Origin of the sequence: Pseudomonas sp. fls2-241-R2A-110 (assembly GCF_030209165.1) — a bacterium.
GTDB lineage: Bacteria > Pseudomonadota > Gammaproteobacteria > Pseudomonadales > Pseudomonadaceae > Aquipseudomonas.
The window spans coordinates 57,672-113,057 of the sequence record NZ_JARVSN010000031.1 but is presented as its reverse complement, the minus strand read 5'-3'; the positions used below and the strand labels follow the sequence as shown (position 1 = coordinate 113,057).

Here is a 55,386-nt window from a genome sequence, read left to right as displayed (position 1 = left end):
AGTTCGAGCAAGGTCAACGGCACGCCGAGGTCATTGTTCAGGTTGCCACGGGTCGCCAGCACCGGACCGCGCGTACGCAGGATGCTCGCGAGCATTTCCTTGACGGTGGTCTTGCCGCTGGAACCGGTGATTGCGGCGACCGGGTTGGTGAACGCTGCACGGTTCATCGCGCCCAACTGGCCAAGGGCCTGGCGAGTGTCTTTGACCACCAATTGCGGCAGCGCACTGTCGGCGACTTCACGCTCGACCAGCGCCGCGACGGCGCCTTTGTTTGCCACGTCATTCAAATAGTCATGACCGTCGAAGCGCGGACCGGTCAGGGCAATAAAGAGTTGGCCGGGCTTGATCGCGCGGCTGTCGATGCTGACGCCATCGAACGTGGCGTCGGCCACGACCATCCGACCGCTCAGTGCGCTGGTCAGCTGGCTCAATTTGCAGGGCTTAAGCATGAGCTACCTCCCATGCGGTCAAGGCATGATCAGCCTCGACCAGGTCGGAGAAATCGTGACGCTCGCCGTTGATTTCCTGATAGTCCTCGTGACCTTTGCCGGCCAGGACAATCACGTCGTCCACCGAAGCGCTGGCGATCAATTGGGCAATCGCCTGGCCACGGCCCGCGACGAAGGTGACTTTATCCACGTTGGTGAAACCGACACGGATGTCGTCGAAAATCACGGCTGGATCTTCGGTGCGCGGGTTGTCATCGGTCACCAGCACGCCATCGGCCAGACGCTCGACCACTTCGGCCATCAGCGGACGCTTGCCGCGATCGCGATCACCGCCGCAACCAAACAGGCACAGCAAGCGACCTTTGGCGTGGGGACGCAGGGCCATCAAGACTTTTTCCAGAGCATCGGGCGTGTGGGCGTAATCGACCACAACCAAAGGTTGATTGCCGCCGCCAAGACGCTGCATGCGACCCGCCGGGCCTTCGAGCTTCGGCAGGACCTTGAGGATTTCGTCCAGCGCGTAATCCAGGCCGAGCAAGGCGCCGACCGCAGCCAGCACATTGCTCAGGTTGAAACGACCGAGCAGCGTGCTGCGCAAATGATGCTCGCCCTGGGGCGTGACCAATGTGGCGCGTACGCCTTCGTCATCGAACTGCGCTTCACGGCAATAAAGGTAGGCGCTGGTGTTTTCCAGACTGTAGGTAATCAGGCGCGACTCGCCTTTATCGGCGGCCAATTGGCGGCCGAACTCATCGTCGAGGTTAACCACCCGGCACTTCAAATCGTTCCAGGCAAACAGCTTGGCCTTGGCTTCGCCATAGGCTTGCATGGTGCCGTGGTAATCCAGATGATCGCGGGACAGGTTGGTCATCACCGCCACGTCAAACGCCAGCGCAGTTACGCGACCTTGATCCAGGCCGTGGGAAGACACTTCCATGGCCACGGCTTTGGCGCCGGCCTTTTTCAGGTCAGCCAACATCGCTTGCACGGCAATCGGGTTCGGCGTGGTGTGCAATCCACTTTCGAGTGCTCCGTAGAAACCAGTGCCCAGGGTGCCGACAATGCCGCAGTGCTGGCCGAGCAGGTCCAGGGCTTGCGCGACCAATTGCGTGACGCTGGTTTTACCGTTGGTGCCGGTCACGCCGATCAGATTCAGGTGCCGGCTCGGGTCGCCATAAAAACGCCCGGCAATGTCCGACAGCTGCGCCGCGAGGCCTTTGACCGGAATCAATGGCACGTCGGTGATCGGCAGCACGGTGGCGCCTTCAACCTCATACGCCACGGCGGCAGCACCACGCTGCAACGCATCGGCAATGTGCGCACGACCGTCGAACTTGCCGCCCGGAACGGCGAGAAACAGGTCGCCAGCGCGCACATTGCGGCTGTCCAGGGTCAGTTCGCGGATCAACAGATCGCGGCCGGCGTGGGCGAAAATCTTGTTCAGGCTCAGAGACATCAGCCGCGCCCTCCATTGGCTTTCAGTGGAACGACCGGTGTTGCATTAGCGGTTTGAGTCGGCGGCAAGTTGTCCGGGGTGATGTTCATCAGGCGCAGGGTGCCGGACATCACTTTGCTGAACACCGGCGCCGAAACCAGACCACCGAAGTAACCGGCCTTGGTCGGTTCATCGATCACTACCACGATGGCGTAACGCGGATCGCTCATCGGGCCGAAGCCTGCGAACAGCGAGCGGTAGGAGTTTTCTGCATAGCCTTTGGTGCCGACCGAAGTCTTGCGCGCGGTACCCGACTTGCCTGCCACGTGGTACGCCGGCACTTGCGCACGGAACACGCCGCGCGGAGCTTCGATCACCTGGGTCAGCATGCCTTGCATGGTTTTCGCGACGGCTTCGGGCAACACTTGTGTGGTTTGCGGCGCCTTGTCGGTCTTGATCAGGGTCAGCGGTGCGATGCGGCCGTTGTTGGCCAGGGCCGAGAAGGCGTGGACCAGTTGGATCGCGGTCACGGAAATACCGTAGCCGTAGGACAGCGTGGCGGTTTCAGCCTTGCGCCATTCGCGGTAGTTCGGCAGGTTGCCAACGCGCTCGCCCGGGAAGCCGAGGCCGGTGTCCTGGCCGAGGCCGACTTTCTGCGCGAGACGGAAAATGGTTTCGCCGCCGATGTCGAACGCGACCTTACTCATGCCGACGTTACTGGAGTTGATCAGAATGCCGGTCAGGTCGAGCACTGGACCTTCGGTCTTGGAAACGTCCTTGATGGTGTATTTACCAATCTGCAGGCTGCCTGGGTACACCTCGACGGTATCGCTCGGTTTCCAGCGCCCGGTTTCGATCGCGGCGCTCATGGAGATCGCTTTCATGGTCGAGCCCGGCTCGAACACGTCGATCATGGCGCGGTTGCGCATCATCGCCGGTTGCAGGTTGCGACGGTTGTTCGGGTTGTAGGTCGGCTGGTTGACCATGGCGAGGATCTCGCCGGTCTTCACGTCCATGATCACCAGGCTGCCAGCCTTGGCGCCGTTCTCGATGATCGCGTTACGCAGTTCACGGTTGGCCAGGTATTGCAGACGCAGATCAATGGACAACGCCAAGGGCTTGCCGGCCTTGGCGTTTTTGGTGACCTGGACATCCTTGATAAGTCGGCCGCGCCGATCCTTGATGACCTGTCGCTTGCCGGCGACACCGGCGAGCCATTCGTCATACGCCAGCTCGACGCCTTCACGCCCGTGGTCATCAATGTCGGTAAACCCGACCATGTGCGCGGTGACTTCACCGGCCGGGTAGAAGCGCCGGAACTCTTCGATGCCGTAGACGCCCGGCACTTTCAGATCGAGCACAGACTGGCCCTGCTCGGGGGTCAGCCCGCGCACCAGGTAAATGAATTCTTTGTTGGCCTGTGCTTCGAGACGCTCGGCCAGGGCTTTGGGGTCTTGCCCCAGCGCTGCTGCCAGTGCCGGCCATTTCTCTTTGGCCAGCTGCATTTCCTTGGCGTTGGCCCACAGGGTGGTGACCGGCGTACTCACGGCCAATGGCTCGCCGTTACGGTCGGTGATCAGACCACGGTGAGCAGGAATCGGGATGTGTCGAACGCTGCGCGCATCGCCCTGACCTTTCAGGAAGGCACGATCGACCACTTGCAGATCGATGATACGCCAGCAAATCGCCACGACCATGATGCCGAGCAAACCCAGGACCACGCGGAATCGCCATGGGAACAGTGCGCCTTCGAGCTTCATCATGGCGTCACCATCTTCACTTCAGCTGCGCCAGGAATGCGCATCTTCAGTTGCTCGGTGGCCAGGACTTCGATACGGCTGTGGGCGGTCCAGGTACTTTGCTCAAGAATCAACCGGCCCCACTCCGCTTGCGCCTTGTCGCGCACGCTCAACTCGTTGTACAGCGAGTTCAACAATTGACGGTTCCAGTGAGCGCTGTAGGACACGCCAATGGCCGACACGAGCACGGCCAGAAACAGCAGCAGCATGAAAAAGCTTCCGCCGGGAAGTGGCTTGGCGAAAAGCTTGCTCACCGCAGCTTCTCCGCGACGCGCATGACGGCGCTACGGGAACGTGGGTTGGCTTTGAGTTCGGCGTCGGAGGCCGTCTGCGCTTTGCCATGGACTTTGATTTTCGGTTCGAAGGCTACGTGGCGAACCGGCAGGTTGCGCGGCAGGTTGTCGGCTTCGCCTTTTACCAGCTTGCGCATGAACAGTTTGACGATGCGATCTTCAAGCGAATGGAAGCTGATGACGACCAGACGACCACCGATTTCCAGGCAGTCCATCGCGGCTTCAAGGCCGGCTTCCAGATCGCCCAGCTCGTTGTTGACGTGAATGCGCAGACCCTGGAATGCACGGGTTGCCGGGTTTTTGCCCTTTTCCCATGCCGGGTTGGCGACTTTCAGGACTTCCGCCAGATCGGCTGTGCGTTCGAACGGCTTGATGTCGCGACGTTCGGCCACGGCACGAGCCATGCGACCGGAGAATCGCTCTTCGCCGTATTCCTTGAATACCCGGGCAATTTCTTCCACTGGCGCGGTGTTGACGAACTCGGCTGCGCTGATCCCGCGAGACGGGTCCATGCGCATGTCCAGTGGGCCGTCATTGAGGAAACTGAAGCCGCGCTCAGGGTCGTCGAGTTGTGGCGAAGACACGCCGAGGTCGAGCAAAACACCGCTGACCTTGCCGTGCAGGCCGCGCTCGGCCACTTCCGAACCGAGCTCGGCAAAGCTGCGCTGCACAACGACAAAGCGGCCGTCTTCGGCCGCCAGCGTCTGCCCGGTGGCAATCGCTTGAGGATCTTTGTCGAATCCGAGGACCCGACCATCGGGGCCCAGTTGGCTGAGGATCAACCGACTGTGCCCGCCGCGACCGAACGTACCGTCCAGATAGCAGCCATCAGGACGTACGGCGAGAGCCTCGACGGCTTCGTCAAGCAGTACGGTGATGTGGTTAAAGCCGCTATCAATAGTCACAGGATCAAATCACGCAGTTCATCAGGCATGGCGCCCGGTTGTTGAATAGCAGCCAGGTCAGCGGCAGAAACCGCATCCCAGGCATCCTCGTCCCACAATTGGAACTTGTTCAGTTGGCCAACCAACATCGCGCGTTTATCCAACTTGGCATATTCACGAAGACGCGGCGGAACCAGAAAACGACCACTGCCATCGAGCTCGAGGTCGACGGCATTACCAATCAGTAAACGTTGCAGGCGGCGGTTCTCTTCGCGAAGCGAAGGCAGTGCGCGCAGTTTGGTTTCAATAATTTCCCACTCATCGAGGGGGTAAACACACAAACACGGATCAACGGCATCAATTGTCACGATCAACTGACCGGAACTACGCGAAACGAGCTCGTCACGGTACCGGCTCGGCATGGCGAGACGGCCCTTTGCGTCGAGACTGATAGCGTTAGCTCCGCGAAACACGACAGCGTTTCTCCAAATATTAGCGTTTTACGTTCAAAAAACCCACTTCATGCCACTTTCCGCCACTTGCGCACACTATAGGAATGCGGCCACCGCACCGTCAAGGCGCGCTTTAAAGGAAAAGCCTTACAGAACTGAGATTTAGGAAGCTAAAGAGAGGGGAAACGACTATCCGGCAGGTGAATTTGTCCGATAACTTGAATGCGCACAGAAGGCTGCGTTCGAAAGTTAAAGTAGTTTGTTAAGAGTAAGATTTTTTTGGTATTACGAAAGTGCTTCTGCTGATGATTCTGGAAGGAGGGAAATTGCTATCACCGGCACCCTGCTCAATGATTTAAGCAGAGGGGAGAAAAAAGGTGGAGAGTCGATCTGTAAGCCGGGTTCTGTCTTGAACAGTCATTCGTCTACGATGGCCATCACTGGACATCTTTAGCAACCTACCCGGTCCCAGCGCGGGCCACGCCTTGGGACCCTATTTGGTCTTGCTCCAAGTGGGGTTTACCTAGCCACGAACTGTTGCCAGACGTGCGGTGCGCTCTTACCGCACCTTTTCACCCTTACCGGCGCCGAAGCGCTTAGGCGGTTATTTTCTGTGGCACTTTCCGTAGGCTCACGCCTCCCAGGCATTACCTGGCACTTCGCCCTATGGAGCCCGGACTTTCCTCCCCCCCCTAATTTTCATAGAGGGCAGCGACTGTCCAATCGACTCTCCGCCGCGAAGGTTAACGGCACAGCGACCGAAGAACAAGCGCTAAACGCCTTCGGCCGCGCCTTTACGTCGGTTTTCACTCACCTTTTTGCCTGTCGAGAGCGACCTGATAGAGCACATTCTTGCGTTCGCCGGTAATTTGCGCCGCCAAGGCCGCCGCACGTTTGAGCGGCATCTCTTCGAGCAACAGATCGAGGATGCGCATGGCTTCACTGCTGACCGCATCTTCAGTCTCTGGCGCCGCCCAGCCTGCGACCAACACCACGCACTCACCGCGCTGCTGATTGCTGTCCGACTCGACGAACTGGCGCAACTCGGCCAGCGGCAAACCTTTAAGGGTTTCGAACGTTTTGGTCAGTTCACGCGCCAGCAACGCCGGACGCTCAGCGCCGAATACCAGCTCCATGTCCTGCAAGCATTCCAGGATACGGTGTGGCGCCTCATAAAAAATCAGCGTGCGCGGCTCTTCCTTGACTTGCTCAAGACGAGCACGACGACCGACCGTCTTCGCTGGCAGGAAACCCTCGAAGATAAAGCGGTCCGACGGCAGCCCCGCCGCCGACAGCGCTGCGATCAATGCACAGGCACCCGGCACCGGCACAACATTGATTCCAGCGGCGCGGGCCTGACGCACCAGGTGATAACCAGGATCGGAAATCAGCGGTGTGCCGGCATCGGAGATCAGCGCAACATCGTCGCCCGCCAGCAGACGGGTGATAAAACGACTACCTTCATCCCGTTCGTTGTGCTCATGACAAGCCGCCAGCGGCGTGGGAATGCCAAAATGCTGCATCAATCGCTGGGAGTGACGGGTGTCTTCAGCCGCGATCAATGCAACGTCACGCAGGATCTTCAGCGCACGTGCGCTGATGTCGTCCAGGTTGCCGATGGGCGTCGCCACCACATAAAGCGAGCCAGCAGCGGAATTCAAAGCACCTGGAGCAGTCAAAGCGCACACCTCATGATCGGTAAAAGGCGACATTGTAGCGCGTACCGGCGCTTGCGATACGCCCCGCCCTCCCCGGGATTTCCAGTCATTTGTGCGCCACTGCAACATTTGCACGAGCTAAATTGATCGATTCACGCCAGTAACATCGCGCCCCGGCCAGTGCTTGGGTACAATTCCACGCTAATTTGATCGAGTATCAGGAACACTACATGATCGCTTGCCTGCGGCTGTTCACTGCCCTCTGCCTCGCTGCCTTGCTGGCGGCTTGCGCCAGCTCGCCCTCTTCCAGCCTTGGCGAACTTCCACGGACCCCGGATGCCAGTATCGAGCAACTGCTCGATCAGGCCGCTCAAAGCAAGGACGCGGAGAAAGCCTCGCTGCTGCGCCTGAGCGCGGCAGACCTGGCCTATCGTCAGGGTAACGCCGGCCAGTCCGCGCAAATCCTGCAACTGGTTCCGCTGGAACAACTCAAGCCAGCGCCACAAGTCTTCGCCAGCACCCTGGCGGCGGAACTGGCCATGACGCGTAATCAGCCCAAGGCTGCATTGACGGCCTTGAGCCATCCAAGCCTGCAACATCTCGGCGAACTTCCGGTCGAGCAACAGGTGCGCACAGGCACTGTCCATGCTCGCGCCCTTGAAGCCGATGGCCAGACACTCGCCGCCGCACGGGAGCGCATTTTCATCGCGCCAATGCTCAGCGGTGATGCGGCCAGCAAGAACCACGAAGCGATCTGGATCCTGATTGCCTCGTTGCCGACCGATCAACTGCAACCGACCACCTCCGACGACCTCGGCGGCTGGATGGGCCTGGCGCTGGCGGTGAAAACCGCGGGCACCCTGGAGCAGCAGCAAGCCGCGATCGACAACTGGCGCGCCCAGAACCCCAAGCACCCGGCGGCCATCCAGCTGCCGTTGCCACTGACCAACCTCAAGGAACTGGCCAGCCAGTCCCTGAGCAAAATCGCGCTGCTGCTGCCGCAAGACGGCCCGCTGGCATCGGTTGGCAAAGCACTGCGCGAAGGCTTCATGGCCGCTCATTACCAGGCGCAACAAGCCGGGCAGAAGCCGCCAGCCATCGAGTTCTATGACAGCTCGAAGCTGACCTCGATGGACGAGTTCTATCGCAAGGCCCAGGCCGACGGCGTGCAACTGGTGGTCGGTCCGCTGGAAAAGCCGCTGGTCAAACAGCTCAGCGCTCGCCCACAACTGCCGATCACTACCCTGGCCCTGAACTACAGCGAAGGCGAACAAGGTCCGCCCCAGCTTTTCCAGTTCGGTCTTGCAGCTGAGGATGAAGCTCGCGAAGTGTCCCGTCGCGCACGCGCCGATGGCCTGCATCGCGCCGCCATCATGGTGCCGAAAGGCGAATGGGGCGATCGCGTACTGAGAGCCTTCAGCCAGGATTGGCAAGCCAACGGCGGCACCATCATTGCCACCGAGCGTGTCGACCAGCCGGTCCAGTTGGCCCAGCAGATTGCCGACATGTTCCAGCTGCGCCAGAGTGAAGGTCGCGCCAAGAGCCTGCAAAGCACCGTCGGCTCGCAAGTTGCGGCCCAGCCTTCGCGCCGCCAGGACATCGAATTCATCTTCCTGGCTGCCACACCGCAACAAGCCCAGCAGATCAAGCCGACCCTGAACTTCCAATACGCGGGTGACGTGCCGGTTTACGCCACTTCCCACGTATTCAGTGCCAGCGGCGACGTGAATCAGTACAACGACATGAACGGCATTCGCTTCTGCGAAACCCCATGGTTGCTGGACGCCAACGATCCCCTGCGTAAACAGGTCACCGCGCAATGGCCACAAGCCGCCGGCAGCCTGGGCCGCCTGTACGCAATGGGCGTCGATGCCTATCGCCTGGCACCGCGCCTTGGGCAACTCAAGGCACTGCCGGACAGCCGCATCGAAGGTCAGTCGGGTAGCCTGGGCATGACCCAGAATCAACGGGTGGTTCGCCAGTTGCCGTGGGCACAGTTCGTCAACGGCCAGGTTCAACGCCTTCCGGACACTGCGCGCTAATGCCCGACAGGTCACGCCAGCAAAGCGGCAAGGATGCCGAGCGCCATGCGCTCGAGCATCTTCAACAACAAGGTCTGCGCCTGCTGGCGCAGAACTGGTTGTGTAAACGTGGCGAGCTTGATCTGGTCATGCTTGATGGCGATACAGTAGTATTCGTTGAAGTTCGCTACAGAAAAAACACCCAGTGGGGTGGCGCACTCGATAGCATCGATGGGCGCAAACGGCAGAAACTGATTTTCGCCGCGCAGTATTTTCTTCAGCGCGAGTCGCGCTGGGCCGATTCCCCCTGCCGCTTCGACGTGGTTGCCATCGACAGCAGCCTTGATCAGTTGAACTGGATGCAAAATGCCTTCGACTGCTGATCGCTTGCGCCCCGAACCGGACACCCACACCCAACACTTTTGCTCTTTGCTTTGCGGGCTGCACATTCATGTGCCAAGTAGCCGCGCTAATTAAGGTCACACAGATGGACATGCAATCCCGAATTCGCCAGCTTTTTCAGGCCAGTATCGACACCAAGCAAATGGCGATGGACGTACTTGCACCGCACATCGAGCAAGCCAGCCAGGTGATGGTCAACGCCCTGCTCAACGAGGGCAAAATGCTTTCGTGCGGCAACGGTGGCTCCGCCGGCGATGCACAGCACTTTTCGTCCGAGCTGCTCAATCGCTTCGAGCGTGAACGTCCGAGCCTGCCAGCCATTGCGCTGACCACCGACAGCTCGACGATCACCTCGATTGCCAACGATTACAGCTACAACGAAATCTTCTCCAAACAGATCCGCGCCCTCGGCCAGCCAGGCGACGTATTGCTGGCGATTTCCACCAGCGGCAACTCGGCGAACATTATTCAAGCGATCCAGGCCGCACATGATCGCGAAATGATTGTCGTAGCATTGACCGGTCGCGATGGCGGCGGCATGGCATCGCTGCTATTGCCTGAGGACGTCGAGATTCGCGTACCGGCCAATGTCACTGCACGTATTCAGGAAGTCCACCTGCTGGCGATCCATTGCCTTTGCGATTTGATCGACAGCCAACTGTTCGGGAGTGAAGAATGACCCCTAATCGCCTAGGCCTTCTGGCCTTGACCCTGTGCCTCGGCATCAGCGGCTGCACATCAGTGGTTAACGCCAGCCGTGAAGCGCCTATCGAAGATGACCGCGGCACACGCACCTTCGGCAGCAAGATCGACGATTCCCTGATCGACACCAAGGTCGGCGTGAACATCGCCAAGGCCGATCCGGCTCTGGATAACGATTCGCACATCGTCGTCACCAGCTTCAACGGTGTTGTGTTGCTCGCCGGGCAAACCCCGCGCGCCGACCTCAAGGCCAAGGCCGAACAAGCCGCTTCGGCTGTTCAGCGGGTGAAGACGGTTCACAACGAACTGCAGATTCTGCCACCCTCCAGCTTCCTCGCCCGCCAGAACGACACCTGGCTGACGTCCAAGATCAAGACCCAGATGCTCACCGACCCGAACATCCCGGGCTCGCGCATCAAGGTTGTCACCGAGAATGGCATCGTCTACTTGCTCGGCCTGCTGACCAAGCAGGAAGCGGAACAGGCGACCAACCTGGTACAGGGTGTTTCCGGCGTGCAGAAGATCGTGAAGCTGTTTGAGTACATCGACTGACGCGTAAATCGCAGGCACAAAAAAGGCGATCCATATGGATCGCCTTTTTTATTACTTCACCACTTTCAAACTGGGTCGACCGCTGGGACGCGGCGGCTCGCTGTCGGGTGGCGGAAGATCATCATCCGGCTCGATCTCTTCCTCGTCCTCCATGGGCGATTCCAGATCGAACACCATGCCTTGGCCATTCTCCCGAGCGTAAATGCCCAGGATCGATGCAATAGGCACGTACAGGGTGTGCGGCACGCCACCGAAGCGCCCTTCGAAGCTGACCGCTTCGTTGTCCATGTGCAGATGACGCACGGCGGCCGGTGATACGTTCAGGACAATCTGTCCGTCACTGGCAAAACCCTGAGGCACCTGCACCGACGGATACTCGGAATTGACCAGCATGTGCGGGGTGCAATCATTGTCCACAATCCACTCGTAGAGCGCGCGGACCAGATAAGGTCGACTGGAGTTCATAGCGGCTCCTTAAGCCTTAGCGCATATCGCGTTCGACACCAGACAGACTCGCCTGGAAAGCCTCACGCGCAAACGAGCGCTCCATGTAATCAAGCAACGGCTTGGCAGGCCGCGGCAGTTCAATACCCAAAATCGGCAATCGCCAGAGTATTGGCAATAGGCAGCAATCCACCAGACTTTGTTCCTCACTGAGGAAAAACGGCTTGTCGGCGAACAACGGCGACACGCCGGTCAGGCTTTCGCGCAGCTCTTTACGAGCCACGACACGGGCTGCTTCCTTGGTCCGCGAATCCAGGATCAGATCCACCAGACCACACCAGTCGCGCTGAATACGATGAATCAGCAAACGGCTGTTGGCACGCGCCACCGGGTAAACCGGCAGCAGTGGCGGGTGCGGGTAACGCTCATCCAGATATTCCATCACCACGGTCGACTCCCACAACGCCAGGTCACGATCGACCAGGGTGGGCAGACTTCCGTAAGGGTTCACTTCAATCAGTTTAGGCGGCTGGCGACCAGCTTCCACGTAAATGATCTCTGCGCTGACACCCTTCTCTGCAAGTACGATGCGCACTCGGTGGGAATAGTGGTCGGCGGGGTCGGAGTAACAGGCCAACCGATTGGTCACGCCCATGGCGGTCCTCCTCGCTTGTTGAAATTATCGGAAGCGGAAAAACGCGCGCGCCCAGAGGACGCCTCCCGTAACGCCTGGCTCACCAGACTCGTTACACCTTCAGAGACGCCCCTGGGCGCGCGCGATTAACAGCAATTACTTAAAGCTTTATCAATGGACGTCTTTCCAGTATTCGCGCTTGAGCAAGTAAGCGAATACGAAGAAGAACGCCAGGTACAGCAACACATAGGTACCGATGCGCTGATGCTGCAGCTTCACCGGGTTGGCCGAGTAGGCCAGGAAGGTCACCAGATTCTTGACCTTCTCGTCGAACTGCTCTGCGTTCAGCGTGCCGGTTTTCGGCAACACAGTCAGCTGGTCACACGCTTCATGAGTCAAAGCAGTGCCTGTCAGCGGATCATATTGCTTTTTGCCGTCTTCGACGATTTGAACTTGTTTGCAGCCTACCACCTGACGACCCTGCAGGCCGACCAGAACGTTAGGCATCCCGACGTTCGGGAAGACTTTGTTGTTCACACCCCAAGGGCGCGCCGGGTCTTCATAGAACGAACGCAGGTAACCATAGAGCCAGTCGGTACCGCGAACACGAGCGACCAGGGTCAGGTCGGGCGGTGCCGCACCGAACCAGGTCTTGGCGTCTGCCGGCTGCATGCCGATGCTCATGTGGTCGCCAATCTTGGCGCCAGTGAACACCAGCTTGGAGAGCATCAGGTCGTGCGGGATGCCAAGGTCATCGGCAACACGCTCGTAACGCTGGAACTTGGCGCTGTGGCAGCCCATGCAGTAGTTGGCGAATGTACGCGCGCCATCCTGCATGGCCGCTTTGTCGGAAACGTCGATGTCGACCTTTTCCAGCTCGGGACCACCGTGCTCAGCCGCGAAGGACAGAACAGGCATGGCAGCAAGAATCAGTACAGCAAATAGTTTTTTCATCAGCCAGTCACCCTTTCCGGAACCGGTTTTGTCTTCTCGAGCCGGGTGTAGAACGGCATCAGAATGAAGTAGGCGAAGTACAGGAAGGTACATACCTGCGACAGCAACGTCCGCTCAGGGGTTGGGGCCAGAACGCCCAGAATGCCCAGGATCACGAACGCGATGCAGAACACCCAGAGCCAGATCCTGCTCAGCCAGCCTTTGTAGCGCATCGACTTGACCGGACTCCGGTCGAGCCACGGCAGCACGAACAGCATGGCAATCGAAGCACCCATGGCGATTACACCCATGAGTTTGTCCGGAATCGCCCGCAGAATTGCGTAGAACGGGGTGAAGTACCAGACCGGAGCGATGTGTTCAGGGGTCTTGAAGGCGTTCGCCACTTCAAAGTTCGGCTTCTCGAGGAAGTAGCCGCCCATTTCCGGGAAGAAGAACACGATCGAGCAGAAGATGAACAGGAACACCACCACGCCGACGATATCTTTCACGGTGTAGTACGGGTGGAAGGCAATGCCGTCCAGCGGTACGCCGTTTTCGTCCTTGTGTTTCTTGATGTCCACGCCGTCCGGGTTGTTCGAACCAACTTCGTGCAACGCCAGGACGTGCAGCACCACCAGACCGAGAATCACGATCGGCAAGGCAACCACGTGCAGGGCGAAGAAGCGGTTCAGAGTAATGCCGGAAATCAGGTAGTCACCACGGATCCACTGGGTCAGGTCGTTGCCGATGACCGGGATCGCACCGAACAGCGAGATGATCACCTGGGCACCCCAGTAGGACATCTGGCCCCACGGCAGCAGGTAACCCATGAAGGCTTCAGCCATCAGCGCCAGGTAGATCAGCATCCCGAAGACCCACACCAGCTCACGCGGCTTCTGGTACGAACCGTAGAGCAAGCCACGGAACATGTGCAGATAGACCACGATGAAGAACGCCGAAGCGCCGGTGGAGTGCAGCAGACGCAGGATCGAGCCGTACTCGACGTCGCGCATGATGTATTCGACGGAAGCAAACGCCTCTTCCGCCGACGGGGTGTAGCTCATGGTCAACCAGACACCGGTAACGATCTGGTTAACCAGAACGAGCAATGCCAGCGAGCCAAAGAAGTAGAAGAAGTTGAAGTTCTTCGGGGCGTAGTACTTGCTGAGATGGTCTTCCCACATTTTGGTCGCGGGAAAGCGCGCATCAACCCAATCCATGAACTTGCTCATCACGCTTTCTCCGTATCGACGCCGATGACAATGATCTCATCGGTCTCATAGGAATGCGGGGGAACTGGCAGGTTCAAAGGCGCAGGTTGCGACTTGTAGACGCGGCCAGCCAGATCGTAGTGGGAACCGTGGCAAGGGCAGAAATAACCACCTACCCAGTCCTTGCCCAGATCAGCAGGTGCCACTTCCGGACGGAAGGTCGGCGAGCAACCCAGGTGCGTGCAAATACCGATCAGCAGCAGAACTTCTGGCTTGATCGACCGCGTTTGCGGGTCGACATAAGTCGGTTGCGTCGAGTTCTTGGAGGTCGGGTCAGACAGCTGGCCCTCGATCTTCTTCAGATTCCCCAGGATTTCCGCAGTACGGCGGACAATGAACACCGGCTGACCGCGCCACTCAGCAATCATCTGCTGGCCTGGCTCGATTTTGCTGACATTCACCTTCACCGGTGCACCTGCGGCTTTCGCCTTGGCACTGGGAAACCATGACCCCACGAACGGGACCGCAGCCCCCACCGCTCCTGCAGCACCCACCACGGATGTGGCTGCTACCAAGAAGCGACGCCGGCCTGCATTCACGCCGTCATTGCTCATTCAGTCCTCTCCCATCAGCTTTGTGGCCTGTTAAATCAGGCGTCTACTAAGTAAAAATCTGAACTTATAAAAATTTTGCCGAATGGTAATGAAAAGCCCCAATTCTGACAAGGTAATTACCGAAGGGCTCCACTGCCAAGCCTTGCAGTATAGGGCCTCTACGGCTGTGGCAAGTTGTCACAGCGCAATTCTTTGATAAATAACGCGCATAAAAAAACGCCCAGCTTCGCGAGGAAGTTGGGCGTTCTTTTTGAACGAGAAAGCGAATTAACGCTTCGAGTACTGCGGACGCTTACGCGCTTTACGCAGACCGACTTTCTTACGTTCAACTTCACGAGCATCGCGAGTAACGAAGCCAGCTTTGCGCAGAGCGCCACGCAGGGTTTCGTCGTACTGCATCAGTGCGCGAGTGATACCGTGGCGGATTGCGCCAGCTTGACCACTTACACCACCACCGATCACGGTGACGTAGATGTCGAACTTCTCGACAGTCTCAGTCAATTCCAGCGGCTGACGAACTACCATGCGGGCAGTTTCGCGGCCGAAGAAATTATCCAGCGAACGGTTGTTGATGGAGATGTTACCAGTACCCGGACGCAGGAAAACGCGTGCGGTTGCGGTCTTGCGACGGCCAGTGCCGTAATTTTGAGTCGCCGACATAATGAACTATTCCGTTAAAACTTCAGTTCTTGGGGCTGCTGAGCAGTATGAGGGTGTACAGCGCCCGCATAGACTTTCAGCTTACGATACATGTCGCGACCCAGCGGGTTCTTAGGCAGCATGCCTTTGACCGCGGTCTCGATCACGCGCTCAGGGGCTTTGGCGATCAGCTTTTCAAAGTTGATCGACTTGATGCCGCCCGGGAAACCGGAGTGGGAGTAGTAGATCTTGTCGGTGGTTTTAGCACCGGTTACACGAATCTGCTCGGCATTGATAACGACGATGTAGTCGCCGGTGTCAACGTGAGGAGTGTACTCAGCTTTATGCTTGCCACGCAGACGGCTCGCGATTTCGGTGGCCAGACGACCCAGGGTCTGACCTGCAGCGTCGACGACAAACCAGTCGCGCTGTACTGTTTCCGGTTTAGCAGTAAAAGTTTTCATTCTTTATAGCCTCAGGGGCCGCCCTGTAAATTAGACGGCGGATCTTACTGAATAGTGCGTACTTTGACAAGTCAAAGGCAGCCGGATACAGACGCTTTCGGGGGCTCGGGTCGGCGCGTCCGTTCAACGGCAAGATTCTTCGGCGGCGGCGCATCACTTCCACTGCAGAAAGAGGTGCGCAATTATGCAGATTGCGAAAAATATTTCAACCTGCTTTTATGATTGTTTTGCCCAAGGAGCACCCGATGGACTATCGCCAGCTAGGCCGAACCAATCTGAACGTGAGTGCCATCTGCCTCGGAACCATGACCTGGGGCGAGCAAAACAGCGAAGCTGAAGCCTTCGCCCAGATTGAACGGGCCAAAAGCGCCGGGATCAATTTCATCGACACCGCCGAGATGTATCCGGTGCCGCCCAAGGCTGAAACCTACGCCACCACCGAACGCTACATCGGCAATTACTTCAAGAGTCGCGGCGATCGTGCCGACTGGATCCTGGCGAGCAAGATCGCCGGCCCCGGCAACACCATCGATTACATCCGCGACAAAAACCTGCGCCACAACCGCCAGCACATCACCGAAGCCGTGGACGCGAGCCTCAAGCGCCTGCAAACCGACTACATCGATCTGTACCAGCTGCATTGGCCGGAACGCAGCACCAACTTCTTCGGGCAGCTGGGCTACAAACACAAGATCGAAGCCAACCTCACGCCACTGGAAGACACCCTCGAAGCGCTGGACGAACAGGTCAAGGCCGGCAAGATCCGCCACATCGGCCTGTCCAACGAAACACCGTGGGGCACCATGCGCTTCCTCGCCCTGGCCGAAGCCCGTGGCTGGCCGCGCGCGGTGTCGATCCAGAACCCGTACAACCTGCTCAACCGCAGTTTCGAAGTCGGCCTGGCGGAAATCGCCATCCGTGAACAATGCGGCCTGCTCGCCTATTCGCCGCTGGCGTTCGGCTTCCTGTCAGGCAAGTACGAAGGCGGCGCCCGGCCGCCAAAGGGTCGCCTGAGCCTCTACAGCCGCTTCAGTCGCTATTTCAATGCACAGTCGGAAGCAGCGTGCAGTCGTTACGTGGCGCTAGCCCGTGAGCACGGCCTGGACCCGGCGCAGATGGCATTGGCGTTCGTGACCCAACAGCCGTTCGTGACCAGCAACATCATTGGCGCGACGACGCTGGAGCAACTCGACAGCAACATTGCCAGCTTCGAGCTGAAACTTTCCGATGAAGTGCTGGAAGGGATCGAGGCGATTCACAAGGATCATCCGAACCCGGCGCCTTGATCGATCATTAGACCCAATCGCGGGCAAGCCCGCTCCCACAGATTCGGCGCTGAACCGGTGGGAGCGGGCTTGCCCGCGATGGCGATACTGAACTCACAACAAATTCAAAGCGACCGCGCAATAATCTCCTTCATGATCTCGTTGGTCCCGGCGTAAATCCGCTGGACCCGCGCATCCGCCCACGCCCGGGCGATCGGGTATTCCCACATGAAGCCGTAACCGCCATGCAGTTGCACGCATTCGTCGAGCACCTTGCATTGCAGGTCGGTGCCCCAGTATTTGGCCATCGCGGCCGTCGGCACATCCAGCTTGCCTTGCAGGTGCAGCTCCAGGCAGCGATCGACAAACACCCGACCGATCTGAATCTCCGTCGCCATCTCCGCCAGCTTGAAGCGAGTGTTCTGGAAATCTGCAATCGCCTTGCCGAAAGCCTTGCGCTCGCGGGTGTAATCCAGGGTCCATTGCAACGCGGCTTCGGCCGAAGCGAGTCCGCCGATGGCAACTGTGAGGCGTTCCTGAGGCAACTCCTGCATCAGATACGCGAAGCCCATCCCGGCCTGCCCCAGCAGGTTTTCTTTCGGCACTCGAACATCCTGGAAAAACAGCTCCGACGTGTCTTGAGCCTTCATGCCAACCTTTTCCAGGCGCTTGCCCTTGTCGAAGCCCGGCGTGTTGGCCTCGACCAGAAACAGGCTGGTGCCTTTGGCCCCGGCCTTCGGATCTGTCTTGGCCACGACAATCACCAGATCAGCGAGAAAGCCGTTGGTGATGAATGTCTTGGAGCCGTTGATGACATATTCATCACCGTCCAGCACGGCAGTGGTTTTCACGCCTTGCAGGTCGGAACCTGCCCCCGGCTCGGTCATGGCGATGGCCGTGACCATCTCGCCAGACACCAGTTTCGGCAAGTATTTGTGCTTCAGCGCTTCACTGCCGTAGTGCAGGATGTACGGCGCCACAATGTCCGAATGCAGGGAAAATCCGATCCCCGTCAGCCCCAGGCGACCGACCTCCTCGATCACCACGGCACTGTAGAGAAAGTCCGCCCCCAGCCCGCCATATTCCTCTGGCAGGTGCGAGCAGAGCATCCCCGCCTCCCCTGCCTTGTTCCAGAGTTGACGGTCGATATAGCCTTGTTTTTCCCATTGCCCATGGAACGGCACCGCTTCTTTTTCGAGGAACGTTCGCACGCTGTCGCGAAAAAGTTCGTGCTCGGAACTGAACAAGGTTCTGGGAATCATGCGGCACCTGTCGCTGGTTGGAAGGAGTTGACCTTCAGAGACTAAGCCTCGCATTCGATACAGGACACTGGACACATCAGACAAAAAATAAGACGATCCAGCCGTCTGGTGACCACTTTCCCCTATAAGAATAAAGTTGAATTATGTCTAACCAAGCCTCCACGCCCTTGCGGCGCGTCAGCATCCTGGCCATTGACCGGGTTTTCGCTTCCACCCTCATGCAAGCCAAGGATTTCTTCCATCTAGCCAGCCTGCGTTATGGCAAACAACTGGGCCAGGGCCTGACACCGGCGTTCGAAACCCGGCTGGTCAGCCCCGATGGCAAACCGGTGAACAGCTTCAGCGATGTGATCATGCCGGTGGACGGCGCCCTGGAAAATGCCGACGTCATCATCCTCCCCGCCTTCTGGGACGACTTCGACACACTCGTCAAACGTTATCCACAGGTCCTGCCGTGGCTGAGAGAACAACACGCTCGCGGCGCGGTATTGTGCGGCGAAGCGACCGGGGTGTTCTGGCTCGCCGAAGCCGGGTTGCTCAATGGCAAGGAAGCGACCACGTACTGGCGCTTCTTCAACGCCTTCGCCGAACGCTTTCCACAGGTCCAGCTCAATCAGGACAAGCACCTGACCGACGCCGACAACTTGTATTGCGCCGGCGGCACCACCTCCGCCTGCGACCTTTACATTTACCTGATCGAACGCTTCTGCGGCGCCAACGTCTCGCAAGCCGTGGCGCGCGACATTCTCTACGAAGTGCAGCGCAGCTATTCGCCAGGACGTATTGGTTTTGGCGGACAAAAACTGCACCAGGACGTGATCATCCTGCAGATCCAGCACTGGCTCGAAGAGCATTTCGCCGACAAATTCCGCTTTGAAGACGTGGCCCGCGAGCACGGCATGAGCATCCGCAACTTCATGCGCCGCTTCCAGACCGCCACCGGTGACAAGCCGCTGCATTACCTGCAACGCCTGCGCATCGAGACCGCCAAAGGCTTGCTGTCGGGTAGCCGCAAGAGCATCAAGACCATCAGTTATGAGGTCGGATATGACGATGCGAGCTTCTTCGCGCGGTTGTTCCGCCAGCACACCGAACTGTCGCCGAACCAGTATCGGCAGCAATTCCAACAAGCCGCTTAAGGGCTGGACTTGAAACGATGATCGTTCCCACGCTCCGCGTGGGAATGCATCCCGTGACGCTCCGCGTCACATTTCGAAGCGTCCATGGCGGCATTCCCACGCAGAGCGTGGGAACGATCAGCACAAAAAAAAGGCCTGCAATGCAGGCCTTTTTTATTATCCGAAATATCCTAAGGCTTATGCGCCCGGGACAGGAATTCGTGCGATTGCATCTCCAGCAGGCGGCTAAGCGTGCGCTGGAATTCAAAGTTCAGGCGACCGCCGGTGTAGAGGTCCTTGAGCTCGACTTCAGCAGAAATGATCAGCTTGACGTTACGGTCGTAGAACTCGTCGACCATGTTGATGAAGCGTCGGGCGATGTCGTCGGTGGTGACGCTCATCTGCTCGACACCGCTGAGCAACACGGCGTGGAAGATCTTGCCCAGCTCGATGTAATCGTTCTGGCTGCGCGGGCCGTCGCACAATTCGCGGAAGTCGAACCAGGCTACGTCATCGCAGGTGCGTACGGCACGGATTTCGCGGTTCTCGATCATCAGCACGTCGTTCTCGACCGCAGCCGTGCATTCCGGCGTCAGAGCGCGGAAGCTCTTGCGCAAACTTTCCTGAGCGGCTTCGTCCAGCGGGAAGTGGAACAGCTCCGCTTGCTCGAGGTGACGCAGACGATAATCGACGCCGCTGTCGACGTTGACGATGTCAGTGTTTTGCTTGATCAGCGCAATGGCCGGCAGGAAGCGCGCGCGCTGCAGGCCGTCCTTGTACAGGCCGTCCGGCACGATGTTCGAGGTCGCGACCAGGGTCACGCCATTTTTGAACAGTTCTTCCATCAGCGTGCCGAGGATCATCGCGTCGGTGATGTCGGACACGAAGAACTCATCGAAGCAGATCACCCGGGCTTCATCGGAGAAGCGCTTGGCGATGATGGTCAGCGGGTTTTTCTCGCCACCCAGGGTCTTCATCTCTTCGTGCACACGCTTCATGAAGCGGTGGAAGTGAGTGCGGACTTTTTCCTTGAAGGGCAGCGCTTCAAAGAAAGTATCGACCAGGTAGGTCTTGCCACGGCCAACGCCGCCCCAAAAGTACAGTCCCTTGACCGGTGCCACGTCTTTCTTGCCAAACAGCTTGCCGAGCAGGCCCGGTTTACTCTGCGAGGCGGCGACCAGATCGTCGTACAGGCGCTGCAGATGGCGCACGGCAGTTTCCTGCGCGGCGTCATGGAAGAATTCCGGGCGTTTCAGATCAGCTTGATATCGTTCTAGGGGCGTCATAATTCGTTAGCAAGGCAACAAAAACGGGCCGTCACTGTAGCGACGGCCCGGGGGAATGGCAATCAGCCCTTGGTCGGGCCGTGCCGTTGATTTATTCCTGAACAGGGGTCAGGGCAACCCGCAAGGCCTCGATGGCGACGTCGCGAGCGGCATCGTCAGCGAACGTCGGGCTGTCGGCCACACACTCGCCTTCCAGCCAGACGCTGAAGCTGCGGTCTTCACTGCGCACATCCAACGGCTGGCCTGATTGCAGCTGCTTGGTCACCTGACCTGCGGTTTTGCCGTCGGCGAAGTTACGCGACAACAGCAATTGCTCGCCATCGGCCGCCAACAGACGGAAGCGGAAACTGCTGTCTTCTTCGCGGAAGCTGACAAAACGAGCGGCTTTCGCGGCTTTCTTTTTGGTGGTGGCCGCGACTTGGGTCTGGGCAACAAAAGAACGCAGGCCAACCGCCTCACGCAGTTCGTGGAGGAACGGGGTCGCCACCGAGCGGGCCTTTTTGGCGCCGGCCTGCAGGATGTCTTCCAGGTCCGCCGGACGTTCGATCAACTGGTGATAACGCTCACGAGACTCGCCCAGCTCGCTGTCGAGCAGTTGGAAAAGGCGATTTTTCGCCTCGCCCCAACCCAGGCCCTGCAACAACTCGCTGCGGAATTCGTCGGACTGCGCCGGGGTGGCGAATGCCTGGAACAAGGTGAACAGGTGCGAGTTGTCGGGATCCTTGGCTTCACCCGGCGCGCGGGAGTCGGTGACGATCCGCGAGATCGCGTCTTTCATTTCCTTGGCACTGCTGAACAACGGAATGGTGTTGTCGTAGCTCTTCGACATCTTGCGACCGTCGAGGCCTGGCAGTGTGGCGACGCTTTCTTCGATCAGCGCCTCGGGCATGGTGAAAAATTCTTTGCCCTGACCGAACAGGTGGTTGAAGCGCTGGCCGATGTCGCGGGCCATTTCCACGTGCTGGATCTGATCACGACCGACCGGCACCTTGTGTGCATTGAACATCAGGATGTCGGCGGCCATCAGCACCGGATAGCTGTACAAGCCCATGGTGATGCCGGCGTCCGGGTCTTCGCCGGTCTCGACGTTCTTGTCCACCGAGGCCTTGTAGGCGTGGGCGCGGTTGAGCAGGCCCTTGGCGGCGACGCAGGTCAGCAGCCAGGTCAGCTCAGGAATTTCTGGGATGTCGGACTGACGGTAGAACGTCACACGATCCACATCCAGGCCACCGGCCAGCCAGGTCGCGGCGATTTCCAGACGCGAGCGCTGGATGCGCAGCGGGTCATCGCATTTGATCAGGGCGTGGTAGTCGGCCAGGAAGTAGAACGAATCGGCATTGCTGTCACGACTGGCCAGGATCGCCGGGCGGATGGCGCCGGCGTAGTTGCCCAGGTGCGGCGTGCCGGTGGTGGTGATGCCGGTGAGAATACGGGTACGAGTCGTCATGGGTAATCGCTTGTCAGACTGCAATCAATTCGAAAGACGCGGCAGGATCAGATCCTTGAGATCAGTCAGCTTGCCATGAAAAAAGTGTCCGCATTCTGCCACTTTCAGCAGCTCATGGGGACGTTCGAGTTTGTCGGACCAGTCGTAGACAGCTTGCGGATCGATGACTTCATCGGTTTCCGGCTGAATCAGGGTCAGATCGCCCTGTTGTGGAAGTTTATCCTGATCACCCAGGCGCATGACCGCAGGCGCAACCATGAACAAATGCTTGAGCTGCTCGCCTTTGGCTTCCAGGCGCCCGCCGAGACTGGCCGCCACAAAACCGCCGAAGGAGAAACCGAACAGCGTCAACGGCAAGTCCGGGTGCCTGGCCCGCAGCCACTCGGCCGCGGCCTGGGCATCGTCGACTTCGCCGGTACCCATGTCGTGGGCGCCTTCACTGGCACCGACACCACGGTAGTTGAAACGTAAAGTAATCAAACCGGCGTCGCGCGCGGTGCGCTGCAGGGTCGAGACCACTTTGTTGAGCATGGTGCCGCCCTGCACCGGATTCGGATGGCAGATCAGTGCCAGGCCTCGAGGCTGCTCGTTATCCAGGTACAAACTTTCCAATTGACCGACCGGGCCATCAATCAATACAGGGGTTTCGCGCATAAGCAAGGAAGGAACTCCGTGACCTCAAATCGGGTCGACTCGTCTAGCAAATTGTCTGTGCCAATCTATTGCGAGTGAATCGCGGTATACAGCGCAGGTTCGAGCCGTTAACGTAAAGCAAAGCCGTTTATAGAGGAAGGACTCGTGGAACACTCGCTCTTAGTTTGGTTGTTGCCGACTCTTGCCCTGGTTGTGGGTGTCGCCATAGGTTTCCTGATCGCTCGCCTGGTGCCGAATGCTGCGCCGAGCAGCACACAACGTCAGCTGGATGACATTCAGGAACGTTTCGACAGTTATCAGAACGAGGTGGTCACCCACTTCAACAGCACTGCAAATCTGGTCAAGAAACTGACTGCGAGCTATCAGGAAGTGCAGGATCACCTCGCCGAGGGCGCCAACCGCCTGGCCCTGGACGAGCAGACTCGCCAACGCTTGCTGGCCGCCCTGCATTCCGATGCGACCGTAGCGCCACGGGAGCGCCTGACGCCTCCGCGCAATCAGGAACCGCCTCGCGATTACGCCCCAAAAGCCCCGAACGCGCCGGGCATGCTCGATGAACATTACGGCCTGAAGAAATAATCAGGTTTCGCGCGACATGAAAAAGCCCCCGGACAAGTGATTGTCCGGGGGCTTTTTTACGCCTGGGGTTCAGTCAGGTCAGTAAAGGTAACGCGTTTATTGCTGCGGATACTGCTGACCCGGAATCGCCTTCAGGTTGACTTCGACCCGACGGTTCTGCGCTCGGCCATTGGCGTCGCCGTTGCTGGCAATCGGGTTATCCGGGCCGGCGCCACGGGCTGAAAGGTTGGTGCCGCTGACACCTTGCGAGGTCAGGTAAGTCGCCACGCTCTGCGCACGACGCTGGGACAGGTCCATGTTGTGCTGACGGCTGCCAGTGCTGTCGGTGTAGCCGACGATCTCGATCTGGTTCTGGTTGAACTCCTTGAGCGAGCCCGCCAGGCTATTCAACGGCTGGTAGAAGCTGGAAGCGATGTTCGCCGAATCGGTCGCGAACGTGATGTTGCCCGGCATGATCAGCTTGATCTGGTCACCCTGGCGCTGCACTTCGACACCGGTGTTGGCCATGCTGGCCCGCAGTTTTTTCTCTTGCTGGTCGGCGTAGTAACCATACCCGGCAGCGGAAGCACCCACGACAGCGGCGCCAATCAGCGCGCCCTTGCCACGGTTGTCGTGGTTGATGGCAGCACCCGCCAAGGCACCGGCCAAGGCACCCAGACCGCCATATTTAGCGGTCTTGCTCATGCCCTCGGAGCCACCACCGTTGGCCTGGCCCTGATTGTCATAAGGATTGGGCGAGGCGCAGCCAGACAGCAAGGCAACAGCCGTAGCGACAATAATCAAACGCTGCTTGGTGAACATTAAGAGCTCCTACTTTTGCATTCTAGGGTGCAACGGATCAGGCATTGGACCTTTGCGGGCGTTGGATCATTTCGCCCGTCAAAAATTCCACCTGTTACAAATCAGGCGCGAACAAAAGGGTTTTCGCGCATTTCATCGCCCAGTCGTGTGTCCGGACCATGCCCGGTCACGACGGTCGCATCTTCATCGAGGGTATACAGCCGCTGCTTGATCGACCGCACGATAGTCGCCTGATCGCCCCCCCACAGATCCGTGCGCCCGACTCCACGACGAAACAACGTGTCGCCGGCTATCAGCAGCTTAGCCTCGGAAAACCAAAAGCTCATGGAACCTGGCGTATGGCCCGGCGTATGCAATGCCACGCCGCAGCCGCAAGCCAGTTCTTCATCGTCGGCCAACCAGCAGTCGGGTGACGGCACTGGCGTATAAGGCACACCGAACATCTGGCACTGCATTTCCAGATTGTCCCAGAGGAACTGATCTTCTTTATGCAGGTGCAAGGTCGCGCCGGTTTTCTCCTTGAGCTGACCGGAGGCCAGGAAGTGATCCAGATGCGCATGGGTGTGGATGATGCTGACGACTTTCAGGCCCAAGGCGTCGAGGCGCGCCAGGATCAACTCATGATTGCCGCCCGGATCGACCACGATCGCTTTCTTGGTGATCGGGTCGCCGATGATCGTGCAGTTGCACTGCAAAGGGCCAACGGGGAAGGTTTCGCGGATGAGTACGGGGGTTGGAACAGTCATGGGAAGTCGTTGGCCTGTATCAGACGGAAGGCTGTGAGTGTGGCTTGAGGATTCTACGCCTCGCCGAAACGGCGCGGGAGTACAAACAAATACGCCCTCCCGACTTGCTCGCGGCGTTTGCGTTGAAGCTTGGGCGCAGGTTTGGACTAGGCCAACACCCCCAACTCCTTCGCCCGGGCAACCGCCTGCGTACGCCGCTCCACCCCAAGCTTGCTGTTGATATGACTCGCGTGGGTCTTGACCGTGTGCAGTGAGATGAACAACTGGTCGCTGATTTCCTGGTTGGAGCAACCTTGGGCGATCAGGCGCAAAACGGCCAGCTCACGTGCGCTGAGCTGTTCGGCCCCAGGCGATGACTCCAAGGCCGGGCGAGCAGCCGTGGCCGGAAGTTTTTCAGTCAGGTTTTGCGACACAACGGTCGGCGGAAACAGTTGCAGTTGACCCCGCAGCCAATCCGGGTGTGCAGTCAACAACCCGTCAAACGGTTGCAGGACCCCGCCGGCTGCCGCTTCCAGCGCCTGAACCAACGCCTTGCGTGCTTCCGGCTCACGCCCGGCCGCCAGCAACAAGGTTATTTTCTGCGCCAACGCCATCACGCTGAGCATTTGCCGTCCCGATGTCTGCCCTTGTTCAAGCAACGCATTCAAACGCCCTTCGGCCAGCATCGGTTGCCCCTGAATCACCTCGAGCAACGCTTGCTGCAACTCGATATGCAGCGGCAGTTGAGGATGAAATTCCGGCGGTGCGGCCGCGTGTTCACCGTTGTAAGTCTGGCCCAGCCGTGACAGCCAGGCTTCCGCCAGATCGGTGCGCCCCTGGGCCAGCCAGAGTTCGCATTTGACCAGCGTGATCATCGCCAGGTAGTAAATCGGCGGCACGTCCCAGATGTGCATCAGGCGTTCGGCTTCGGCGAGTTCGGCGAAGGCTTTGGCGAATTCGCCGCTGCTGCCTTCGAGCCGGGCGATCACGCAGTGGCCAATCAACACGCTGATATCGCGACAGGCGCGGGCTTCACTCAATCCCGCTTGCAAACGCGCCCGCGCAGCTTGCGGTTGCAAGCGCACGGCCAAGAGAAAACCTTCGTACAGGGTCAAGCGTGCACGCACCGCATAAAGCCGTTGCGGCGACAATCCTTGCAGACGCTGCAGCCCCTGACGCACTTCCTGCAACGAACGCAGGATTTCCCCACGCGCTTGAAGCACGCGCGCGCGGTCGTAATGGGCCAGCGCTTCGAACAGCGGGTTGCCGACTCGCTGTGCCAACTCCAGCGACTCGCGATTCAGGCTGCGGGCACGCCACAAATCGCCGTCGGCGATCGCCAGGTTGGACAGGGTCGAAAGGCACATCAGCCGTTGCCCGTAGCGCTTGGCCGGGAGGCTCTGCAGCGCTTCGGTGCAGTAAAGCTGCGTGAGCGCGCGATTGCCTCGCCCTCGGGCGATGATGCCGCTCAGGGCCAGCCATTGCGCCAGCATGGACTTCTGCGCGGTGGCCGACGGGGCTGGCAGGAAACGACTCAAGTGGGCCGCCAGCTCCTCGGCAGCATCCAGCTGACAGGCCAGCCCCAGCGCCCAGCTGTAGAGCACGATCAGCCGCGGCGTGCTGATCAGCAGGCTATCGGGCAAGTCCATTTTCCAGCGCAGCAACATGCCGACGTTCTGCTCGGCGAGCAATTGTTCTTCAGAAAGGTTTTGCACCAGGTTCGCCGCAACGTCCAGGTGCCCGGCGCGCAACGCCTGCTCAACGGCCTCGTCGAGCAGCCCTTGTGCATTGAACCAGCGACAGGCGCGCAGATGCAGGCTGGCGGCCGGCACGATCGTCTGCGCGATGGGACGGGTGCGCAGCAGGTCGGAAAACAGGTGGTGATAGCGATACCAATGGCCGTGCTCGTCCAGCGGCACCAGAAACACTTGGTGTGCCTGAAGGAAACGCAGGATGTCGGCACTGTCATGGGCTTCGCGGATGGCGTCGCAGAGCTCGCTGCAAAAACGCTCCTGAGGCGCGGTGTCGTACAGAAATGACTGCACTTCGGCTGGCAGGCAATCGATGACTTCTTCGAGCAGGTAATCGCGAATCAGCCCTTCCCCACCGTGCAAAGACTGAGGCAATGCAGCGTCGGCACCCGCCTCGGAGGCCGCCAGCAGCCAGAAACGCAGGCCGGCGACCCAGCCTTCACTGCGCTGAATCAGATTTTCCAGGGCCTCGCCACGCAATGAACTGCTGTGTCGGTCGAGCAACGTCAGGGCTTCGTCGTGAGTCAGTCGAAGGTCCTGCTCATGCAACTCGAGCAGTTGGCGCGACAGGCGCAAACGCGCCAGGTGCCAGTCCGGACGTTGTCGACTGGTCACCATGACCAGCAAGCCCTCGGGCAAATGATTGAGGAAAAACTGCAGGCAGCGATCGAGCACCGGGCCTTGGGCCAGATGGTAGTCATCCAGCACCAGTAACAAAGGTGTCATGGGCGAAAGATGAATGGCCAGCTCGTCAAGCAAACCGTCCAGCCATTCTTCGAAAGCGAACGGCTGATGGCGTTGGCGCATTTTCAGCAGGCCCAGCGCCTGGCTGCCCAGTGTCGGAAAGTAATCCTGAAGACCTTCGAGCAAGCGCTCAAGGAAACGGCCAGGGTCGCTGTCTCGAGGACTCAACCCCAGCCACAGGCTTTGCCAATGGGCCGGCAGCCCCTGACAGAACTCCACCGCCAATGAGCTCTTGCCGAACCCGGCGGGCGCACTGACCAGCAACAGCCTGCCACCGAGGCCGGCACTCAGGCGCTCGCACAGACGAGGCCGCAATACATGGCCGTCAGGTAACGGGGGCCGGAAAAAGCGCCCGTCCAGTGCCGCGACGGCAGCGCTTGCAGGGCCCGGGAGTGGGGACAGATCAGTCATGGCCGGCTCTTGTTTGAAATACGGATGGCGGCGTTGCAGATGTCCGCAGACTAGCGGTAAACGAAGAGGGAATGAAGGTTATTGCTACAAATGGCTACAAAAAGAATACAAGCAAAAGTGTCCGGCCTGCGATGGTGTTTTCCTGGCAGCCCAAGTCGCCCCCATCGCGAGCAAGCTCGCTCCCACAGTCGATCGCACTTTTATGGACAAGCGCGTTACCTGTGGGAGCGAGCTTGCTCGCGATGGGGGCGTCAAAGGCACCGAAGACTCATGGAAAAAACCCAGGCAAAAAAACGCCCCGAACCAGTCGGGGCGTTTTTCGAGGATGCGGCCTCTGTTCAGTGCAGGTTAGCGAACCCCGTCCTGACGCAACGCAGCAGGTGTGAAATCGCTGGTAGTTGCGGTGAAGCCGAAGTCATACGCCGACTTCTCTTCGTTCTTCATGCCCAGTGCCAGGTAACGGCCCGATTGCAGGTCGTACAAGGTTTCCAGGGTGTACCACGGCACTTGAACGTTGTAGTAGTTCTGGGAGTGGGCTTCCGCCACGCGCCACAGTTGATTACGACCGTCGTAGTGATCGATCACCGCTGCCTGCCAGGTGTCTTCGTCGATGTAGAAGTCACGTTTGGCATAGATGTGACGCTGACCTTCCTTCAAGGTTGCCACTACATGCCAGACTCGGCGCAGCTCGTAGCGAGCCAGATCCTGGTTGATGTGGCCGGCCTTGATGATGTCGTCGTACTTGAGTTGCGGCGAATCGAGCTTGTAGCTGTCGGAGGCGATGTACATCTCTTTCTTGCCTTCGAGCTTCCAGTCGTAACGATCCGGCGCGCCGTTGTACATGTCCAGGTTGTCGGAGGTCCGCAGGCCATCCGCCGCAGTACCCGGCCCGTCATAGGACACTTGTGGCGCACGACGCACGCGACGTTGACCGGCGTTGTAGACCCACGCCGAACGCGGTTCTTTCACCTGGTCGAGGGTTTCGTGTACCAGCAGCACACCACCGGCCAGACGTGCCGGCGCAGTCACTTTCTGCTTGAAGTAGAACAGGATGTTGCCCGGGTTTTTCGGGTCGTAGTCTTTCATCTTGTCGCGGAACACAAACTGGTCCTGGAAGTACACCAGGCTGTACGAGCCGTTCGGCTGCGGCGTGGCCTGGGTCACCAGACGGGTCACGCTGCCACCGCGATAGCGGGTGATGTGGTTCCAGATGACTTCAACGCCGCTCTTTGGAATCGGAAACGGTACGGCGGTTTCAAAGTTTTCCAGACCGTTGCCGCCAGACACCAGGTTAGTGGCGGTGGCGTTTTTCTTGATCGCGGCGAACACGTCATCCGGCACGGTCGCGCCGCGATGGGACGGGTAAACCGGCATCTTGAAGGTTTCCGGGTAGCGCTTGAACATCGCGTACTGACCCGGAGCGAGCTTGTCCTTGTACTGATCGACGTTTTTCGCCGTGATCGTAAACAGTGGTTTTTCACTGGCGTACGGGTCAGACAGAAAGCCTTTGCCGTCGACGGTGCCGGCGGTTTTCGCCATCGGCTTCCAGGCTGGAATCGAACCGTCGGCGTTGCCCGCCATCTCGGCCCCCATCGGGGTCAGGCTTTTGCCCAGCTTGTCCGCTTCGGCAGCGGGGACCGCCGCCATGACGCTGGTTGCCAGCAGCGAAAGCCCCAGAACACCGGCGTGGAACAGACTCTTTGTTATTTTCATATGTGTGTTCGTCCTGAAAAAACAGTGCTTAGAAGTTCACGCCGACGCTGAGCGCTACGAAATCGCGATCATCGACAGTGGTGTACTTGCCATCAAAGAAGTTGGTGTACGCCAGACTCGCGGTGTAGGTGTTCTGGTACTCGGCATCGACGCCCAGGCTCACCGCTTTACGACCTTCCTCGAAGTTGCCGCCAGGGCCTGGCGAGTAACCGCTGACGTCGTGGGACCAAGCCACGTTCGGCTTGAGGTTCACACCGGCGAAAACGTCGTTGTATTCCCAGATCGCACGACCGCGATAGCCCCACGAAGTCGGCGTGGTGAAGCCTTCGTTGGTGCAGTTGCGGCTGCGGTTGTTCGTGGCAGCACCCGCGCCGGCACCGTTGATGGTGCTGGTATTGAGTGCAATACAGGTGTCCAGAGCGCCCGAGGCCGGCAGTTCACCCGGACCGTAGACCGGATCACGGCCATAACGAACGTCAGAGGTACTTTCCAGCCCGCCGACATGGGTCACGCCCACTTCGCCGACCAGCGTAAGACGGCTGGCACCCATGACTTGATCGAAAAAGTGCGTCAGGGTGGTCTGGAATTGCGTGACCTCTTTGCGACGATAACCATGCAGGTCAGTGCCCGGCGCGGCAGAGAGCAACGAAGCATTGGTCAAAGGATTATTCGCATTGCCGTTGCCCAGAGGACGAATGCCGGCGAACAGAATGTCGGTGGAGTTCAACTGCACCGGTGCATTCGGACGGTAGCTGACCTCACCGCTCCACGCCGTACCGGTAGGCAGGGTGGTGGAGAAGCTCAGACCGTAGAGGCGAATGTCTTCAGGGTATTCGACGAAGTACTGCGAGTTACCCGCGACCACCAACGGCCCCAGCGCCTGGAACGGACCTGGCAATGCCGCCACGCCGTTGTAGACCGACTGCGGCGCACCCGTGGCGCTGAAGATCGGCGCACGGCTGTGGTAGTTCATGAAATAGGCGCCGAACTCGGTGTCCAGCGGATCGAACATGTACTTGAAGGAAGCGCCCCACTGGCCGCTGTCGCGTGCATCACGATCACCGCCACGCCGGACCAGAACACCTTCCTCGTTGACGTCGACACCGTTGGCAGCCAACGGGCCCAGCGCGATGCCTGGAATCGTCGAGCGCTTGTTCAGTACGCGCAGGTTGTTATTGCAACCATCGGCAATGATGTCGGGCTGCGAGAAGAATGTGCCGCAGTTGTCGACGACAGTCTGGTCCCATTCCAACTGGTAGAACGCTTCGGCCGACAGGTTTTCGGTCAGGCTCTGGGACACGTAGAACATGTTGACCGGGATCAGGCCTTCCTTGATCTCGGCACCCGGGCGACGGAACGCGGACACATCGATCGGGTTGATCGAGTTGATGCCGCCGCCGATGAAGGTACTTTCACCCCAGCTCACCACCTGCTTGCCCAGACGCACGGAACCCGGCTGATCGGCGATGGAGTAGTTGTGATAGATGAAGGCGTCGAGGATTTGCCCGCCAGAGGATTTGGCGCCTTCCTTGCGGCCGTCGTTGCTGACGTTCTTGAATTCCAGGTCTTCGTTTTGCAGCGCGAAGTCGTACCAGTATTTGCCCCGGACAAACACGCCGGTATCGCCATATTTCAATTCAAGGTCATGGATGCCCTTGAAGATCTTCGAAAAGGCTTGGCCGCTCTTGAAGTTCAGGTGGCCGTCATCGGAGGTCTGGGACAGGCCCTGCCCGCCGTTGTTCACGCCGATCAGATTCTTGTTCGGCTGTTGGGTCGACACACTCATCCCCAGGGAGAGCGACGAGTCGAACTGACCTTCGATTTCACCAACGTTGAAACTGACGCCGAATGCAGGCCCGGCGAGCGAAGAGGCGAGACTGACCGCCAGGGGCAATTTCGCCCGGCGCCAGAACTTGTTTACTGATGTCATCGACGCTACTCCATGTGCATTATTGTTATGGCAGTGAGCACTTCTAAAAACGTTGTGGGTGACGGGGAGCCATGGCGTCCCGAAGTCACTCCAAAATTGCATCGCCCCGTTTTGTGCGTTTGCTCCGTTCTTAAAAATCCTTGAGCGGACTATAGCCAGCAGGTAGTAGAGCTTGATCCCTCTAAAGTGTGATTTGCAGCTGCCAGCCACTCTGGAACAGTCCTTTCGCCAGTCCGACACCTGTCGGCACGGCAAGGATGGCTGAAAATCCGAATTAAACAAGCCAAGCGCTTGCTTGGTGGGGCTGGCGTGCCCTTTCGGGCACGCCAGAAGACGCTTAAAGCGTCGAGAGGAAGGCGCTGTTGTTAGCCTGCCATTCGGTGATGTCGACGCGGATACGCTTCTTGTCGAGCTTGCCGACACTGGTCTTGGGAATTTCAGTAACAAGGGCGATCTGGCTCGGGATCGCCCACTTGCTCAGGTGCCCCAACTCGACGAAGGGCTTGAGGTGTTCCTTGAGCTCCCTGGCCCCGATCTCATGCCCTTCGCGGATCACCAGCAGCGCAAACGGGCGTTCGCCCCACTGTGGATCAGCGATGCCCACCACTGCTACTTCGCGTACCGCTACATGGCGGCTGATCAGGTCTTCAAGGTCCAGGGAGGAGATCCACTCGCCGCCGGTCTTGATCACGTCCTTGATCCGGTCGCGAATGTCGATCACGCCCATGCTGTCCAGCGTCGCCACGTCGCCAGTGTGCAGCCAGCCCCCGGCCCAGAGCTCGGCGCCCTTCTGCGGTTCGTTGAAATAACCCTCGGTGAGCCACGGTGCGCGCAACACCAGTTCGCCCTGGGTCTCACCATCGGCAGGCAGGAAGTTGCCGTCGGTATCGACAATCGCCGCCTCCACCAATGGCCCCGGCACGCCCGCCTTGATGCGATACGTGGTGCGTTCGTCCTCGGTGCCGGCCATCAGTTCGTCATTGAGATGAGCACACGATACCAACGGCCCGGTTTCCGACATGCCATACGCCGCGGTCAGCTGAATGCCCTTGGCCTTGGCCGCTTCGTACAGCGTGCGGTTCAGCGCACTGCCGCCGATGACGATTTTCCAGCCGCCGAAATCGGTGCCTTGAGCTGCCTTCGAATTGAGGACCATCTGCAGAATGGTCGGCACGCAGTGGGAAAAGGTGACCTTTTCCTTGCGCCACAGCTCCACCAGGTATTCAGGGTCGTAACGGCCAGGGTAAACCTGCTTGAGCCCAAGCATGGTCGCCACATACGGCAAGCCCCAGGCGTGCACGTGGAACATCGGGGTGATCGGCATGTAGACATCGTTGGTGCCCAACAGGCGCACGCTGTCGATGGCGCCCATGATGGTCGACACGCCCATGGTATGGAGCACCAGCTGCCGATGGGTGAAATACACGCCTTTGGGGTTGCCGGTGGTGCCGGTGGTGTAGAAAGTGGTTGCGACCGAGTTCTCGTCGAAGTCCTGGAAGTCGTACTGCGTACTGGCAGCCGCCAGCAATTGCTCGTACTCGCCGACCAGATTGGGCAGGTCGGCGGTTTTTTCCGGCAGGTCGGTCAGCAGCAGGGTTTTCTCCACCGTGGTCAGGTGTCCGGCAATCGCCTGGTACAGCCCGACGAACTCGCTGTTGACCAGCACGAAGCGGTCCTGCGCGTGGTTCATGGTGTAGAGGATCTGTTCCGGCGACAGGCGCACGTTGATGGTGTGAATCACCGCGCCGATCATCGGGATGGCAAACATGCATTCCAGATAACGATGGCTGTCCCAGTCCATTACCGCCACGGTATCGCCGGCCTTGACCCCGGCCTCCGTCAGCACGTTGGCCAGCCGTGCGACCCGTTCGATCAGGGTCGGATAGCTGTACCGCAACTGGTCGCGGTAAATGATCTCGCGGGTTTTCTCGTAACGAGCGCCGGACATCAGCAGCCGCTTGATCAGCAGCGGATACTGGTAAGCGCCTTCGGCTGGGGGGATAACGCGAGTCTGCAACATAAGAATCCCTTTTCCTGACTGCACGGTGTTGGCTTTAGAGGTTAGTACTCTAGAACCCTTATACGCCGGCCAAATCAGCCAAAGGAATGATTTGCAGAGTCGTACAAATGCTAGCTTTGCGCCAGCATTTGCAGGAATGCTCTGTCCGAAAGGTTTGCCCGATCAATGCATCTCGGTGAAGGCGAGTTTCACGCCGATGGCGATCAATACCACGCCCATGGTCCGGTCGAACCAGTGGCCCATGCGGGCGAAACCGGCCCGAACGCGTTGCTGGCTGAACAACCGTGCCACCAGGCAGAACCAGACCGCTGTCGCCGCCGCGAGGTAAATCCCGTAGCCGGCCTGTACCGTCAATGGCGTGTGCGGGTTGATCACCACGGTGAACAGGGACAAAAAGAACAGCGTGGCTTTCGGGTTCAGGCCGTTGGTCACAAAACCCGAGGTGAAGGCGCCACGCGCAGTGCGTTCGCCGGCTTCCTTGTGCAGGTCGTCAGCGGCGGGTTTGGCCGGTTGCGCCCGCAAGGCTTTGTAGCCGATGTACAGCAGGTAAGCGGCGGCGGCCCATTTCAGGGCGTTGAACAGCACGATCGACTGCGACACGATCAGGCCGATACCCAGCAGCGAATACCCCACGTGCAGGAAAATCGCCGTGCCGACGCCCAGCGCCGTCCAGGTGCCCGCGCGACGACCGTGGGTCACGCTTTCACGCACCACGACAGCGAAGTCCGGGCCGGGACTGGCCACGGCAAGCAAGTGAATCAAGGCAACGGTCAAGAATTCTGTCCAGTACATAGGGGCTCCTTTTAGGGCAGATCGGTCGAAATGAAACTCACAAGGCTTACGGCATCCCCTGTGGGAGCGAGCTTGCTCGCGATAGCGGTCTATCAGCTGACACAAATATCGCCTGACACTCCGTCATCGCGAGCAAGCTCGCTCCCACAAGGGGCCAGTGTGCAGTCTGGTACTGCGTAACCATTTGTTTCATCTGATAGGCTCGGCAGATTACGCCTTCAGTTCAACGCACAAAAGGTACAGTTGATGACGAACTCTCGCCGCGCCGTTTTCCTCGACCATCCGTCCCTGGACCTGGGCGATCTCGACCTCAGCCCGTTGCGCGACTGCTTTGACGATTTGCAGCTGTTCGCCCAAACCGCGCCGGAGCAAGTCATCGAACGCCTCAAGGGCGCCACGGTAGCCATCAGCAACAAGATCCTGATCGATGCCGCCGCCATTGCCGCCAGCCCCGAACTGAAGCTGATCCTGATCACCGCCACCGGCACCAACAACGTCGATCTCGCGGCCGCTCGCGCTCACGGCATCACGGTCTGCAACTGTCAGGGGTACGGCACGCCATCGGTGGCGCAGCACACGATCATGTTGCTGCTCAACCTGGCGACACGCCTGGCCGACTATCAAAAAGCGGTGGCTGACGGTCGCTGGCAGCAAGCGAAACAGTTCTGCCTGCTGGATTACCCGATTGTCGAACTGGAAGGTAAAACCCTTGGCCTGCTCGGCCACGGTGAACTGGGCGGAGCAGTGGCGCGGCTGGCTGAAGCGTTCGGCATGCGCGTATTGCTGGGGCAGATCCCAGGCCGCCCTGCCCGAGCGGATCGTTTGCCACTGGACGAACTGCTGCCACAAATCGATGCCCTGACCCTGCACTGCCCGCTCAACGAACACACCCGCCACTTCATCGGGGCACGGGAGCTGGCATCGATGAAACCCGGCGCCTTCGTGGTCAACACTGCTCGCGGCGGCTTGATCGATGAGCAGGCGCTGGCCGATGCCTTGCGCAACGGTCATCTGGGCGGCGCCGCCACTGACGTGCTGAGCGTCGAGCCGCCGACCCATGGCAATCCCTTGCTGGCCCATGACATCCCACGGCTGATCGTCACGCCGCACAATGCCTGGGGCAGTCGCGAGGCACGGCAGCGGATCGTCGGTCAGTTGACCGAAAACGCGCAGGGATTTTTCAGCGGTAAAGCGCTGCGGGTCGTCAGTTGATAGACTGCGGCACTTTTTTTCACAGGAGCAGTTATGGATCCGCGCAGTGAAGTACTGCTTCGTCAGGCCGAGTTATTCCAGGGTTCGGTGTTGTTGGCCGGTTTGCCCGCCGACGATCTGCTGGGCCGCTTGCCCCAGGCCCATGGTTGGTGCTGGCACGCCGGCGATCAAGCGGCGCTGGACGCACGTTTTGCAGGACGCAGCCATTTTGGTGTGAATGCACCCGAGCGTGAGTTCGAGACGGCGGTGGTGTTTCTGCCCAAGTCCAAGGACCTGACTGACTACATCCTCAATGCCCTCGCCTCGCGCCTGGCCGGTCGTGAACTGTACCTGGTGGGCGAAAAACGCAGCGGCATCGAAGGGGCGGCCAAGCAACTGAACCCGTTCGGAAAACCGCGCAAACTCGACAGCGCACGGCATTGCCAGCTGTGGCTGGTGACGGTGGCCAACGCGCCAGAAGCCAAGTCGCTGGAAAGTCTGGCTCAGACCTATGAGTTGCCGCTGGCCGAAGGCCCGCTGAAAGTCATCAGCCTGCCGGGCGTATTCAGTCATGGTCGCCTCGATCGTGGCAGCGCATTGCTGCTGGAGCACCTGGACAAATTGCCAAGCGGCCACTTGCTCGACTTTGGTTGCGGCGCCGGTGTGTTGGGCGCTGCGGTGAAGCGTCGTTATCCGCACAATCAGGTCACGTTGCTCGATGTGGATGCGTTTGCCGCCGCCAGCAGTCGCCTGACACTGGCCGCCAATGGTCTGGAAGCCGAGGTGATTACCGGCGACGGTATCGACGCGGCGCCGATGGGTTTGAGCGCGATTCTGAGCAACCCGCCGTTCCATGTCGGCGTCCACACCGACTACTTCGCCACCGAAAACTTGCTGCGAAAAGCGGCTAAACATCTGAAAAACGGTGGCGAACTGCGCTTGGTGGCGAACAGCTTCCTGAAGTACCAGCCACTGATCGAGGAACACCTGGGCATCTGTGCAATCAAGGCTGAGGGCCAGGGGTTCAGAATCTATCGAGCCAAACGCGGCTAAGAAATTAGTGCTTGCCGAATGGATTCTGCCTAGGCAGAATCCGCCCCGTCCTAGGGGAGTAGTCTCCCACGAGCGCCATGCTCGTCCGGCATACGTCAACATACTTGGTCAACAGACCATGGCGTATGCGACCCAAGGGTCCGCACCATGCGGATCGCAGGGTTTGACAAGACCTATGACACGAACACCTTACCCGGGGCGGGAAGGCTGTACGTGTCATAGCCGTGTCGACCCGCCCCTTAGGAAAAACCTGATGTTGGATTCTCTGCTCGTTCCCACCGCAATCGTTGCCTTGGCCGAAATCGGCGACAAGACGCAACTGCTCGCGCTCATTCTTGCTGCCCGCTTTCGCAAGCCTTGGCCCATCATCGCCGGTATCGTTGCCGCGACCCTGGCCAACCATGCGGCAGCCGGCGCGGTAGGTGCCTGGTTCGGCAGCTTCTTCTCGGATGCGGTGTTGCACTGGATCCTGGCCGCGAGCTTCACAGCGACGGCACTCTGGACCTTGGTGCCGGACAAGATGGATGACGACGAAGGCAGCACGGCCCGCAAGTTCGGACCGTTCGTGACGACATTGATCGCGTTTTTCCTGGCCGAAATGGGCGACAAGACGCAAGTCGCCACCGTGATGCTCGCTGCGCAATACCCGGAACTGTGGCTGGTGATCATTGGCACCACCGCGGGGATGTTGATTGCCAACGTGCCAGTCGTGCTGGCCGGTAATTTTGCGGCGGACAAACTGCCGTTGACACTGATCCGTCGCCTGGCGGCATCGGCATTCTTCGTCCTGGCGATTGTTGCGGTGTACAAGGCGATGCAGAGCAGCGGGTGGGTTTGACCCGGTAGACCGCGTCATCGTTCATCGCGAGCAAGCTCGCTCCCACATTGGTTTTGTGATCGACACTAACCCTGTGGGAGCGAGCTTGCTCGCGATGAGGCCCTCACTGACGAGGTAAAAACCTCAGGATTTACGCGCTTTCTCGTACAACGGCATCACCTTCGGAATCGCCGCCTGCAACGAAGCAATCCGGCTGGACGAAGCCGGGTGAGTGCTCAAGAACTCGGGAGGCGCGCCTTCCGAGACTTTGCTCATCTTGTTCCACAGCGTGATCGCCGCGTTCGGGTTGTAACCGGCACGGGCGGCCAGTTCGAGACCGATCAGGTCCGCTTCGTTTTCATTGGCGCGACTGTTGGGCAAGGTCATGCCGTATTCCGCCACGGTGTCCGCCAGGGCCAGGCTGTCCTGGCCCAGACCGAGCAACGCTCCGGCGCCCTGCTTGGCCATCTCGACCCCGTATGCCTTGGACATCGCTTCACGGCCATGCTCGCGCAGGGCGTGGGCGATTTCATGACCCAGGATCGCGGCGATTTCATCATCAGTGAGTTGCAGGCTGTCCATCAGCCCGGAGTAGAAAATGATCTTGCCGCCAGGCCCGCAGTTGGCATTGAGTTCATCGCTCTTGATCAGGTTGACTTCCCATTTCCACTGGGCCGAATCCGGGCGAAAAACCGGAGCTTGGGCAATCAACCGGTCCGCGATGATCTGGATGCGTTTGGCGTCGTTACTGGTCTTGTCCAGCACGCCCTTGCTGTTCGCCTCGCCGACAGTCTTTTGATAAGACTGGGCATACATCTGGTTGACCTCGTCGGAGGACAGCATGCTGAACATATATTGCTTGCGTTCAACACCGACCGCGCCACCGCTGGTGGTATTGACCGACTGACAACCGGCGAGCAGTAGACTCGCGCTCAGCGCACACAAAACCAATCTCTTGCTCATCAAAAAACTCCCGGAAAACATGCTGCGTATCCTAGGCGTGGAATTGTATCGACGCCAGATACAACAAAGCTGTAGACGCACATTTCAGATAAAGCTCTCACGTCCGTAGGAAAAAATTCACATTCCGACACCCGCCGCGGCCAATAACGCTGCGCATTGATTCATTTACGACATCAGCCACTCCAAATCATCCATTTTGCCGCCCACCTGCTCATGCCCACCAAGCCCCCGGCCGATACACCTTCGCAGTCGTCCTCTTGCGTGCGGAGCACCCATGAAATTCAAGTCGATCCAGTTTTCCGTGGCAGCCCTCGCCGGCGCTATCGTTCTTAGCGTCGTGGCCGCGCTGGTGCTCTATGCCCTGTTTTCCGGCGCCCGGACGCAAGACATGGTGCAGGAACGGACCCAAGCTCAATTCGAACAAGTCATCGAACAGCGCCTGACGTCCCTGGCACAAACCCAGGTCAGCCAGATTCAGCGCGAACTCGAAGCGCCGCTGCTGATTGCCGGAGGCCTGGTGCGGGTCAATACGTTGATCGGCACACCCGGCGCCGATGGCCAGCCACAACTGAGCCTGAGCCGTGAACAGTTGATCAGCCTGATCAAGGAAAACGTGGCCAAAAACCCGAAAATCCTCGGCACCTACATCGGCTGGGAAAAAGACGCGCTCGACCACAACGACACTGCCTACGTCGGCACCAAGGTGGTGGGGATCGACGCCAGCAACGGACGCTTCCTGCCCTGGTGGTTCCGCAACGAAGACGGCAGCCTGGGCCTGGACAAACTGGTGGACGTCGACGACCAGAAAACCCTGTCCACCGGGGTTCGCGCCAGCGAGTACTACCTGTGCTCCAAAGAAACCAAAAAGCCCTGCGTAATCGATCCGGCGCCCTACAAAGTCGGCGACAAGATCGTCATGCTCGCCTCCTTCATTGAACCGATCATGCTCAACGGCGCGTTCCAGGGCATTGTTGGCGCCGACCTGTCGGTGAACTTCATTCAGGAGATGCTCCTGGGCGCCAACCAGAAACTCTACGGTGGCTCAGGGGTGATGGCGCTGATTGGCGGCAACGGACGGATCGTTGCCTACACCAAGGACCCGAGCAAATTCGGCGAGAAAGTCAGCGACATCCTCGACAGCCAGCAGATTGCCAACATGGCCAATCTCAAGCGCGGCGAAGTGACCTATACCGTCGACAAAGCCCAGGGCCGGATCGAGTTGTACCTGCCGTTCGGCATCGGCCAGACCGATGCACGCTGGACCCTCATGCTGCAACTGCCGCTGAATGCAGTGATGGCAGACCTGCAAAAACTTCAGGGTGACCTGGACACCCAACGCAAATCCGACACCTTCGGCATGGCCATGGTAGGCCTGCTGATCGCCGGTATCGGCTTGCTGGTGATCTGGCTGGTGGGCCACGGCATTGCCCGTCCGCTCAAGCAAATGGTGGCGATGCTCGACGATATCGCCAAGGGTGAAGGCGATCTGACGCGCCGCCTGACCAGTGATCGCGCCGATGAGTTGGGCTCGATCGCCAAAGGCTTCAACACTTTCCTGGCCAAGTTGCAGGCGATGATCACGCAAGTCGTGACCTCAGTGCAGAGCGTCAGCGATTCGTCGGAACACACCGCCGACATCGCCATCCGCACCAACATCGGCGTGCAGAAGCAAATGGCCGAGATTGATCAGGTGGCGACGGCGGTGCATGAAATGACCGCTACCGCGCAAGACGTGGCACGCAACGCGACCCAGGCCGCGCAAGCCGCCAGCCATGCCGATAAGGCAGCCGCGCAAGGTATGCAAATCGTTCGGGACACCTCGAACTCCATTGGCGTGCTGGCGGTAGAAATCGGCAAGGCCGTTGGCGTGGTGCAAACCCTGGCCAAGGACAGCGAGAACATCAACGCGATCCTGACCGCCATTCGCGGGATTGCCGAACAGACCAATCTGCTGGCCTTGAACGCAGCCATCGAAGCGGCACGAGCCGGTGAACAGGGTCGCGGTTTTGCGGTTGTGGCTGATGAAGTGCGCAACCTGGCGCAGAAAACCCAGAAGGCCACTGAAGAAATCCAGACCATGATCCAGCAGTTGCAACAAGGCACGCGCGATGTGGTGCGAGTCATGGAGGACAGTCAGAACCGCACCGACGAAAGCGTACAGCATGCGGCGAAAGCGGCCGAGGCACTGGAGACGATTACTCAAGCAGTGTCGGTGATCAATGACATGAACACGCAGATTGCGAGTGCGGCCGAGGAACAGAGCGCGGTGGCGGATGACATCAACCGTAACGTGATCAATATCGGGCAAGTGGCCAATGAAGTGGCGGGTGGCGCGGATGAGTCGAGCGCTGCCAGTGCCGATCTGACCAAGCTGGCCGAACAGCAGCGGCGGTTGATCAATCAGTTCAAGGTTTAAAAATCGCCGGAAGGTTATCGATCGTTCCCACGCTCTGCGTGGGAATGCAGCCATGGACGCTCCGCGTCCACTGTGACGCAGAGCGTCACGGGATTCATTCCCACGCAGAGCGTGGGAACGATCATATCGAGGTTAGCCCGGGGTCAGGCACTCCGGCCCATTGAGCTTCGGATCATTCACCAGGTTTGCCAGCACCCGCTCGCGCAACGCCGCAGGTTCACTGGCAAGCAACGCCTGCAACGCATGCAATGGCGTCTCGGGATTGAGCCACGCCTCCTGCCCTGCCGCATCCAGAATCAACGGTCGACGCTGACTGGCCGCCGGTTGCGTGATCACCGCCGTGCTCAGCCACACCTGCTCCTGCACCGGATACGCTTCCCAGATCGCCGCAAAGAACAGCGCCGAGCCCTCCCCCGGCGTCAGCCAATAGGGCCGCTTACGGGTGGTGCCACGCCATTCGTAAAAACCGTTGGCCGGCAACAGGCAACGGCGCTCGCGCAAGGCCTGGCGAAACATCGGTTGTTCGGCAACTGTTTCAGCCCGCGCATGGGCCGGGGTACGGGACAGATCGGTCAGCCACGGTGGCGTCAAACCCCAACGCGCGCGGGCCAACTCACGTTCACCGTCGACGCCGGCTCGCAGCATCAGCACCGAATCGTTGGGAGAAATATTCCACTGGGCCTGCTGATCGGCGGGGAAGCCAGGCAGGGCCGCGAAGGCGGGGTTCCAGCGAAACAGGGCATAACGTCCACACATGGGGCAACACGACTCTTGATAAAACGAACGTCAGCCTAACAGACCAGCGTGCCGGGAAAACTGTCCGGCTCATCGCCGGGCAGAGGCAGCGCGGCATTGTACGCGGTGATCAGCTCCCGGGCGTATGCGGCCTGGTCGTTATCCACCGACAAACCCAGCAGGCCGAAAACCGGCAATTCGCCGGTGCCACCGAGCAAATCGCGGCCCACCAGATGCGCCTCGATACCCTCGCTGGCCAGCATGCCCAGCAGCAACTCACCTTCCATCAGGTTTTCCGGCTCGTAGATTCGCTGCATAGACGCCCCTCATTCGTTTTCCGCATAAACGTCGAGATGCCATTCATCACCATGAACCTGCAACACGAAAGTGATCGGCCGGCAACACACCTGACAATCCTCGATGTAGGTCTGATCGCCTGCGGAAATATCCACAGTCGTTTCCACCTCTTCACCACAATACGGACATCTATACAGTGCAGTTTCCAGCATCGCGGTCTCCCAAGTGACTTGTGCGTATAATCGCCGGTCTATTTGCAGGGCTATTTTTGTCTGGCTACCTTTTCAGACCGTGCCCCGTTGGTTTTCGATCAAAACCTTTACTTACCCTAGCCGTTTCTAACAAGAGAGCATGATGGGCGAATTCGATGCCATCCGACCTTACAATGACAGCGAAGTCCCCGCAGTGCTGGACCGACTGCTCGGCGACAAGGCATTTCTAGATATCCTCATCCACTTCCGCTTCCCGCGTTTTGCCGGTGTTTTCGGCTGGGCGCTCAAACCTCTTATAGCTCATCGGCTGCGCCGTGAGTTCGCCGGCGTCACCTCGGTGGCCACATTGCAGGACAAGGTCGAGATGTACGTCGACCACACCATCGAGCGCGCCACGGATGGCGTGACGTACACCGGCGTCGAGCAGTTCAAGTCCGGCAGCGCCTACCTGTTCATCGCCAATCACCGCGACATCGTGATGGACCCGGCTTTCGTCAATTACGCCGTGTACCACGCCGGCCTGCCGACCCCGCGCATCGCGATTGGCGACAACCTGCTGCAAAAGCCTTTCGTCAGCGACCTGATGCGCTTGAACAAGAGCTTCATCGTGCACCGTTCGATCACCGGTCGTCGCGAGAAAATGGCGGCGTATCAACTGTTGTCGGCTTACATCAACCACTCGATCCGCAACGATTGCGCCTCGATCTGGATCGCCCAGGCCGAAGGCCGGGCCAAGGATGGCGACGACCGCACCGAGTCGGCAATCCTCAAGATGTTCCACATGAGCCGCAAGGACGAGCCGTTCGGCGAAGTCATTCGCTCGCTGAACCTCACGCCGGTATCGATCAGCTACGAATACGACCCATGCGACCAGGCCAAGGCCCGCGAGCTCTACATCCGCGCGACCACCGGCAGCTACACCAAAGCACCGGGCGAGGATGACGTGAGCATTGCCAAGGGCATCACTGGCTACAAGGGCCGGGTCCATGTGAATTTCGCGGCGCCGATCACCGAACTGTATGAAGACACCAAGCAATTGGCGATCGAAATGGACCGGCAGATTCTCGGTGGCTACCGGTTATTCCCGGTGCATTACCTCGCCTATGCACAGTGGGAGGGCGCCGATCCACAACTGCAGGTCCCGCCCGCAGCCAAAGTGTTTGGCGCCGATGAGCTGGCCAAGGCTAAGGAAGAATGGCAGCGCCGGCTGGAATCTTGCCCTGAGGAACATCGCCCGTTCCTGGTGTTGCAATACGCGACACCGGTAAGGAATCAGTACCGCGTGAAAGCTGGATTGCCGCTGTAGGATTTTTGTCTGGATACACTAACGGCGCCTTCGGGCGCCGTTTTCATTGCTGCGTTCATTGCACTCAGAAGCGCGTGCTGATCCACGACACCAGCAACGCCAACGCCAGGCAGGCAAAGCCGAAGCGATAGAAAAACCGGTTCATGCGCAGGGTCGCGCCATCCAGCATCAACATTGGATCGTCGATGCGACGGCTCTGACTTTGCGCTTCGAGAGTAGCCAACGCGCGCTGTTCACGGCGCCGCGTGGCGTGCAGCAACCAGCCACCCGGAAAGGCCAGCAGCAATGCCAGCAGGTTGATCAACTTGGCGGGATGGTTGGTAAACAGCGAAATCAAATGCAACGACATCACGTACCTCGGGCAAAACAGATGTGTCAGGCGTCGGACCGACGACCGCGGCGCGGATTCTACCGAAAGCTTGCCGACCTGCCCCGCCTTTCCGACAAATAACGAACCTTCAGACCCATAGTTGCCCTGTGTCACGGCACCGTCATCTGAATCCGCCAGTCTGTCGCCCCTCGAAACCGACATGGAAAGCATCATGCTGCACGCCGAAACCCAGGACCGCCTCTACCTCATCGCTCCGAGCGACGAACAACAAGACCTCGTCGGCAGCCTCGCCTTCAACGTTCAGGATCGCCACTGGCTGGTGTATTGCGCGCTGTCTGGACACCAGCATGTGGACTTGCCGGAGACGGATTTGCTGACCGGCGTGAGTGTGCTGGATTTTTATTCGCAGGCGGCCTGATACCACGCTCCCACAAGGGGATAGGTTAAGCCGGCAAAACCGGCAGGCATTAAAAAGCCCGGGACCATCACTGGCACCGGGCTTTTTTGAATCTGGCGAAAGGTTACTCGCCGAGCATCTGACCAACCGTCGGATCCTTGAACAAGCGCGTCAACGCATCGCTCAACACATCACTGACCAGCTTGGTGTTGGTTTCCTGATTCGGCGCCATACCAAAACGCTGATCCAGGGATGCGCCGTAGCGACCGCTGTAACGACGGTTGGCATTCTGGACATCGGAGCGGAACGTCGCGGCGATAGTCGCTTCGGTCACGTACATGCCTTCTTTAGGCGATTGGTATTTCAGCTCAGCCAGCGTCACCGTCAACTGCGGCGCATTCATCGCGTTCGAGGTTGGAGTGAAGCCCAGCAAACGCACGGCTGCTTCGGCCTGGGCCTGCAACTTCGGCAGAATCTGCGCGCCCTGCACGGTGATCGCGCTGGTCTCAGGGTACAAGCCACCACGCGTGCCCAGGGTCGGCGACGGACGACCGTCCACCACCCGCACCACCACCGGCTGACCATGGCCGACTGGCGCCAGCTGAGTCGTCAGCTTAGGCTCAGGGTTCAGTTGTTGCGGGCTGTGGGCGCAGCCGACGAGGGTCAAACTGGTCACAGTGATCAAACCGAACAACAGGCGTTGCAACATGCTCTTCTCTCCAGAATCAGGCACAAACAGGCGCGCAGTATAGCGGTGAGCTATCGTTGCTAACTAGCGTCTCGCAATGATTGCTCAAATCTCTGACAAACCTGAGGCAAAGCGGTTCCTGTCACACATCTGTCACCGCACCTACACGTTCACGTCATGACCCATTGGCAATCTACTCGACAGGTCATCCACAAGGTAATTCGCCATGCGTTATCTGATCTCGCTGTTCGCACCACGCCCGCGGCATCGCTGCTTTGCGCTGCTCGACCACAATGGTCACTGCCAGGCGTTCAAGCAATGCAGCCTTCAGCCCATGGGCGATGGCTGGGTCGAAATCGAAGAAATACGCCTTAACTGGTTGCACCATCCCCTGCCTCCTAGCGCCCACGTCCGGCAGCCTCAGTCCCGTTCTCGTGTGCAGGCGCTGTTGTCCATCTGACCAGACGCCTAATAAAAGTCATTAAACACGTCCATTTCCCTGCGTTTCTTAGATACAATCTCACCCCGATTATAAGGACGTCTCCTGATCGGGCCTCGCAGCATCGTCAATGCCTCGGTATTGACACCCCGCACCGCCCACAGAGAGCCGCCCACACAGATCGAGTGAAGCGGGCGCTTGCTGTTCCTTGAGCAAAAAAAACCCACTTTGCGCGAATCTGCAGAGCTGTCATTACGCTCGGTCACTGAGCTGTTTGCCCGTTTTGCCTGTCATGTACCCCATGACGGTAATCCTTCCGGGCACGGTGCCAGGCTGGGACAGCCCTTTTTTGAGGTTCACGTCTTCAAAAGAGCGTGAAAAAAACGGGTTTTCACAACTTCACAAGAGTGTGGCGAGCAAATGAATAGTTTTGCGTCTGAACATGCACCATTAGCGTCTGAAACAGCCCAACGACACAGGACCGAGCACTCCTCGAACACCGGAGCCTGAAGCCTGTCCTCTACGGATTTGGTTGCACAAACGGACGTCTCGACCATAAGTCGAATTGCCAGCGGCGCGTTGAAGTGAGTTCATGTAACTCTTTTAGACCCGGCCGGTAGCGTCCGTCGAAGTTGCGAAAAATTGCGAAGATTCGGACATGGCACACTGACCACCGGAACCTGGGGCATCACTGACACGCCCCGGAACGCCTGGTAGCCATGCCGACAATTTGGTGCTGCAGATTTTGGAGACGCGTTAAATGGCGCATAACGAAGCAGTCGACGTAGTACTCGTTGGGGCCGGCATCATGAGTGCCACCCTCGCCGTACTGCTCAAAGAGCTCGACCCCGCGATCAAGCTGGAAGTCGTCGAGCTGATGGATTCCGGTGCTGCGGAGAGTTCCAACCCGTGGAACAACGCCGGTACCGGTCACGCCGGGCTGTGTGAGCTCAATTACACGCCGCAGGCCGCCGACGGTAGCGTCGACATCAAGAAAGCCGTGCACATCAATACCCAGTTCGAGGTGTCGAAGCAGTTCTGGTCCTACCTGACGAAGAAAGGCACGTTCGGTTCGTGCAAGTCGTTCATCAGCCCGGTGCCGCACCTGAGCTTCGTGCAAGGCAATGATGGCGTTTCCTTCCTCAAGGAACGCTTCAAGACCCTGAGCAAGCACCATGCCTTCTCGGACATGGAATACACCGAAGACAAGGCCACCATGGCCGAGTGGATGCCGCTGATGATGCCGGGCCGCCCGGCCGACGAAGTCGTCGCCGCCACCCGCGTCATGAACGGTACCGACGTCAACTTCGGCGCCCTGACCAACCAACTGCTCAAGCACCTGACCAGCGCACCCGATGCCCAGGTCAAGTATTGCAAGCGCGTCACCGGTCTGAAGCGTAACAACGGTGGCTGGACCGTCAGCATCAAGGACGTCAACAGCGGCAACACCCGTGACGTCGACGCCAAGTTCGTCTTCCTCGGTGCTGGCGGCGCGGCATTGCCGTTGTTGCAGGCCTCGGGCATCGAAGAAAGCAAAGGCTTCGGCGGCTTCCCGATCAGTGGCCAGTGGCTGCGCTGCGACAACCCGGAAGTGGTCAAGCACCACCAGGCCAAGGTCTACAGCCAGGCTGCGGTCGGTTCACCACCGATGTCGGTGCCGCACCTGGACACCCGCGTGGTCGATGGCAAAAAGTCCCTGCTGTTCGGGCCTTACGCCGGTTTCACCACCAAGTTCCTCAAGCACGGTTCCTTCATGGACCTGCCGATGTCGGTGCGCGCCGGCAACATCGGCCCGATGCTGGCCGTGGCAAAAAACAACATGGACCTGACCAAGTACCTGGTCAGCGAAGTGATGCAGTCGATGGAGCAGCGCCTGGATTCCCTGCGTCGTTTCTACCCTGAAGCGAAAGCCGAAGACTGGCGCCTGGAAGTGGCCGGCCAACGGGTGCAGATCATCAAGAAAGACCCGAAAAAGGGTGGCGTTCTGCAGTTCGGCACCGAGCTGGTCGCGGCGAAAGACGGCTCCCTTGCCGCTCTGCTCGGCGCATCCCCAGGTGCTTCGGTGACCGTTTCGATCATGCTCGAGCTGATCGAAAAATGCTTCCCGAACAAGGCTTCCGGTGAATGGGCTGCCAAACTGGCGGAAATTTTCCCGGCACGGGAAAAAGTCCTGGAAACCGACGCTGCGCTGTATCGCAAGATCAACGCACACAACAACGTCGCGCTGGAACTGGTTGAAGCCAGTAACGAGACCGAAAGCTACGCTTGATTCGGCCTGATAAAAAACGCCCCGCTCTCAATGAGAGCGGGGCGTTTTTTTGTGCCGCTTAAAAGTTCTTAACCGCGAGCCTTGGCGATCAGCTCAATGTACTCGGCCGCATTGCGCTGGTCCTTGATCAGAGCCACGAAGTCATTGCCATGCTCATCCTTACCGTCGAGATCAAGACCGGCTTCGACGAAGAAAGTCAGGAAACGCTCGAAATCGTCGATGCGCAGACCACGGTAGGCCTTGATCAGCTTGTGCAGGGACGGCGAAGTGGCGTCGACCGGCTCGAAATCGAGGAACAACTTGATCTGCTCATCGCCGATCTCGTCACCAATCACTTGTTTCTTATCTTTACGCATTGCCGACTCCAGCTCGCAGACATTTCACGGGGCTGGCAGTTTACCCCCGCCCGGGCACAGGGCTCAACGCGCACGAACACTGCCGGTGTGCAGATCCGCCCAGATATGGCCGTTGGCGTAACTGAGGAACTGGCAATACACCGTGTCATTGCGCAACAAGTCGAGCACCACCCGGTACTGCGCCATCGGGTAAAACAGCGTCAGGGTTTTGCTTTTATCGTCGAAGGCCGGCTTTTTCAGGCTTTTGCTTTCGCCATCGAAGTTGACCAGCACCTGATTGATCGTTGCGCCCTTGTTCAAGGACTTGCCCTTGAGGCGAATCGACACAGGGGACGTGACCGGGATCGGCTGTTGGTTGGACTGGCGTTGACTGCCCACCACTACCGAATAATCGGTGACCTGCAACAGTTGTTGCTGCTCAGGTTCGGCATCGCGCAGGGTCAGGTCGTCCGGGGGCAGAAATTGCGCATGCATCGGTGCCGGGGCGGCGGCCAGTGGCAGGCTGAGGGTCAGCAACAGGGCGGCGCAGCTGCGGATCAAAAGGCTCATGACGGGCTCCGAAGGCGAGGCCAAGCACTCTAGCATGAGGATCAACCGCGCGAATTGGCGATATAGGTCAATACTTCGCAGTACGAGGCTGGCGATGCTGGACGAGCTTTCAGCCGTCGTTCAACAGTGCATCGTCTTTTAGGGAGTGTTCATGACGTTCTCCGTCCCCCCGTTGTTCGCGGCCTGGCGTCAGACCTGGCGCGCCGGCTACACCCTCAGGCGCTTACGCGGCGACATCAGTGCCGGGGTGACGGTAGGGATTATCGCCATCCCGTTGGCCATGGCCCTGGCGATTGCCGTAGGTGTACCGCCCCAGCAAGGTTTGTATACGGTACTGATCGCTGCGCCCCTGATCGCCCTGACAGGCGGATCGCGTTTCAATGTCAGTGGGCCGACTGCCGCGTTCGTGGTCATTCTGCTACCCATCACCCAACAATATGGCCTCGGCGGCTTGCTGCTTTGCACCATGCTTGCCGGCGTCATCCTCATTGTCCTGGGGCTGATTCGAGCCGGGCGGTTGATTCAGTACATTCCGTACCCGGTCACTCTGGGCTTTACCGCCGGGATCGGCATTGTCATTGCCACCCTGCAATTGAAGGACTTGCTGGGCCTGAACACCGCCGGCCACGCAGAACACTACATCGAACAGCTGGGCGTTTTGATTCTGGCGTTACCCAGCGCCCGGCCAGGGGACGGGATCATCGGCCTCACATGCCTGGCCGTTCTGATTGTCTGGCCACGGTGGGTGCCGAGGATTCCGGGGCATCTGGTAGCGCTTACCATCGGCGCGCTCCTGGGGTTGGCGTTGGAGCACGAAGGGCTGGCGGTGGCGACATTGGGTGAGCGTTTCAGCTACATGGTCGAGGGCGTCAGCCATCCCGGCATTCCGCCGTTCCTGCCAAGCTTTGATTGGCCGTGGAATCTGCCCGGTCCCGACGGCCAACCTCTGCACCTGTCTTATGACTTGATCCGCCAATTAATGGCCCCGGCGTTCGCCATCGCCATGCTCGGCGCCATCGAATCCTTGTTATGTGCGGTGGTGGCGGATGGCATGACCGGCAGCAAACACGATCCCAACGCAGAACTGCTGGGCCAGGGCCTGGGCAACCTGATCGCACCGTTGTTCGGCGGCATTACCGCCACCGCAGCCATTGCCCGAAGTGCCACCAACGTGCGCAGCGGAGCCTTTTCGCCACTGGCCGCCATTATTCATAGCGCCGTGGTGCTGATGGCAATACTCGTCCTCGCACCGCTTTTCAGCTACTTGCCGATGGCTGCACTGGCAGCATTGCTGATCATGGTGGCGTGGAACATGAGCGAGGCCCGGCACGTGCTGCATACCCTGCGCATCGCGCCTCGCAGTGATGTGCTGGTCTTGTTGACCTGCCTGAGCCTGACGGTATTGTTCGACATGGTGATGGCCGTCGCCGTCGGCCTGCTGCTGGCCGCCGGGTTATTTATCAAACGCATGAGCGACCTCACCGACACCGCCGAACTGCCCCGCGCCTTCCATCAAGCCTTGCAGGACATGCCGGAACATGTTCGTTGCTATGCGATACGCGGGCCGCTGTTCTTCGGCGCTGCTGAAAAAGCCTTGGGAGTGCTACGCAAATTCAGTCCGGAGGTCAAAGTGGTGATCGTCGAGATGAGCGCCGTGCCGATGCTGGACATGACAGCGCTGGCGGCGTTCGACAATATCCTGAGGGATTACCGCACGGACGGCATCGGCCTGATTCTGGTGGCGACCACTCCAAGGGTTCGCTTGAAGCTCAGGCGCGCGGGCATCCATCGGGAACAGCGTCAGTTGGCCTACGTGAACAACCTGGAACAGGCTCGTCGCAAAAGCGAACGCTGGCTGGCCGAGGAAAATTGAGCGCACGGCTCAATCGAACTGCGCACGCATCCACGCCTGATATTCGGCCACACCAGGCTCACCTTCGCGCGGAGCCCAGTGCGCAAGCTCTCCCTCACCCACCGGGCGGTAAGGACCGGCCTTGCACTCGAACATCAGGCTGTCGGCTTCCAGTACCACCAGGCTATGGAACATACCGGTCGGCAGGTCCACACCCACACAATTGCCACCGGCCTGCAGGACTTGCTTGTTCAACACTACGCCGGTCTCGTCGAAGATCAGCACGCCCAGCCGTCCTTTGAGGACCAACAAGGTTTCGGCCTTGTTTTCACCCAAATGCCGATGAGGCGCGATATAGGTGTTCAGCTGTAAGCCTACCGCCATGCGATGGCAGGCGTCTTCCATCTGGTGGAAGTTGTGATGCTGACGCCCACGAGGATTGGCCGCGGCTTTCTCGGCCAATTCGGTGAACAGGGTTTGATCGAGAAAACGCGGCGTGGTCATTCCTTACATCCCTTTAACTGCGAAGATACCGTTAGCGTTACGCCAGTAGCCTTTGTAGTCCATACCGTAACCGAAGATATATCGGTCGATGCACGGCAGGCCGACGAAATCGGCTTTGAGGTCCGGGCGAGCCTTGCGGTCGTGGTCCTTGTCGATCAGCACGGCGGTGTGCACTTTGCGCGCGCCGGCGTGTTTGCAGAAATCGATGATCGCGCCCAGGGTGTGACCTTCGTCGAGGATGTCGTCGATGATCAGCACGTCACGGTCAATGAACGACACTTCCGGCTTGGCCTTCCAGAACAGGTCGCCGCCGCTGGTTTCGTTGCGATAGCGGGTAGCGTGCAGGTAGGACGCTTCCAGCGGGAATTGCAGATGGGTGAGCAATTTGCCAGCGAAAATCAGGCCACCGTTCATCACGCAGAACACCACCGGATTGCTGTCAGCCAGTTCTTCGTTAATGTGCGCACCGACGCGGGCGATGGCCGCCTCGACTTCAGCTTCGGTGTACAGGCAGTCAGCCTCTCGCATGATTTGACGGATATGCTCGAGATCAGCAGACATGGCGCTCTCCAGGGGGTGAGGGGCGGGACGGATTCAGGAAAAGCGGGCAAAGGTACGCATCAAGAGAGGCCAGATCAAGCGTTTGTGGACTAACGTACTGAATGTCTATAGGACAACACCCTCGGATAGATTAATCTAGGCCGGTTTTTTTGCCCGCCGCCGGAGCCTTTCCCCATGCCCATCCAAGAGATCCGCCATCCGCTGATCCGTCATAAACTAGGCCTGATGCGCCGTGCAGACATCAGCACCAAGAATTTCCGTGAGCTTGCTCAGGAAGTCGGCGCCCTGCTGACTTACGAAGCCACCAAAGACCTGCCGCTGGAAGCCTACGACATCGAAGGCTGGTGCGGCACCGTATCGGTCGAGAAAATCGCCGGCAAGAAAATTACCGTGGTGCCGATCCTGCGTGCCGGCATCGGCATGCTCGAAGGCGTACTGAGCCTGATCCCGGGCGCCAAAGTCAGCGCCGTGGGCGTGGCCCGCAACGAACAGACCCTGCAGGCCCACACCTACCTGGAAAAACTCGTCCCGGAAATCAACGAGCGCCTGGCAATGATCATCGACCCGATGCTCGCCACCGGCAGTTCCATGGTCGCCACCATCGACCTGCTGAAAAAGGCCGGTTGCCGCGACATTCGCGCCATGGTGCTGGTGGCCGCGCCGGAAGGCATCGCCGCCGTGGAGAAGGCTCACCCGGACGTGATGATCTACACCGCCTCCATCGATGAAAAACTCAACGAACACGGCTACATCATTCCAGGCTTGGGCGATGCCGGTGACAAGATCTTCGGTACCAAGCAGAAGGACGCTTGAGCATGCAGCAAGAGTTCAACGATCCGCTCTGGCGCACGGTGCTGTCTGGCGCACAGATGCTGTTCGTGGCCTTCGGCGCCCTGGTGTTGATGCCGCTGATTACCGGCCTGGATCCGAACGTGGCGCTGTTCACCGCAGGCCTGGGGACGATTCTGTTCCAGATCGTCACCGGGCGTCAGGTGCCGGTGTTCCTGGCGTCGAGCTTTGCCTTCATCACTCCGATCATTCTTGCCAAGGGCCAGTTCGGCCTCGCGGCGACGATGGGCGGTGTCATGGCGGCGGGTTTCGTCTACACCTTCCTCGGCCTGGCCGTGAAGATCAAAGGCACCGGTTTCATTGACCGCTTGTTGCCTCCGGTCGTGATCGGTCCGGTGATCATCTCCATCGGCCTGGCCATGGCACCCATCGCCGCCAACATGGCAATGGGCAAGGCCGGCGATGGCACCGAGCTGATTCACTACCAGACAGCGATGCTGATCTCGATGCCAGCGTTGCTGACCACCCTGATCGTTGCGGTGTTCGGCAAAGGCATCTTCCGCCTGGTGCCAATCATCTCCGGCGTGTTGGTGGGGTTTGGCATGGCGTTCTACTTCGGCGTGGTCGACACCGCGAAGATTGCCGCCGCACCGTGGTTCGCCATTCCGCACTTCACGGCGCCGGAGTTCAACTGGCAGGCGATTCTGTTCATCGTTCCGGTGGCACTGGCTCCAGCCATCGAACACATCGGTGGCGTGATCGCCGTCGGTAGCGTGACCGGCCGCGATTACCTGAAGAAACCCGGCCTGCACCGCACGCTGCTCGGCGATGGCATTGCCACCACCGCGGCGGGCTTGTTCGGCGGCCCACCCAACACTACGTACGCCGAAGTGACGGGCGCGGTGATGCTGACCAAAAATTACAACCCGAAAATCATGACCTGGGCGGCGATCTTTGCCATCAGCCTGGCGTTTATCGGCAAGTTCGGCGCGCTGCTGCAAAGCATTCCGGTGCCGGTGATGGGCGGGATTCTGTGCCTGCTGTTCGGTTCGATCGCCGCAGTGGGGATGAACACCCTGATTCGCCACAAGATCGACTTGGGCGAAGCGCGCAATCTGGTGATTGTGTCGGTGACCCTGGTGTTCGGCATTGGCGGTGTGCTGGTCGGCACCGGAACTGGCCCCGACGACTTCGGCCTAAAAGGCATCGCGCTGTGCGCGGTGGTGGCGATTGCGCTGAACCTGCTGCTGCCAGGCAATGACAGCTGGAAGCACAAGAAGGCGAACGAGACTTTGCTCTGAGTGAACTGATCGTTCCCACGCTCTGCGTGGGAATGCCTCTAGGGACGCTCCGCGTCCAGTGAAGCGGAGCGTCACGGGCTGCATTCCCACGCAGAGCGTGGGAACGATCATCAAAGCGCCAACGGCGCTCGTTCGCACAAGGCGTTCAATGCCCGCGCCCACTGCGGATCGTCGTTGAGGCAGGGCACCAGCACCAACTCCTCTCCCCCCGCTTCGCGAAATAATTCCCGCCCGCGATCACCAATCTCTTCCAGCGTCTCGATGCAATCGGCAACGAACGCCGGGCACATCACCAAGACTTTTTTCACGCCCATTCCAGCCAATTCATCGAGGCGTGCTTCGGTATAGGGTTCGATCCATTTCGCACGGCCCAGACGCGACTGGAAAGACACCGACCACTTTCCCTTCGACAGCCCCAGGCGTTTGGCAAACTCCGACGCCGTGCGCAAGCACTGCGCGCGATAGCAAGTGGCCAATGACTGCGGCGAAGCGTTCTTGCAGCATTCCTCGTTCTTGAAGCAATGCTTGCCCGTCGGATCCAGCTTGGTCAGGTGCCGCTCCGGCAGCCCGTGAAAACTCAGCAGCAGGTGATCGTAGTCCTGCTCCAGATAGGGCTTGGCACTGGCCACCAATGCGTCGAGGTATTCCGGCTGATCATAGAACGGCTGGAGAATCGAGAACTGCACGTCGAGAGAATGCTCGCGCACCACCCGCTTGGCTTCCTCGATCACCGTGGTCACGGTGCTGTCGGCGAACTGTGGATAAAGCGGCGCGAGGGTGATTCTTTTGTGGCCCTGGGCCGCCAGTTGCAGCAGTTTCGACTCGATCGACGGTTCGCCGTAACGCATTGCCAGCTCCACCGGCCCGTGGCTCCACTGGGCAGTCATCGCCTGTTGCAGGCGGCGGCTGAGCACCACCAGTGGCGAGCCCTCCTCCCACCAGATCGAGGCATAGGCGTGGGCCGACTGTTCCGGACGCTTGATCAGGATCAGCGACACCAGTAGACGGCGCACCGGCCATGGCAGGTCGATCACATACGGGTCCATCAGAAATTGGTTGAGGTAACTGCGTACGTCCGCCACCGACGTGGAAGCAGGTGAACCCAGGTTGACCAGAAGCAATGCGTGATCGGTCATGCAACGTCCTATTTCAAAGGCGGCTGGACAGATCGTCCAGGGCCGCGCGCAAATCAGTGAACTGGAAAGTGAATCCCGCTTCCAGCAAGCGCACCGGCAAGGCTTTCTGCCCTCCCAGCAACAGCAGTGACAATTCGCCCAGGCACACTTTCAAAGCCAGGGCCGGCATCGGCATGAACGCCGGGCGGTGCAGCACGCTGCCCAGTGTCTTGGCGAACTCGCTGTTGCGCACCGGTTTAGGCGCGCAAGCATTATATGGACCGCTGGCGTCATTGCGATGCAGAAGAAAATCAATCAGGGCGATTTGATCGTCGATATGAATCCATGGCATCCATTGCCGACCACTGCCCAGAGGCCCGCCCAGCCCCAGCTTGAACGGCAGCAACAGGCGCGACAAAAAGCCGCCCTCGGCAGACAGCACCAACCCGGTTCGAATCAGCACCACGCGAACGCCCAGGGCTTCGGCGCGCTGGGCAGTTTCTTCCCAGGCAATGCACAACTGACTGGCGAAATCATCGATGACCGGCGCAGACACTTCCGTCAGCTCCCGCTCGCCACCGTCGCCATACCAGCCAATTGCGGAACCGGAGATCAATACCTGCGGTTTTTGCTCACGGGTTTCGAGCCAGGCCAGCAAGGTTTCGGTCAGGGTGATGCGACTGCTCCAGAGCAAGGCTTTGCGTCTGGACGTCCATGGCCGGTCGGCGATGGGCGCGCCCGCCAGGTTGATAATCGCGTCCACGGGCTCTTGCCCCAGCTCCTGGAGCTGCGTGATACCTCGCACCTGGGCACCGCAAATTTTCGCGACTTTGGCAGGTGTACGACTCACGACAGTCAGACGATGCCCCTGACTCAACCAGTGTCGGCAGAGTTGACGTCCTATCAAACCAGTACCGCCGGTCAGCAATATGTGCATGACTTCTTCCTCGCGTGGCGTTTTACCCTGATCACTAGTCTATTTTTATAAGCAGGGATCTTTGGTATCGGGCAGGCTCTGTGTTTAACAATAGGCCAAGCTGTCAGATCGAGAACGCTAAAAGTTATACCAGAAAACAATATTGTACAGGTTTAAACCAAAGCGTAGTCTGTACAGAAAGGTAAACGAGGCCCCTATGACTGTACCTATCGCAATCATCGGCA

General features: G+C 59.2%; 56 protein-coding genes, 1 other RNA gene, 1 pseudogene and 1 riboswitch (2 of these 59 running past the window's edge). Of the genes and pseudogenes, 20 read left to right on the top strand and 38 right to left on the bottom strand.

Annotated elements, in window-relative coordinates; all coding sequences use genetic code 11:
• The 8 genes from QRN31_RS25445 to rsmI all read right to left on the bottom strand — a co-directional run.
• On the bottom strand, nt 1-449 hold the 5' end (the start) of the coding sequence (locus QRN31_RS25445) for a UDP-N-acetylmuramoyl-tripeptide--D-alanyl-D-alanine ligase (protein WP_285435306.1). It extends 919 nt beyond the left edge of the window; only the first 449 of its 1,368 coding nucleotides appear in the window; it begins with the start codon at nt 447-449; its stop codon lies beyond the left edge, outside the window.
• Nucleotides 442-1,905, bottom strand: a complete 1,464-nt coding sequence (locus QRN31_RS25440; protein WP_285435304.1) for a UDP-N-acetylmuramoyl-L-alanyl-D-glutamate--2,6-diaminopimelate ligase — start codon at nt 1,903-1,905, stop codon at nt 442-444. Before QRN31_RS25440 ends, QRN31_RS25445 begins: the two co-directional genes overlap by 8 nt.
• Nucleotides 1,905-3,644, bottom strand: a complete 1,740-nt coding sequence (locus tag QRN31_RS25435; RefSeq protein WP_222590283.1) for a peptidoglycan D,D-transpeptidase FtsI family protein — start codon at nt 3,642-3,644, stop codon at nt 1,905-1,907. The genes QRN31_RS25440 and QRN31_RS25435 overlap by 1 nt, the downstream gene beginning before the upstream one ends.
• Nucleotides 3,644-3,937: a cell division protein FtsL gene (gene ftsL / locus QRN31_RS25430; RefSeq protein WP_090180249.1), complete on the bottom strand. Its 294-nt coding sequence runs from the start codon at nt 3,935-3,937 to the stop codon at nt 3,644-3,646. The genes QRN31_RS25435 and ftsL overlap by 1 nt, the downstream gene beginning before the upstream one ends.
• Nucleotides 3,934-4,881, bottom strand: coding sequence for a 16S rRNA (cytosine(1402)-N(4))-methyltransferase RsmH (rsmH, locus tag QRN31_RS25425; protein WP_167360478.1), 948 nt, complete (start codon nt 4,879-4,881; stop codon nt 3,934-3,936). Before rsmH ends, ftsL begins: the two co-directional genes overlap by 4 nt.
• Nucleotides 4,878-5,333, bottom strand: a complete 456-nt coding sequence (gene mraZ, locus QRN31_RS25420; RefSeq protein WP_008147486.1) for a division/cell wall cluster transcriptional repressor MraZ — start codon at nt 5,331-5,333, stop codon at nt 4,878-4,880. The genes rsmH and mraZ overlap by 4 nt, the downstream gene beginning before the upstream one ends.
• Before the next feature lie 356 nt (nt 5,334-5,689).
• An RNA gene (rnpB, locus tag QRN31_RS25415) (RNase P RNA component class A) lies at nt 5,690-6,043 on the bottom strand.
• A 75-nt stretch (nt 6,044-6,118) separates the two neighbouring features.
• Nucleotides 6,119-7,024 carry a 16S rRNA (cytidine(1402)-2'-O)-methyltransferase gene (rsmI, locus tag QRN31_RS25410; protein ID WP_285435300.1) on the bottom strand — a complete coding sequence of 302 codons (906 nt, stop codon included), beginning with the start codon at nt 7,022-7,024 and terminating at the stop codon, nt 6,119-6,121.
• Nucleotides 7,025-7,200: 176 nt separating this feature from the next.
• Here rsmI and QRN31_RS25405 point away from each other — a divergent pair, with 176 nt between their 5' ends.
• The 4 genes from QRN31_RS25405 (at nt 7,201) to QRN31_RS25390 (ending at nt 10,647) form a co-directional block, all read left to right on the top strand.
• Nucleotides 7,201-9,012, top strand: a complete 1,812-nt coding sequence (locus QRN31_RS25405; protein ID WP_285435298.1) for a penicillin-binding protein activator — start codon at nt 7,201-7,203, stop codon at nt 9,010-9,012.
• Nucleotides 9,012-9,374 (top strand): YraN family protein, encoded by a 363-nt coding sequence (locus QRN31_RS25400; RefSeq protein ID WP_018930123.1) that lies wholly within the window; start codon nt 9,012-9,014, stop codon nt 9,372-9,374. The genes QRN31_RS25405 and QRN31_RS25400 overlap by 1 nt, the downstream gene beginning before the upstream one ends.
• 104 nt (nt 9,375-9,478) lie before the next feature.
• Nucleotides 9,479-10,072: a phosphoheptose isomerase gene (locus QRN31_RS25395; protein WP_008025961.1), complete on the top strand. Its 594-nt coding sequence runs from the start codon at nt 9,479-9,481 to the stop codon at nt 10,070-10,072.
• Nucleotides 10,069-10,647, top strand: a complete 579-nt coding sequence (locus QRN31_RS25390; RefSeq protein ID WP_285435292.1) for a BON domain-containing protein — start codon at nt 10,069-10,071, stop codon at nt 10,645-10,647. Before QRN31_RS25395 ends, QRN31_RS25390 begins: the two co-directional genes overlap by 4 nt.
• 51 nt (nt 10,648-10,698) lie before the next feature.
• Here the strand turns inward: QRN31_RS25390 and QRN31_RS25385 are convergent, their stop codons facing one another.
• The 7 genes from QRN31_RS25385 to rplM form a co-directional block, all read right to left on the bottom strand.
• Nucleotides 10,699-11,112: a ClpXP protease specificity-enhancing factor gene (locus tag QRN31_RS25385; RefSeq protein WP_008037283.1), complete on the bottom strand. Its 414-nt coding sequence runs from the start codon at nt 11,110-11,112 to the stop codon at nt 10,699-10,701.
• A gap of 16 nt (nt 11,113-11,128) precedes the next feature.
• The gene (locus tag QRN31_RS25380) at nt 11,129-11,746 is read right to left on the bottom strand and encodes a glutathione S-transferase N-terminal domain-containing protein (RefSeq protein WP_007905304.1); all 618 of its coding nucleotides are present in this window, start codon (nt 11,744-11,746) and stop codon (nt 11,129-11,131) included.
• A gap of 150 nt (nt 11,747-11,896) precedes the next feature.
• On the bottom strand, nt 11,897-12,679 hold the full coding sequence (locus QRN31_RS25375; RefSeq protein WP_222588386.1) for a cytochrome c1: 783 nt from the start codon (nt 12,677-12,679) through the stop codon (nt 11,897-11,899).
• The gene (locus QRN31_RS25370) at nt 12,679-13,890 is read right to left on the bottom strand and encodes a cytochrome b (protein WP_090180233.1); all 1,212 of its coding nucleotides are present in this window, start codon (nt 13,888-13,890) and stop codon (nt 12,679-12,681) included. Before QRN31_RS25370 ends, QRN31_RS25375 begins: the two co-directional genes overlap by 1 nt.
• Nucleotides 13,890-14,483 (bottom strand): ubiquinol-cytochrome c reductase iron-sulfur subunit, encoded by a 594-nt coding sequence (petA, locus tag QRN31_RS25365; protein WP_285435288.1) that lies wholly within the window; start codon nt 14,481-14,483, stop codon nt 13,890-13,892. Before petA ends, QRN31_RS25370 begins: the two co-directional genes overlap by 1 nt.
• Nucleotides 14,484-14,750: 267 nt before the next feature.
• Nucleotides 14,751-15,143: a 30S ribosomal protein S9 gene (rpsI, locus tag QRN31_RS25360; protein ID WP_002555064.1), complete on the bottom strand. Its 393-nt coding sequence runs from the start codon at nt 15,141-15,143 to the stop codon at nt 14,751-14,753.
• Between the two features lie 14 nt (nt 15,144-15,157).
• On the bottom strand, nt 15,158-15,586 hold the full coding sequence (gene rplM / locus QRN31_RS25355) for a 50S ribosomal protein L13 (protein WP_007905295.1): 429 nt from the start codon (nt 15,584-15,586) through the stop codon (nt 15,158-15,160).
• Nucleotides 15,587-15,831: 245 nt separating this feature from the next.
• Here rplM and QRN31_RS25350 point away from each other — a divergent pair, with 245 nt between their 5' ends.
• Nucleotides 15,832-16,872: an NADP(H)-dependent aldo-keto reductase gene (locus QRN31_RS25350; protein ID WP_222588387.1), complete on the top strand. Its 1,041-nt coding sequence runs from the start codon at nt 15,832-15,834 to the stop codon at nt 16,870-16,872.
• A 104-nt stretch (nt 16,873-16,976) separates the two neighbouring features.
• Here QRN31_RS25350 and QRN31_RS25345 read toward each other — a convergent pair whose 3' ends face one another.
• Nucleotides 16,977-18,113 carry an acyl-CoA dehydrogenase family protein gene (locus QRN31_RS25345; protein WP_285435284.1) on the bottom strand — a complete coding sequence of 379 codons (1,137 nt, stop codon included), beginning with the start codon at nt 18,111-18,113 and terminating at the stop codon, nt 16,977-16,979.
• A gap of 218 nt (nt 18,114-18,331) precedes the next feature.
• Between QRN31_RS25345 and QRN31_RS25340 the strand changes: the two genes are divergently transcribed.
• Nucleotides 18,332-19,252, top strand: a complete 921-nt coding sequence (locus QRN31_RS25340; protein WP_197678942.1) for a GlxA family transcriptional regulator — start codon at nt 18,332-18,334, stop codon at nt 19,250-19,252.
• Nucleotides 19,253-19,422: 170 nt separating this feature from the next.
• Here the strand turns inward: QRN31_RS25340 and zapE are convergent, their stop codons facing one another.
• From zapE to QRN31_RS25325, 3 genes are all read right to left on the bottom strand, one after another.
• The gene (zapE, locus tag QRN31_RS25335) at nt 19,423-20,517 is read right to left on the bottom strand and encodes a cell division protein ZapE (protein ID WP_090180220.1); all 1,095 of its coding nucleotides are present in this window, start codon (nt 20,515-20,517) and stop codon (nt 19,423-19,425) included.
• A 91-nt stretch (nt 20,518-20,608) separates the two neighbouring features.
• The gene (locus QRN31_RS25330; RefSeq protein WP_285435281.1) at nt 20,609-21,964 is read right to left on the bottom strand and encodes a tryptophan--tRNA ligase; all 1,356 of its coding nucleotides are present in this window, start codon (nt 21,962-21,964) and stop codon (nt 20,609-20,611) included.
• Between the two features lie 24 nt (nt 21,965-21,988).
• Entirely contained in the window at nt 21,989-22,618 is a 630-nt protein-coding gene (locus tag QRN31_RS25325) for an alpha/beta hydrolase (RefSeq protein ID WP_285435279.1), read from the bottom strand.
• 144 nt (nt 22,619-22,762) lie between these two features.
• On the opposite strand from QRN31_RS25325, the gene QRN31_RS25320 reads away from it, so the two are divergent.
• Nucleotides 22,763-23,197, top strand: a complete 435-nt coding sequence (locus tag QRN31_RS25320; protein WP_222588392.1) for a Z-ring associated ZapG family protein — start codon at nt 22,763-22,765, stop codon at nt 23,195-23,197.
• Between the two features lie 96 nt (nt 23,198-23,293).
• Here QRN31_RS25320 and QRN31_RS25315 read toward each other — a convergent pair whose 3' ends face one another.
• The 7 genes from QRN31_RS25315 to QRN31_RS25285 form a co-directional block, all read right to left on the bottom strand.
• Nucleotides 23,294-23,998, bottom strand: coding sequence for a YiaD family glycine zipper/OmpA-like lipoprotein (locus QRN31_RS25315; RefSeq protein ID WP_285435278.1), 705 nt, complete (start codon nt 23,996-23,998; stop codon nt 23,294-23,296).
• A gap of 101 nt (nt 23,999-24,099) precedes the next feature.
• Nucleotides 24,100-24,744, bottom strand: coding sequence for an MBL fold metallo-hydrolase (locus QRN31_RS25310; protein ID WP_285435277.1), 645 nt, complete (start codon nt 24,742-24,744; stop codon nt 24,100-24,102).
• A gap of 146 nt (nt 24,745-24,890) precedes the next feature.
• Nucleotides 24,891-27,629 carry a winged helix-turn-helix domain-containing protein gene (locus tag QRN31_RS25305; RefSeq protein WP_285435275.1) on the bottom strand — a complete coding sequence of 913 codons (2,739 nt, stop codon included), beginning with the start codon at nt 27,627-27,629 and terminating at the stop codon, nt 24,891-24,893.
• Nucleotides 27,630-27,977: 348 nt separating this feature from the next.
• The gene (locus QRN31_RS25300; RefSeq protein WP_285435273.1) at nt 27,978-29,342 is read right to left on the bottom strand and encodes a DUF1329 domain-containing protein; all 1,365 of its coding nucleotides are present in this window, start codon (nt 29,340-29,342) and stop codon (nt 27,978-27,980) included.
• A gap of 28 nt (nt 29,343-29,370) precedes the next feature.
• Complete coding sequence (locus QRN31_RS25295) at nt 29,371-31,272, bottom strand: DUF1302 domain-containing protein (RefSeq protein WP_285435271.1); 1,902 nt, start codon at nt 31,270-31,272, stop codon at nt 29,371-29,373.
• A gap of 337 nt (nt 31,273-31,609) precedes the next feature.
• Entirely contained in the window at nt 31,610-33,292 is a 1,683-nt protein-coding gene (locus QRN31_RS25290; protein ID WP_285435270.1) for a fatty acid--CoA ligase, read from the bottom strand.
• A gap of 162 nt (nt 33,293-33,454) precedes the next feature.
• Complete coding sequence (locus QRN31_RS25285; RefSeq protein WP_090180194.1) at nt 33,455-34,084, bottom strand: LysE family translocator; 630 nt, start codon at nt 34,082-34,084, stop codon at nt 33,455-33,457.
• Between the two features lie 246 nt (nt 34,085-34,330).
• Between QRN31_RS25285 and QRN31_RS25280 the strand changes: the two genes are divergently transcribed.
• From QRN31_RS25280 to QRN31_RS25270, 3 genes are all read left to right on the top strand, one after another.
• On the top strand, nt 34,331-35,296 hold the full coding sequence (locus QRN31_RS25280; RefSeq protein WP_285435266.1) for a 2-hydroxyacid dehydrogenase: 966 nt from the start codon (nt 34,331-34,333) through the stop codon (nt 35,294-35,296).
• A gap of 33 nt (nt 35,297-35,329) precedes the next feature.
• Entirely contained in the window at nt 35,330-36,328 is a 999-nt protein-coding gene (locus QRN31_RS25275) for a methyltransferase (RefSeq protein ID WP_285435265.1), read from the top strand.
• Nucleotides 36,329-36,369: 41 nt separating this feature from the next.
• A riboswitch (yybP-ykoY riboswitch) is annotated at nt 36,370-36,493 on the top strand.
• A gap of 88 nt (nt 36,494-36,581) precedes the next feature.
• The gene (locus QRN31_RS25270; protein WP_285435264.1) at nt 36,582-37,166 is read left to right on the top strand and encodes a TMEM165/GDT1 family protein; all 585 of its coding nucleotides are present in this window, start codon (nt 36,582-36,584) and stop codon (nt 37,164-37,166) included.
• Nucleotides 37,167-37,289: 123 nt separating this feature from the next.
• Here QRN31_RS25270 and QRN31_RS25265 read toward each other — a convergent pair whose 3' ends face one another.
• A complete protein-coding gene (locus QRN31_RS25265; protein ID WP_285435263.1) occupies nt 37,290-38,108 on the bottom strand; it encodes a M48 family metallopeptidase in 819 nt (272 codons plus the stop codon).
• Nucleotides 38,109-38,382: 274 nt separating this feature from the next.
• On the opposite strand from QRN31_RS25265, the pseudogene QRN31_RS31705 reads away from it, so the two are divergent.
• Nucleotides 38,383-39,669 (top strand): annotated as a pseudogene (locus QRN31_RS31705) (methyl-accepting chemotaxis protein); the annotation flags it as partial.
• A gap of 12 nt (nt 39,670-39,681) precedes the next feature.
• Complete coding sequence (locus tag QRN31_RS31700) at nt 39,682-40,524, top strand: methyl-accepting chemotaxis protein (RefSeq protein ID WP_414923483.1); 843 nt, start codon at nt 39,682-39,684, stop codon at nt 40,522-40,524.
• A 132-nt stretch (nt 40,525-40,656) separates the two neighbouring features.
• On the opposite strand, the gene QRN31_RS25255 is transcribed toward QRN31_RS31700, so the two are convergent.
• The 3 genes from QRN31_RS25255 to QRN31_RS25245 are packed head-to-tail and all read right to left on the bottom strand — an operon-like array spanning nt 40,657 to nt 41,768.
• Nucleotides 40,657-41,280 (bottom strand): SOS response-associated peptidase, encoded by a 624-nt coding sequence (locus QRN31_RS25255; RefSeq protein ID WP_090180181.1) that lies wholly within the window; start codon nt 41,278-41,280, stop codon nt 40,657-40,659.
• A 35-nt stretch (nt 41,281-41,315) separates the two neighbouring features.
• Nucleotides 41,316-41,576, bottom strand: a complete 261-nt coding sequence (locus QRN31_RS25250) for a putative signal transducing protein (protein ID WP_285435258.1) — start codon at nt 41,574-41,576, stop codon at nt 41,316-41,318.
• A gap of 9 nt (nt 41,577-41,585) precedes the next feature.
• On the bottom strand, nt 41,586-41,768 hold the full coding sequence (locus QRN31_RS25245) for a CPXCG motif-containing cysteine-rich protein (RefSeq protein WP_285435256.1): 183 nt from the start codon (nt 41,766-41,768) through the stop codon (nt 41,586-41,588).
• A gap of 139 nt (nt 41,769-41,907) precedes the next feature.
• Between QRN31_RS25245 and QRN31_RS25240 the strand changes: the two genes are divergently transcribed.
• A complete protein-coding gene (locus QRN31_RS25240) occupies nt 41,908-43,074 on the top strand; it encodes a 1-acyl-sn-glycerol-3-phosphate acyltransferase (protein WP_285435254.1) in 1,167 nt (388 codons plus the stop codon).
• Between the two features lie 64 nt (nt 43,075-43,138).
• Here QRN31_RS25240 and QRN31_RS25235 read toward each other — a convergent pair whose 3' ends face one another.
• Nucleotides 43,139-43,423: a hypothetical protein gene (locus QRN31_RS25235; RefSeq protein ID WP_285435252.1), complete on the bottom strand. Its 285-nt coding sequence runs from the start codon at nt 43,421-43,423 to the stop codon at nt 43,139-43,141.
• 193 nt (nt 43,424-43,616) lie between these two features.
• Here QRN31_RS25235 and QRN31_RS25230 point away from each other — a divergent pair, with 193 nt between their 5' ends.
• Nucleotides 43,617-43,823 carry a hypothetical protein gene (locus QRN31_RS25230; protein ID WP_285435332.1) on the top strand — a complete coding sequence of 69 codons (207 nt, stop codon included), beginning with the start codon at nt 43,617-43,619 and terminating at the stop codon, nt 43,821-43,823.
• Between the two features lie 103 nt (nt 43,824-43,926).
• Here QRN31_RS25230 and QRN31_RS25225 read toward each other — a convergent pair whose 3' ends face one another.
• The gene (locus QRN31_RS25225; protein ID WP_090180164.1) at nt 43,927-44,511 is read right to left on the bottom strand and encodes a YajG family lipoprotein; all 585 of its coding nucleotides are present in this window, start codon (nt 44,509-44,511) and stop codon (nt 43,927-43,929) included.
• Nucleotides 44,512-44,716: 205 nt separating this feature from the next.
• On the opposite strand from QRN31_RS25225, the gene QRN31_RS25220 reads away from it, so the two are divergent.
• Nucleotides 44,717-44,950, top strand: coding sequence for a hypothetical protein (locus tag QRN31_RS25220; RefSeq protein ID WP_090180162.1), 234 nt, complete (start codon nt 44,717-44,719; stop codon nt 44,948-44,950).
• A 739-nt stretch (nt 44,951-45,689) separates the two neighbouring features.
• Complete coding sequence (gene mqo / locus QRN31_RS25215) at nt 45,690-47,198, top strand: malate dehydrogenase (quinone) (RefSeq protein WP_285435248.1); 1,509 nt, start codon at nt 45,690-45,692, stop codon at nt 47,196-47,198.
• Between the two features lie 68 nt (nt 47,199-47,266).
• On the opposite strand, the gene QRN31_RS25210 is transcribed toward mqo, so the two are convergent.
• Both QRN31_RS25210 and QRN31_RS25205 read right to left on the bottom strand, forming a co-directional pair.
• Nucleotides 47,267-47,554 (bottom strand): PA4642 family protein, encoded by a 288-nt coding sequence (locus QRN31_RS25210; RefSeq protein WP_090180157.1) that lies wholly within the window; start codon nt 47,552-47,554, stop codon nt 47,267-47,269.
• Between the two features lie 63 nt (nt 47,555-47,617).
• Nucleotides 47,618-48,103, bottom strand: coding sequence for a hypothetical protein (locus QRN31_RS25205; protein WP_285435246.1), 486 nt, complete (start codon nt 48,101-48,103; stop codon nt 47,618-47,620).
• Nucleotides 48,104-48,254: 151 nt separating this feature from the next.
• Here QRN31_RS25205 and dauA point away from each other — a divergent pair, with 151 nt between their 5' ends.
• Nucleotides 48,255-49,976, top strand: coding sequence for a C4-dicarboxylic acid transporter DauA (dauA, locus tag QRN31_RS25200; protein ID WP_285435244.1), 1,722 nt, complete (start codon nt 48,255-48,257; stop codon nt 49,974-49,976).
• 9 nt (nt 49,977-49,985) lie between these two features.
• Here the strand turns inward: dauA and QRN31_RS25195 are convergent, their stop codons facing one another.
• Both QRN31_RS25195 and QRN31_RS25190 read right to left on the bottom strand, forming a co-directional pair.
• Nucleotides 49,986-50,459 carry a WbuC family cupin fold metalloprotein gene (locus QRN31_RS25195; protein WP_285435243.1) on the bottom strand — a complete coding sequence of 158 codons (474 nt, stop codon included), beginning with the start codon at nt 50,457-50,459 and terminating at the stop codon, nt 49,986-49,988.
• Nucleotides 50,460-50,462: 3 nt separating this feature from the next.
• On the bottom strand, nt 50,463-51,020 hold the full coding sequence (locus tag QRN31_RS25190) for a hypoxanthine-guanine phosphoribosyltransferase (RefSeq protein WP_090180149.1): 558 nt from the start codon (nt 51,018-51,020) through the stop codon (nt 50,463-50,465).
• Between the two features lie 174 nt (nt 51,021-51,194).
• Here QRN31_RS25190 and upp point away from each other — a divergent pair, with 174 nt between their 5' ends.
• Both upp and QRN31_RS25180 read left to right on the top strand, forming a co-directional pair.
• Nucleotides 51,195-51,833 carry a uracil phosphoribosyltransferase gene (upp, locus tag QRN31_RS25185; protein WP_222588413.1) on the top strand — a complete coding sequence of 213 codons (639 nt, stop codon included), beginning with the start codon at nt 51,195-51,197 and terminating at the stop codon, nt 51,831-51,833.
• A gap of 2 nt (nt 51,834-51,835) precedes the next feature.
• Nucleotides 51,836-53,110 carry a uracil-xanthine permease family protein gene (locus QRN31_RS25180; protein WP_222588414.1) on the top strand — a complete coding sequence of 425 codons (1,275 nt, stop codon included), beginning with the start codon at nt 51,836-51,838 and terminating at the stop codon, nt 53,108-53,110.
• A 110-nt stretch (nt 53,111-53,220) separates the two neighbouring features.
• On the opposite strand, the gene hemH is transcribed toward QRN31_RS25180, so the two are convergent.
• Both hemH and QRN31_RS25170 read right to left on the bottom strand, forming a co-directional pair.
• Entirely contained in the window at nt 53,221-54,246 is a 1,026-nt protein-coding gene (gene hemH / locus QRN31_RS25175; protein ID WP_285435239.1) for a ferrochelatase, read from the bottom strand.
• A 13-nt stretch (nt 54,247-54,259) separates the two neighbouring features.
• On the bottom strand, nt 54,260-55,162 hold the full coding sequence (locus QRN31_RS25170) for a TIGR01777 family oxidoreductase (RefSeq protein ID WP_285435238.1): 903 nt from the start codon (nt 55,160-55,162) through the stop codon (nt 54,260-54,262).
• A 196-nt stretch (nt 55,163-55,358) separates the two neighbouring features.
• Here QRN31_RS25170 and QRN31_RS25165 point away from each other — a divergent pair, with 196 nt between their 5' ends.
• A protein-coding gene (locus QRN31_RS25165) for an NAD(P)/FAD-dependent oxidoreductase (protein ID WP_090180134.1) crosses the window boundary here: on the top strand, nt 55,359-55,386 show its 5' end (the start). 959 nt of this gene lie beyond the right edge of the window; 28 of the gene's 987 nt are visible here — the first part of the coding sequence; the start codon lies at nt 55,359-55,361; its stop codon lies off the right edge, out of view.

Coding starts and splice junctions, on each gene's coding strand:
- QRN31_RS25440 (WP_285435304.1), bottom strand. CDS start 1,905: ATGTCTCTGAGCCTGAACAAGATTTTCGCCCACGCCGGCCGCGATCTG.
- QRN31_RS25435 (WP_222590283.1), bottom strand. CDS start 3,644: ATGAAGCTCGAAGGCGCACTGTTCCCATGGCGATTCCGCGTGGTCCTG.
- rsmI (WP_285435300.1), bottom strand. CDS start 7,024: ATGTCGCCTTTTACCGATCATGAGGTGTGCGCTTTGACTGCTCCAGGT.
- QRN31_RS25405 (WP_285435298.1), top strand. CDS start 7,201: ATGATCGCTTGCCTGCGGCTGTTCACTGCCCTCTGCCTCGCTGCCTTG.
- QRN31_RS25400 (WP_018930123.1), top strand. CDS start 9,012: ATGCCCGACAGGTCACGCCAGCAAAGCGGCAAGGATGCCGAGCGCCAT.
- QRN31_RS25395 (WP_008025961.1), top strand. CDS start 9,479: ATGGACATGCAATCCCGAATTCGCCAGCTTTTTCAGGCCAGTATCGAC.
- QRN31_RS25390 (WP_285435292.1), top strand. CDS start 10,069: ATGACCCCTAATCGCCTAGGCCTTCTGGCCTTGACCCTGTGCCTCGGC.
- QRN31_RS25385 (WP_008037283.1), bottom strand. CDS start 11,112: ATGAACTCCAGTCGACCTTATCTGGTCCGCGCGCTCTACGAGTGGATT.
- QRN31_RS25380 (WP_007905304.1), bottom strand. CDS start 11,746: ATGGGCGTGACCAATCGGTTGGCCTGTTACTCCGACCCCGCCGACCAC.
- QRN31_RS25375 (WP_222588386.1), bottom strand. CDS start 12,679: ATGAAAAAACTATTTGCTGTACTGATTCTTGCTGCCATGCCTGTTCTG.
- QRN31_RS25370 (WP_090180233.1), bottom strand. CDS start 13,890: ATGAGCAAGTTCATGGATTGGGTTGATGCGCGCTTTCCCGCGACCAAA.
- petA (WP_285435288.1), bottom strand. CDS start 14,483: ATGAGCAATGACGGCGTGAATGCAGGCCGGCGTCGCTTCTTGGTAGCA.
- rpsI (WP_002555064.1), bottom strand. CDS start 15,143: ATGTCGGCGACTCAAAATTACGGCACTGGCCGTCGCAAGACCGCAACC.
- rplM (WP_007905295.1), bottom strand. CDS start 15,586: ATGAAAACTTTTACTGCTAAACCGGAAACAGTACAGCGCGACTGGTTT.
- QRN31_RS25350 (WP_222588387.1), top strand. CDS start 15,832: ATGGACTATCGCCAGCTAGGCCGAACCAATCTGAACGTGAGTGCCATC.
- QRN31_RS25345 (WP_285435284.1), bottom strand. CDS start 18,113: ATGATTCCCAGAACCTTGTTCAGTTCCGAGCACGAACTTTTTCGCGAC.
- QRN31_RS25340 (WP_197678942.1), top strand. CDS start 18,332: ATGCAAGCCAAGGATTTCTTCCATCTAGCCAGCCTGCGTTATGGCAAA.
- zapE (WP_090180220.1), bottom strand. CDS start 20,517: ATGACGCCCCTAGAACGATATCAAGCTGATCTGAAACGCCCGGAATTC.
- QRN31_RS25330 (WP_285435281.1), bottom strand. CDS start 21,964: ATGACGACTCGTACCCGTATTCTCACCGGCATCACCACCACCGGCACG.
- QRN31_RS25325 (WP_285435279.1), bottom strand. CDS start 22,618: ATGCGCGAAACCCCTGTATTGATTGATGGCCCGGTCGGTCAATTGGAA.
- QRN31_RS25315 (WP_285435278.1), bottom strand. CDS start 23,998: ATGTTCACCAAGCAGCGTTTGATTATTGTCGCTACGGCTGTTGCCTTG.
- QRN31_RS25310 (WP_285435277.1), bottom strand. CDS start 24,744: ATGACTGTTCCAACCCCCGTACTCATCCGCGAAACCTTCCCCGTTGGC.
- QRN31_RS25305 (WP_285435275.1), bottom strand. CDS start 27,629: ATGACTGATCTGTCCCCACTCCCGGGCCCTGCAAGCGCTGCCGTCGCG.
- QRN31_RS25300 (WP_285435273.1), bottom strand. CDS start 29,342: ATGAAAATAACAAAGAGTCTGTTCCACGCCGGTGTTCTGGGGCTTTCG.
- QRN31_RS25295 (WP_285435271.1), bottom strand. CDS start 31,272: ATGACATCAGTAAACAAGTTCTGGCGCCGGGCGAAATTGCCCCTGGCG.
- QRN31_RS25290 (WP_285435270.1), bottom strand. CDS start 33,292: ATGTTGCAGACTCGCGTTATCCCCCCAGCCGAAGGCGCTTACCAGTAT.
- QRN31_RS25285 (WP_090180194.1), bottom strand. CDS start 34,084: ATGTACTGGACAGAATTCTTGACCGTTGCCTTGATTCACTTGCTTGCC.
- QRN31_RS25280 (WP_285435266.1), top strand. CDS start 34,331: ATGACGAACTCTCGCCGCGCCGTTTTCCTCGACCATCCGTCCCTGGAC.
- QRN31_RS25275 (WP_285435265.1), top strand. CDS start 35,330: ATGGATCCGCGCAGTGAAGTACTGCTTCGTCAGGCCGAGTTATTCCAG.
- QRN31_RS25270 (WP_285435264.1), top strand. CDS start 36,582: ATGTTGGATTCTCTGCTCGTTCCCACCGCAATCGTTGCCTTGGCCGAA.
- QRN31_RS25265 (WP_285435263.1), bottom strand. CDS start 38,108: ATGAGCAAGAGATTGGTTTTGTGTGCGCTGAGCGCGAGTCTACTGCTC.
- QRN31_RS31700 (WP_414923483.1), top strand. CDS start 39,682: ATGATCACGCAAGTCGTGACCTCAGTGCAGAGCGTCAGCGATTCGTCG.
- QRN31_RS25255 (WP_090180181.1), bottom strand. CDS start 41,280: ATGTGTGGACGTTATGCCCTGTTTCGCTGGAACCCCGCCTTCGCGGCC.
- QRN31_RS25250 (WP_285435258.1), bottom strand. CDS start 41,576: ATGCAGCGAATCTACGAGCCGGAAAACCTGATGGAAGGTGAGTTGCTG.
- QRN31_RS25245 (WP_285435256.1), bottom strand. CDS start 41,768: ATGCTGGAAACTGCACTGTATAGATGTCCGTATTGTGGTGAAGAGGTG.
- QRN31_RS25240 (WP_285435254.1), top strand. CDS start 41,908: ATGATGGGCGAATTCGATGCCATCCGACCTTACAATGACAGCGAAGTC.
- QRN31_RS25235 (WP_285435252.1), bottom strand. CDS start 43,423: ATGTCGTTGCATTTGATTTCGCTGTTTACCAACCATCCCGCCAAGTTG.
- QRN31_RS25230 (WP_285435332.1), top strand. CDS start 43,617: ATGCTGCACGCCGAAACCCAGGACCGCCTCTACCTCATCGCTCCGAGC.
- QRN31_RS25225 (WP_090180164.1), bottom strand. CDS start 44,511: ATGTTGCAACGCCTGTTGTTCGGTTTGATCACTGTGACCAGTTTGACC.
- QRN31_RS25220 (WP_090180162.1), top strand. CDS start 44,717: ATGCGTTATCTGATCTCGCTGTTCGCACCACGCCCGCGGCATCGCTGC.
- mqo (WP_285435248.1), top strand. CDS start 45,690: ATGGCGCATAACGAAGCAGTCGACGTAGTACTCGTTGGGGCCGGCATC.
- QRN31_RS25210 (WP_090180157.1), bottom strand. CDS start 47,554: ATGCGTAAAGATAAGAAACAAGTGATTGGTGACGAGATCGGCGATGAG.
- QRN31_RS25205 (WP_285435246.1), bottom strand. CDS start 48,103: ATGAGCCTTTTGATCCGCAGCTGCGCCGCCCTGTTGCTGACCCTCAGC.
- dauA (WP_285435244.1), top strand. CDS start 48,255: ATGACGTTCTCCGTCCCCCCGTTGTTCGCGGCCTGGCGTCAGACCTGG.
- QRN31_RS25195 (WP_285435243.1), bottom strand. CDS start 50,459: ATGACCACGCCGCGTTTTCTCGATCAAACCCTGTTCACCGAATTGGCC.
- QRN31_RS25190 (WP_090180149.1), bottom strand. CDS start 51,020: ATGTCTGCTGATCTCGAGCATATCCGTCAAATCATGCGAGAGGCTGAC.
- upp (WP_222588413.1), top strand. CDS start 51,195: ATGCCCATCCAAGAGATCCGCCATCCGCTGATCCGTCATAAACTAGGC.
- QRN31_RS25180 (WP_222588414.1), top strand. CDS start 51,836: ATGCAGCAAGAGTTCAACGATCCGCTCTGGCGCACGGTGCTGTCTGGC.
- hemH (WP_285435239.1), bottom strand. CDS start 54,246: ATGACCGATCACGCATTGCTTCTGGTCAACCTGGGTTCACCTGCTTCC.
- QRN31_RS25170 (WP_285435238.1), bottom strand. CDS start 55,162: ATGCACATATTGCTGACCGGCGGTACTGGTTTGATAGGACGTCAACTC.